This window comes from Microbacterium xerophyticum, from assembly GCF_053543555.1.
Window position 1 is genome coordinate 327334 of record NZ_JBLVOB010000004.1, and the last position, 54737, is coordinate 382070.

Genomic DNA, 54737 nt, shown 5'->3' on the forward strand with positions numbered 1-54737 from the left:
GGGGCCCCCTTCGAGAGGAGCGGTCTTACTTGACAGCTGCCTTGAGCTTGGAGCCGGCGGTCACCTTGACGCGCTTGCCTGCCGGGATCTTGATCTCGGCGCCGGTCTGGGGGTTGCGGCCGGTGCGAGCCGCGGTGTCGACCTGCTCGAACGAGATCCAGCCCGGGATCGAGACCTTGCTGCCCTTGGCGACAGCGTCGGAGACGGTGCCGAAGAGTGCGTCGAGGACACCGGAGACGGTGGCCTGGCTCTGGCCGGTGGCGCTTGCGATGCTCGCGACGAGCTCGGTCTTGGTGATGGACTTGTCAGCCATGTCATCCTCCAGCGACAAAGTGTCGCATCGTTGTGGTTCGGGAGGCGGATGCCGCCCGCTGGTCGAGTGACCGCCTCGAATGTATCAACCACTGCCCGCATTTCCGCGTCATTTCGCGGGTTTTGGGGTTTTCCTAGGCGTGTCGCGTCACATTGGTCACTCCAGTCACAGATTTTCGCCCCTCGCCCCGCAGGGTTGGGCGGAGAACTCAGCCGTGGGCGGAGCATCCTGGGCCGAGCCTCCGCCCATCCGCGAGTTCTCCGCCCTACGCAGTGAGAGGAGGCGCGGGGGTGGATGCCGACGCAACTCACGCCGCGATGTGAAGGCGCTGCGCGACAGCGGCCATGATCAGCGCCTGCACCTGTGGCCATTGGTCGAACAGCTGGTCGTAGCCGATACGGATGACGTGATACCCGCGCAGCTTCAGTTCCGCGTCGTGCCTGATGTCGCTCGTGCGCTGCTCACCGACATGATGACCGCCGTCTATCTGCACGATCAGCCGGTCACCGATGAGGCAGTCGACGCGATGCCCCAGCACCCACGCCTGCGGCAGGATCGGAAGGTCCAACCACCTCAGGCGAGTGAGGAAGATCGTCTCGGTGCCGGCATCGGCGAAGGGACGCACATCTTCGACCATCCGTCGCGCTGCCGGCGGCAGTGGTGTCCCACGCATCACCTCGACATCCAGCATCCCCTTCTTGGCGGCCGACTCCCACACAGCAAGTGCCGCCTCGTAGGGCTGACATCGAGCGACGATGACCAGTGCGTTCTCCAGGGAGTCCTCGCAGGATTCGGGGTCTCTGGGGAACAGTGGCACGTTCCAGTGGATGACCCCGCGCTCCACTCGGGCGTGACCGGATCTCGCCGGCGCCGCGAGGTGCGGCTCGGATGAGTCGAGCACCCACAGCCCCTTCCGCGCGGCGAGAGTGACGCAGCTGAGGACGACACCGCGACGGGCTGCCGCGATGAGCATCGGATCCGCACCTCTGAGAGCCACCCATCCACGGCACACCGAGAACAGTTGTCCTCGTTCACGGGCGCGGCGCAGCGCGTGCTCACTGACTCCAGCTCGCCGGAGGGCGTCGACACGGGCGACGCCGTTGCGTGCGTGCAGCTCGGGGATCGGATCCACGGCACGATCATGCCGTCTTGCATGAGTGTCAGGACTCAGCATCCGCGCCTTCGGTGGATGAGAGCCCGAAGCTCGAACCCGTGCAGGGTGAATCGGGCCTGCCTCAGCCCCCGTGCCGCCGCACAGTGTCGGGCGGAGAGCTCAGCCTCGGGCGGAGAGCTCAGCCTCGGGCGGAGCTTCCTGGGCATATCGTCCGCCCATCGGCGAGAAGTCCGCCCGACGCCGCGGGCGTGCAGACGCCCCGGGTACGCGAAAGGGGGCGAGGATCCGAAGATCCTCGCCCCCTTTGAAGGCGTTGCTTACCAGCTCGACTTGGTGATACCGGGCAGCTCGCCACGGTGTGCCATGTCGCGGAAGCGCACACGCGAGATGCCGAACTTCGTCAGCATGCCACGGGGGCGACCGTCGATGGCGTCACGCGAACGCACGCGCACCGGCGATGCGTTGCGCGGCAGCTTCTGCAGGCCGACGCGAGCAGCCTCGCGGGCCTCGTCGGTCGCGGCCGGGTCGACCAGGGTCTTCTTCAGCTCGGCACGACGTGCGGCGTAGCGCTCGACGATGACCTTGCGCTGCTCGTTGCGAGCGATCTTGCTCTTCTTAGCCATGTTTAGCGCTCCTCTCGGAATTCGACGTGCTTGCGGACGACCGGGTCGTACTTCTTCAGCACGAGGCGGTCGGGGGTGTTGCGACGGTTCTTCTTGGTCACGTACGTGAACCCGGTGCCTGCCGTCGAACGCAGCTTGATGATCGGACGGACGTCCTGAGCCTTCTTGGCCATTAGAGCTTCACACCCTTCGCCTTGAGGTCCTTGACCACGTTCTCGATGCCACGCACGTCGATCACCTTGATGCCCTTGGCGGACACGTTCAGGGTGACCTTACGGCCGAGCGACGGCACGAAATAGGTCTTCTTCTGCACGTTCGGGTCGAAGCGGCGCTTCGTCCGGCGGTGCGAGTGCGAGATGTTGTGACCGAAGCCGGGAACAGCTCCTGTCACCTGGCACACTGCTGCCATGTGATTACTCCTTCATTACCGTGAGACCGGACGGCCTCACCCAAGATCCCTTGTCTGCGCGCCGCACCTCTCGGATGAACCAGGAGGGAGACAGCACACGAACTACGCACAGGAGTGTGCGCAGACAAGGAGTCAGTTTAGCATGGCCTGCGCGTCGGCTGCGCCCCGCCCCCAGCGGAACACCGAGACAGACGGGTCTCCCTCGATCCAGAACCTCCATGGGAAGGCGTGCGTGCCGGCGTGCCCGGCGACGCCGACGCGCGGTCCTGTCGCGATCGGGACCTCAGCGTCCGCCAGCCACAGCTCGGCGCCGGCTCCGTGCAGTTCCGCCCCCGTGATCGCGTCGATCCCGTCGTGGAGCGGATGCCGCAGGCCCGACACCTGCCCGAATCGTCCGGGGCCTCTGGCGAGGTCGCGCCCTGTCCTGCCCGATCGTGCGGTCGCGGCATCCACGCCCTCGACGACCGAGCCGGCTCGCAGCAGCACACCACCGGCGATCCCGTCCGGTGCGCACACGACGTTGACGCACGAGTGGATGCCGTGGCTGAGGTACACGTAGAGATGCCCCGGCTCGCCCCACATCGTGGCGTTGCGCGCGGTCCTGCCCATGCGCGCGTGGGATCCGGGGTCGGCGAGCTCCCCCGTGCCGCGGCCGTGATAGGCCTCGACCTCGGTGATCCGCAGGCGCACCTCGGCTCCGTCGACGACGGTGCGAAGCTCGCCGCCGAGCAGTCGGGGCGCGACCTCGAGCGGGAGGGCGGCGAGGTCGCCTCTGGTGGCACGGCGCAGCGTCATCGGCTCAGAACTGCGGCGCCATCTGGCACCACGAGGCGTCGAAACCGGTGAGCACGACCATCTCCTCGCCGGAGCGAAGGTCGATCAGATGGGTCTGCAGGGTCTTCGGAAGCGGCACGAGCATGTCGTCGTACGGGTTCTCGACGAGCGTGGGCGCGACGGTCACCGCGGCGTACTGACCGCTCGGGGACGGGCACGCCTGCAGGATCGCATTGCCGGAGGCGACGTCGAACAGCGAGGTCGCGGCACCGTCGTCGTCGACCCTGATGATCGCCTGACCGGTGGGGAGGCCGTTCGCGTCGCGGGCCACGATGTGCCGCAGGGTGCCGCCGGGGTACGGGGTGATCGTGGTCGCCGGACCGAAATCGGGGTCGGATGCCGCGAGCGGCGTCTCCGAGCCGTCGGCGAGGTTCAGCTCCACTGTCGCGCCGTCCGCACGCCGCACGATCGCCGTGTACGTGCCCCGCGAGATGCCCAGCAGGCTCATGGCGATGCCCATGTTCTGCGCGCCCTCATCGCCGGATCGGTCATCGAGTGAGAGCGTGCCGTCGAAGTCGATGAACAGCACCGCGGCCGAGTCGGGCACGAACTGCCACTCGGCGATGCTGGCCTCGGCGTCGCCGACCTGCGCGATGTGCGGCTCGTCGTCACCGCTGAGCGCTTGCGTGACGAGCACGCTCGCGCGTCCGGTGTCCTCCGTGAGCTCGCGATCGGAGTACGTGTAGCCGACCAGCCCTCCGCGTTCGGAGACTTGCACCGAGCTCACGAACCCGTCGCCGGGCAGGGTCAGCTCGCGCACATTCGCGCCGTTGTGGTCCATGACGAGGATGCGCGATTCCTCCTCTTCCTCGACCGCGACGACGAGGCGTGTCGACGTCGAGCGGAAGTCGTTGATGCGCGGATGCGTGAACACGGGCACCGCGTTCTCGCCGCCGAGATCGGTGCGGAAGATCGAGTCATCATCGTCAGACCTGTTGAGCAGGAAGATCTCGGCGGCCGGCGTCGTGAAGCTGGTCGAGAGGTCGGATGCCGGGCCCCCGCCCGTGCCCGTGGCACCGGCGACCCTGACGGTGTACTCGGTCGCGTCGTCGAGAGGGACGGTGAAGCGGATGCCGATGCTGCGCCCCGCGGCATCCACCGTGAACGGCACAGCGGGCTCGACCGTCACCTGCGACTCGTCGATCTGCTGCAGCGACTGATTGGCCGTGAGGATGACGCGGCTTCCTGAGACGTCGATGGCCTCTGCCGCGTCGACCTGCACCTCGCTGACGCGCGGCCCCTGGAACAGGCTGATGACGCCGAGCCCAGCGACGACGACCACGAGCACGGTGACCACCGCGAGGATCGTGTACAGGAAACGGCGGTCCTTGGGGGCGGCGACGCGATGGGCGGCCGCGCTGGAGGAGCCACGAGCCGGCTCGGCGGCAGGTTCAGCGCCCGGGGACCCTGCACCGGCGGGCTCAATGGTCGTCAGAGCGACGCCGGCGGCAGGGACAGGCTGCACGACGGCAGGGAGGAATGTCGCGTCGGCCGGAGCGGGTGGGATCGCGGGCGCGTCGCCGGGCTCAGTCGTCGGATGCCGTGCCTCCGCCGCCTCGTGCTCCGCGACGCCTCGCTCAGCGGATTCGCGCTCTGCGGCCTCGTGCTCAGCGGCCTCGCGCGCACCGGCCTCGCGCGCCGCACGCGCTTCAGCTCGGGTGCGCGGTACGTCCGGATGATCCTCAGTACTCATAAGGATCCCCCGGCTCATCGATCTGGACGACCGAGGTGGGGACGACGCGCAGCGAGCCGTCGCTGTCGGCGGTGACCGTGCCGGTGACCTCGATCCACTGCCCTGTGCTGAACTGGCCCTTGCCGCTCTCGCCGGCATCGACCGCCACCGGCACCGCGGCCGGCTGCGCATCGATCACGCAGTGCGTGATGATCATGCGGGTGAGGTTAACGGCATCCGCATCGGCGCCGGGCGTGACGAAGCCGGTCAGAGTGACCGTCGAGCCGTCGTAGGCCTCAGGGCGCGTGGCCGTCGCGAAGACGCTCGACCACTCCCCGACCCCGAAGGTCGTGGTGTCCGCGACGCCGAGCGTCGGGGTGTCCGCACCGGCGAAGAGGGTGCCGGTCGCATCCGCCCGCGACATCGCGAGTTCGACAGACAGCGATGCGGGCGGCAGAACGAGTGCGGCGACGACGACGCCGCTCGCGACGACACCGGCCGAGACCACACCGGCCGCTTTGAGGACGCGTTTCGGGGGCGCGACGGGCGCAGCATCCGATGGGGCGGGTCCGTGATCGTGGCCGTGATCCGTCTCGGCTCCCAACGGGAGCGTGCACGACCAGATCGCTCCGGCGAGCACGACGACGGCACCTGCGCATGCGAACCAGATCGATTCGGGGCTGATGTAGAGGGTGAGCCGGCCGGTGAGGCCGAGACCGAGGGTCACGACCGAGATGACGACGGCGAGGCCGAGGCCGAGCCAGCGCGTCGCGATGGCTCGCCAGCGGGGACGGGACTGCTCAGCCAAAGACGTTCACCCCGATCCCGATCGCGAACGCGCTCATCACGACGACCGCGACCACGCCGACGAGCGTGCGGGTGGTGAACGTCGTGCGCAGCAGCGCGAGCATCTTGATGTCGACCAGCGGTCCCACCAGGAGGAAGGCGATCAGCGCACCGGATGAGAACGTCGAGGCGAACGACAGGGCGAAGAAGGCGTCGACGTTCGAGCAGATCGCCACCGTCATCGCGAGCGCCATCATCGCGACGATCGAGAGCACCGGGTTCGAGCCGATCGCGAGCAGCATGTCGCGCGGCACGAGCACCTGCACGGCACCCGCGAGTGCGGAGCCGATCACGAGCGCCGGCATGACGGCGCGCAGCTCGATCAGGAACTGCGTGAGACTGCGACGGGTCGGGGTGCCGTGCTCGTGCTGCACCCGCTCGCACGTGGCGGTGAACTGCTGGGTGAGCAGGGCGGCGGGCGAGGGGTGACGGCTGTAGATCCAGCCGATCAGGTTCGCGATCAGGTATCCGCCGACGAGCCGCGCGACGAGGATGCCGCCGTCCCAGCCGAACGCGGCGTGCGTGGTGATGATGACGATCGGGTTCACGATGGGCGCGGCGATAAGGAAGGTCATCGCCTCCGCCGGCGCGAGGCCGCGCATCATCAGACCACGGGCGAAGGGCACGTTGCCGCACTCGCACACCGGGATCAGCATCCCGAGCAGCGAGAGCACCGCACGGCGCGCCCAGCCGCGCGTAGGCAACCAGCGCTGGATGAGATCCGGCGGCAGCCACACCTGCACGACGATCGACAGCACCACGCCGAGCACGACGAACGGCAGCGCCTCGATCAGCACGCTCAGTGCGAGGGTCAGTCCGTCCTGCGCGCGGTTGGGCAGCGACGCCTGGAACAGCGACGGTGCGAACCTGTCGATCAGGAACAGCGCCGCGATGATGACGACACCGATGCCGACGCCGATCCACGGCGAGCGAGGGGCGCGCGAGTTGCGACCCGGCCCAGCAGCAGTCGACGCGCGCGGCGGGCTGACGGTGCTCACGCGGACGCTGATCCCTCAGCGGCTGCGCGCCGGTTCGCGCACGGAGTGCACAGTCCGAAGATGTCGACGACGTGCTCGGCCTCGCTGAAGCCGTGCAGCGACGCGGTGCGCTGCGCCCAGGCCTCGACGTCCTTCGCCTCGATCTCGACGGTCAGACCGCACGAACGGCAGATCAGGTGGTGGTGGTGGCCCTCGGTCGAACAGGCGCGGTAGAGCGCCTCGCCCTCCGGGCTCTGCAGCGAATCGGCGTCGCCCGCTGTGGCGAGGCCCGAGAGCGTGCGATAGACCGTGGCGAGACCGATTCCGGTGTTCTCATCGCGCAGCGTCGCGTGAAGAGTCTGCGCGCTCACGAAACCGCGCGCATCCGCGAGCGCCTCACGCACGCGCTCACGCTGCCAGGTATTGCGCTGAACCATACCGAGAGTCTAGGCCGCGGCGCTTGTCACGGGCTGAGAGCGTCGTGTCACCCGTGCGCGCGAGCGCTGCACCAGCCAGCATCCCGCGTAGATGAGGAACGAGATGGTCGTGATGTACGGGCTCACCGGCAGGGTGCCTGCGAGCGCGAGCAGGATGCCGCCGACGGCGGAGACGAACCCGAACAGCGCCGCGAGCAGGGGCACGGTGAGGGGGCCGGCCGCCACGCGCATGGCCGCCGCGGCGGGGGTCACCAGCAGCGCCATGACCAGCAGCGCGCCGATGATGTGCACGCTGACGGCGACGATGAGTCCGAGCAGCACCATGAACGCCAGACTCAGCGCGCCGGTGGGGATGCCGCGGGCGCTGGCGGCGACGTTGTCGAGCGAGTCGAACCGCAGCGGGTTCCACATCACCAGCAACCCGATCAGCACGAAAGCACTGATGCCGATCAGCCACCCGAGGTCGGGGCTGGACACCGAGACGATCTGGCCCGTGAGCAGGCTGAAGCGGTTGGCGCTGCGCCCGTCGTAGAGCGACAGGAACAGGATGCCGAGGCCGAGGCCGAACGGCATCAGCACACCGACGATCGAATTGCGGTCGCGCGCCTTCGAACCGAGGATGCCGATCAGGATCGCGGCGACCAGGGCGCCTCCGAGCGATCCTGCCACCACGCTGCCACCGAACAGCAGGGCCGCGGCGGCACCGGCGAACGACAACTCGCTCACGCCGTGCACGGCGAAGGCGAGGTCGCGCTGCATCACGAAGACGCCGATCAGCCCGCCGACGATGCCCAGCACGGCACCCGCGATGATCGAGTTCGCGAGCAGGGCGACGAGTGCGCCGTAGTCCTGGAACGAGAAGACGTCTCCCCAGTCGATCATCGGCGCGATCATGCGACTTCTCCCGCGTCGTGATCGTGGTGCGGCTCGGCATCCGGCACGCCGACGACGACCAGGCGGTCGCCGGCACGGAGCACGAAGACCGGGGTTCCGTACAGGTCGGTGAGCACGCGGCTCTGCAGCACCTCGTCCGGGGTGCCGAGCACGAAGCGGCCGCCCGCGATGTAGAGGATGCGGTCGACCCTGCCCAGGATTGGGTTGATGTCGTGCGTCACGAACAGCACGGCGGCATCGCGCTCGCGGCGCTGACGGTCGATGATGTCGGTGATGCCGAGCTGGTTCGCGAGGTCCAGGTTCGACAGCGGTTCGTCGCAGAGCAGCAGCGTCGGCGCATCCGCGAGGGCCTGTCCCACTCGCAGCCGCTGCTGCTCCCCTCCGGAGAGGAGCCCCACGCGGCGTTCGGCGAAGTGGGAGGCCCCGACGCCCTCAAGCAGTGCGTCGACTCTTGCCCTGTCACCGCGGCGAGGGATGGGCAGTCCGAATCGCGTGCCGTTCACGCCGAGGGCGACCACGTCGCGGGCACGCATGCTGGTGTCCGGAGGCAGGGGCCGCTGCTGAGGGATGTATCCGATGCGCGGGTTGCCTCGACGAACCGGATGCCCCGCGACGCGGATGCTGCCCGAACTCAGCGGTTGCAGACCGAGGATCGCGCGCATGAGCGTGGTCTTGCCCGAGCCCGACGGCCCGAGCACGGCGATGAACTCTCCGGGCTGGACGGTCAGATCGAGTCCGGACCACAGTTCCCGGTGCCCGCGGTGAAGCGCCGCCCCGGTGATCTCGAGTACGGGCGCCGATCGGCCCGCGCTCGCGCCGGTGTCGGCCCCACTCACTTCTCGAGTGCGGCGGCGAGGTCCTGGATCGCATCACGCATCCACTCAGAGTACGACGATCCGTCCTCGAGCAGCTCCGTGAATGCGACGACGGGGATGCCGGCGGCCTCAGCCGCCTCCTCGACGCGCTCGGTCTCGGCGCCGCCGGTCTGCGCGTTGGTGAGCAGCGCCTTGACCTCGCCGCCCTCGATGACATCGAGTGCCGCGAGAAGCGTAGCGGGAGAGACATCGGTGCCCTCTTCCACCGCTTCCGCGAAGCCCTCGGGCGTCACGTCGGTGAGGCCGGCGGCCGCCGCGATGTAACCGGGCAGCGGCTCGGTGATGAACACGGACGCTCCGCCAGCGTCGACGCCGAGCGTCTCGAGCTCGGCCTCGAAGCCCTCGAGGTCGCTGATGATCTCGGCGGCCGCTGCGGTGAAGTCGGCCTCGCCGTCGGGGTCGAGCTCGGTGAACTCCTCTGCCATGCCCTCGACCACGTGGATCATGGTGTGCGGGTCGAACCAGACGTGCTCGTTGAAGCCCTCGATGTGATCGTGGCCCTCGTGGCCCTCTTCTTCGGCGTGGTCGTGGCCCTCTTCTTCGGCGGCGTGCTCCTCCTCGGAGTGGCCCTCTTCCGCGTGCTCATCGGTCGCGGCATCCTCATGCCCCTCGTTGCCGGGGAAGTCGTGCGAGAAAGATGCCGCCGTGAAGACGTGCACGTCGGACTCACCGATGAGGGTGTCGACGAACGAGTCGTAGCCTCCGCCGTTCTCGATGACGAGGTCGGCATCCTGCACGGTCAGGCGGTCGCGCGCTGACGCCTCGTAGGAGTGCGGGTCCTGCGAAGCCGAGGTGATGATCGAGGTCACATGGACGCGGTCGCCGCCGATCTGCGCGGCGAGCGATCCGTAGACGTTGGTGCTGGCCACGACCTGGATCACGCCGTCTCCCCCGCTCTCCGGAGCGGGAGTGGTGGAGCATCCGGCCAGGACGAGGGCGGAGACTGATGCGACGGCGAATGCGGCGACGGACTTCTTCATGCCCTCCACTCTACACGCTAATGATAACCATTCTCACCAGACTCCCGACGAGGCAACCGAGCATGGCGCCGCGAGGCCCCGGACGCGGACGCCCGCGGTGCTCAGCCGAGAAGATCGCCCGGCGCGATCCAGGCCGTGGTCTCGCCCGGCAGCGACTGTCCGTCGAGTGCCCGGCTCGAGAGCACGACACCGGCGGCATCTGCGCCGAGTTCGAGCGGATCCTCGCCGAAGTTCGCGACGATCTGCCAGCCGTTCGGCCTCGTGAAGCGCAGCACATCGGCGCGCCCGGTGTCGTTCCACACCAGCGTCTCGCCGGTCTGCAGCAGATGCCGCAGGCGCAGCGCCTCGCGGTACAGCGACAGGGTGGACGACGGATCATCCGCCTCGACGTCGACGGCGTACTCGGCGAACCACTCCGGCTGCGGCAGATGTGCACCGTCGGTGCCGAATCCGAACGAGGATCCGGATGCCGTCCACGGCAGCGGCACGCGGCATCCGTCCCGCCCGAGTCCGTCGAACTCGGCACCGCGGAAGAACGCCGGGTCCTGACGCTGCGCTGCCGTGATCGTCGCGACCTCGTGCAGTCCCAGCTCCTCTCCCTGGTAGAGGTAGGTGCTGCCGGGAAGCCCCAGCAGCAGCAACGTCGCCGCGTTCGCCCGGCGGGCCCCTCGTGCACGGTCGAGCTTGTCCTCCGGACCGCCGGCCGCCACCCACTCGACGCCCTGCTTGACCGGGCGTCCTCCGAGGGGCGCGAGGCCGTACCGCGTGGCATGCCGGGTGACGTCGTGGTTGGAGAGCACCCACGTGCTCGATGACCCGGTCACCCGGGCCTGCTCGAGGTTGTCGGCGATGATGCTCCGGAACTGACCGGCATCGAAGTCGGCGACGAGGAGGTCGAAGTTGAATGCCTGGCCGAGCCCCTCCGCCGACGCGTACTTCGCACGGCGCTCCGGTGTCGCCACCCACGCCTCCGCGACCGCCGTGCGCGGCGGGTCGTACTCGTTGAACACGCGACGCCACTCGGCGTAGATGTCGTGCACCTCATCACGGTCGCTGAGAGGATGCCGGCCCGACGAACGGTCGATCAGCTCGAGGTCTGCACGTGAGGGCAGCGGCTCCGTGAGGTCTTTGGTGAGCATGTGCGCGACATCGATGCGGAACCCGTCGACTCCGCGGTCGGACCAGAAGCGCAGGGTCTTCAGGAAGTCCGCGCGGACCTCGGGGTGATCCCAGTTCAGATCGGGCTGCTCGGTGGCGAAACTGTGCAGGTACCACTGCCCGTCCTCCACGCGCTCCCATGCCGGGCCGCCGAACGCCGCCCCCCAGTCGGTGGGCGGCTCAGCCCCGTCGGGGCCCGCGCCCTCGCGGAAGATGTACCGCTCGCGCGCCGCGGATCCGCGCCCGGCGGCGAGCGCCTCCTGGAACCACTCGTGCAGGTCGGACGTGTGATTGGGGACGATGTCGACGACGACGTGGATGCCGCGCTCGTGCAGCGCAGCGACCATGGCGTCGAAATCCTCCAGTGTGCCGAGCCTCGGATCGACGTCGCGGTAGTCGGCGACGTCGTAGCCGCCGTCCGCGAGCGCCGAGGGGTAGAACGGGCTCAGCCACACCGCGTCTATGCCGAGCTGCGCGAGATAGTCGGCGCGGCTGACGATGCCGGGGATGTCACCGAGCCCGTCCCCGTTCGCATCCGCGAAGCTGCGCGGGTAGATCTGGTAGACGGCTGCCTGCCGCCACCACGCCGCCGTGCTGTCGCCTGCGGTGATGTCGTCGCGGGTCTCGGTGAGAGGCGCATCGGTCATGAGGGGGTGTTGCTCCTTCTGTCTTTCGATGGTCTGAGGTCGTGAGGATCAGCCCTTGACGGCGCCCTGCGTGACGCCCTCCATGACGAAGCGCTGCGTGAACAGGTACGCCAGGATCGCCGGGGCCATCGCCATCAGGTACGAGGCGAACGACACGTTGTAGTTGTTGCTGAACTGCGTCTGGAACAGGTTCTGACGCACCGGCAAGGTCTGCAGCGCCGGATCCGAGATGATGAGCGACGGCATCATGAAGTCGTTCCACGCGTAGAGGAACGCGAAGATGCCGACCGTCGCGCTCATCGGGGCGAGCAGCGGGAAGATCAACTGCCAGAACGTCTGCCACGTACTGGCACCGTCGATGCGCGCGCTCTCCTCCAGCTCGAGCGGGATCGACCGGAGGAAGGCGGTGAACAGCAGCACGCTGAAGCTCAGCTGGAACATGGTCGCGAGGATGATGACGCCGAGCGGGTTGTCCAGGCCCACGCGTCCCGTCAGCTGGATCTGCGGCAGAGCCACGACGGGGAACGGGATGAACATCGCTGCGAGCAGGTAGAAGAACGAGTAGCGGAACAGCCGCCGATCCCAGTTGCGCACGATCGCGTACGACGCGAACGCGGCGAGCAGTATCGTCGCGATCACGGTGCCCGCGGTCACCAGCAGCGAGATCGCCGCACCGACGGGGAACTTGGTGAGGTTCCAGGCCTCGACGAACCCGTCGATGCTGAACGGCGCGGGAATCGAGAAGGCGTTGCCGTCGACCGCCTGTCCCGTGGTCTTGAACGCCATCGAGATCGTGACGTACAGGGGCAGGAGCACGGTGACCGCGCACAGGATCAGGATGATCGTGCCTGACCAGTTCACGCGCTCCATGCGCACGCGCGGCTTCTTCCCCACGGTCTGGGTGGTGATCGTCTGCGTCGACATCAGAGGGCATTCCTTCCGCGGGTCAGCGAGAGCTGAAGGAGCGAGATCAGTACGGCGACGATGAAGAAGATCGTCGCGTTGGCCATCTGGTAGGCGTAGTCGCCGCTGTTGAAACCGGCGATGATCGTCATCGCGACGCTGCGGGTGGCGGTCCCCGGCCCGCCGTTGGTGAGGCCGACGATGATGTCGTAGGCGTTCAGGAACCCCTTGAAGCCGAGGATCACGTTGATCACGACGTACCCCGCGACGAGCGGGATCGTGATGCGCGTGAGCTGCTGCGGCTTGCTCGCGCCGTCGATGCTCGCCGCCTCGTACACCTCGTTCGGCACCGAGAGCAGGCCGGCGATGTAGATCAGCAGCGCACCGGGGACGGCCTGCCACGCGGTCACGATCACGATCGCCACCCACGCCAGATCAGGATTGGCCAGCAGGCTGGTCTCGAGCCACGGGATGCCGGTGGCCGCACCAGCGGCAGGAATCGAGTTCGAGAACAGGAAGTTGAACACGTACGCGATGATGATGCCCGAGATCACCATCGGGATCACGAAGATCGTGCGCAGGCCCGTCTTGAACCGGATGCGGGAGGTGAGGCCCACGGCGAGCAGGAACGCGATGACGTTGACGACGATCACCGTGGCGATCGAGAACCCGAACGTGAACAGGTAGCTCTGCAGGATCGCCGGGTCGCTGAACATGGCGATGTAGTTGGTCACCCCGTTGAAACTCCACTCACCGATCCCGATCGAGTCGGTGAAGCTGAAGAAGATCCCCATCACCGCCGGCAGCGTGATCGCGAGGGTGAAGAGCACGAGCGTCGGAAGCAGGAACAGGTAGTAGATCGGCTCGACCCTTCGGGTGCGCCGACGGAGCCTGCGTCCCTGTCCTGTGACGATGGAGGTCGTGTCCGTGGTCGGACTGTTGGGCCGCGTGATGTTCGCGGATGCGGTGGTGCTCACGGTGCGGACTCCTCTGTCTCGCCTGCGGCCGCATCTTCTGTGGTGGGGATCGGAGCGCGGAAGGCGATGCGAGCCCAGTCCGCGTCCATCGTGCGCAGCGTCGATGTCGTCGAGGCGCCCAGCACCATCGCCTGGGCGTAGTTCATCACCGGGATCGTCTTGGGGACGAGCACCGACGCGCCCTGATAGATCTGCCCGTTCTCGTAGTAGTCGATCATCCCCTCGATCCTCGGGTCGTTCGGAGCAGGAGCGTCCTTGGTCGGCGTGAAGCCGAGCTGGGATTCGTTGTACGCCTCGATGTTCTCGGGGAGGTACAGATACTCGAGGAAGTCGCGTGCCGCGGCCTGGTGCCGCGATCCCTCGGGGATCATCGCCCCGAGATCCATGTTCACGCGCACGCCGAGGTCGGCCGGATCGTCGGTCATGGGCAGGGGGAAGGTGCCGAGCTCGAGGTCGGGCGCGGTCTTCGCGATCTCGCTGAATGCCCACGGGCCCTGCATGTACATCGCCGCCGCGCCTTCGGCGAACGCGAGGTTGCCGTCGCCGTAGCCTCGACTCTCGGCATCCTCATTCGTGTACTCGATCGCGAGCTGCATCATCTGCTCCATGGGCTCGGCGAAGTCCTTCTCGAACGAGACGTCCGAGTCGGGACCCACCGCTGCGCCTTCGACGGCCATCGCGTCGAAGAACTCGATCGTGTCGACGGAGCCGCCGATCGTGTAGTCGTACCAACCCTGACCGACGGTCCAGTCGTCCTTGAACGTGCCGTAGAACGGGTCGATCCCGGCATCCTTGAGCTGGTCGCACACGGCGATCAGCTCGTCCCAGGTCTGCGGCACCTCCAGTCCCTCGGCCCGGAAGATCTCCTTGTTGTAGATCACGGAGGCCGCCATCACCGAGTACGGCAGGGCGCTCGTGCGGCCCTCGCACGAGCCGTACTGCTCCATGAGCGGTTGCAGGTCGTCCCGGATGGCGGAGGCCGCATCCGTATCGGAGAGATCGATCAGGGCGCAGCGTTGCACGAAACGCGCGATCTCGTAGTTGTAGTTGCCGAGGATGAGGTCGGGCGGGTTGCCCCGCACGAAGCTGGCGGAGATGACGTCCGGCCCCGACGTGTCGATCTCCACCCGCACGTCGTCCTGAGACGCGTTGTACTCGGCGACGAGCTCGGTCATGAACGGGATCGCCTCGCGCTTGTTGAAGGTGAAGCGGATCGTCTCCGCAGACGACCCGGCCGCGCAACTCGTGAGAGCCGCACCGACCATCGCGAGGCCGAGGCCACCGGCGACCATCCGCAGCGCGCGTGTTCGTTTCTCAGACACCGTCGTCCTTCCGATCCGATAGATCCGAACATTAAATCTAATGAACGAATTTACTGTCGGGAGGTACTCTCTCATTGGAACGAGAGGAAGGTCAAGCGTTGTGACAGAAGTCGCCGCAGGGCTCGGAACCGGACGCGCGAGCGTCGGGGCCGTCCTCGACTTCGCCTGGGAGGCGGGGCAGTTCACCGCCACCGAGGTCATGGCCGCCACGTCGCTGACGCGCTCCACCGCCATCGATGCGATCGACACGCTCGTCGGAGCCGAGGTCCTGCGGGAGCTCCCCAACGCTCGTGCCGCAGGCAGCTATCGCTCCGGACGCCCGGCCAGGCGCTTCGCCCTCTCCGACGACCTCGGCGTCGTCGTGGGCATCGACGCCGGCGACACGCATCTCGCCGTCACGGTCGCCGACCCGCTCGATCGCACGCTCGTGCATCACCGTGTCGAGATCTCCTCGGCGCAGTCCGCCGACGAGCGGCGGGCGACCATCATCGAGCAGCTGCGTACGGCTCTCGACGAGGCCGGCATCCCCCGAGACCGCGTGCTCGCACTCTGCGCCGGTGTCGCCGCGCCCGTGAACCGCGACGGCATCTCACCGCCTCATCCCGACGGCTTCTGGGAGCGGACGAACCCCGGCCTCGCCGAGGCGCTGCGCGACTGGGCTCCCGTCGTCGAGATCAAGAACGACGCCCAGCTCGCCGCCATTGCCGAGGGTGCGGTGGGGGCGGCGATCGGATGCCGCGACTACGTCGCCCTGCTCGCCAGTGAGCGCTTCGGCGGCGGAGTGGTCGTCGACGGGCACGTGCTGCACGGTGCGCACGGCGGTGTCGGAGAGAGCATCGTGTTCGATCACATCGTCGGTGTCGGCTCGGCCTTCGGGCTCCGGTACGCCGTGCAGAATCAGGCCAGGGCCGCGGTGGAAAACGGCGAGATCACCGCGGACAGCGCGGTGGGACGACTCGTGGCGGAGCAGCGCATCGATTCACGGGTCGTACTGACTCTCGCGGCGTCAGGAGACGCGGATGCCGTGCTCGTCACCGACCGCGTCGGTGCGACTGTCGCACGCATCGTCGGAGTGCTCGGCAGCATGTACGACCCCTCGCGCGTGATCGTGTGCGGGGCGATCGCCGAGAGCATCGAGCCAGTGCTCGCCGCCGCGCGGCGCATCCTGCCGGAGGAGCTTCACCTCCCCGCGCCCGAGATCGCCGCCTCGACCCTCGGTGCCGCAGTCGTCTCCGCCGGAGCCGTCGCGACCGCACGCCGTGCGGCGCGCGAGCGAGCCGTGCCCCGACTCGCGGAGCAGCGGCTGAGCGCGCCCGCCTAGTCGCGGCATCCGACCGGGCCGTCGGTTATGACTCACCTTGATACCTGGGCCAGTTGATCCATGGGAACGCACGGGACGCACCGCACCGTTTCCGCCGGTTTGCGTCATACAAGTTGTCCCGGTGCGGATGCCGCGAAGCCGACATGAGGCTCGTGCGCACACCCGGGATCAGCGAGCGCTATTTTCGTAGTCACTGCGCAACATCAGGGTGTGACAATGTTGAACCCCGGATCGCCGCCGGTCAGTACCGACGTCAGGGTGCCGAAAACCGAAGCGTCACCCGTGATCGCCACGCCAGGACTGTCGGAGTCTCCCGCGACCAGCGCGAGCAGCCGCGGCTTCGTCAAAGACAGCGACGCCTGGGCGGTGGCCGCATCGGCCGGCTTCTCGACGTATACGAGCACCCCATTGCGGAGCGTGACCCGGAAGTTCCGTCCCTCGTCGGTGAGCGTGAAGTCGAGGGCGACGTCGAGATCCCATGCGCGCGGTCCGTCGACGGAGATCGCCACGGAATCGAACAGCTGCTCCACGGTGAGCTGCGCGACGATCTCGGGGGCGTTCGTGGTGGTCGGCGTGCCGAAGTTGCCGGTGCGCAACTCGGTCGCACCCGACATGTAGAAATTCCGCCAGGTGCCGTTCTCGGCGCCATACGCCAGCTGCTCGAGCGTCGCCGCGTACAGCTCGCGCACCGCGGTGCTCTCCGGCTCCGTGAAGACGGCGTGATCGAGGAGCGTCGCCGCCCACCGGAAGTCGCCGTCGTCGTACGCAGCCTGCGCGGCATCGACGATGCTCTCGATGCCGCCGGCGAGTGCGACGTAGCGTTCCCCGAGCGCCTTAGGGGGATGCGGCCACAAACGAGCGGGATTCCCGTCGAACCAGCCCATGTAGCGCTGATAGATCGCCTTCACGTTGTGGCTCACGCTGCCGTAATAGCCGCGCGCATGCCACGAGTTCTCCAGGATCGGAGGCAGCTGGATCTCCTCGGCAATCTCGGTGCCCGTCATACCCTGGTTCGTCATCCGCAGCGTCTGGTCGTGCAGATAGGAATAGAGGTCACGTTGCAGACCAAGGAACTCGAGGATCTCTGCGTTGCCCCACGTCGGCCAGTGGTGGGAAGTGAAGACGACATCCGCCTGGTCCCCATACCGTTCAATAGCCTCCGTCAGGTAGCGCGCCCAGACGTGCGGGTCACGCACGAGAGCTCCGCGGAGGGTCAGGAGGTTGTGGAGGGTGTGAGTGGCGTTCTCGGCCATGCACAGCGCTCGGTATTTCGGGAACAGGAAGTGCATCTCGGCCGGAGCCTCGGTGCCCGGCGCCATTTGGAACTCGATATCGAGGCCGTCGATGGTGTGAGCTTCTCCAGTCGCGGCGACCTCGATCGTCGGCGGAATGATGCCGGCGTGACCGGTCGATGTCGTCATGCCGAGTCCCGCACCGAGCGCGCCTTTCGCACTGCGCTCGAGCGGCACCGTACATGTAGCCGGCTCGGCGTCCCATCGCCGTCCCGGCGTAGACGTTCTCAGCCACGGCCTCTGCGACGGTGCCTTCCGGCGCGATGATCTGCACGCGGCCGGACTCGACGTCGCCTTTGGAGACTATGCCGAAGATGCCGCCGAAATGGTCGATGTGGCTGTGGGTGAAGATGACGGCGACCACCGGACGCTCGCCGCGGTGCTGCCGGTACAAGCTGAGGGCTGCTCCGGCGGTCTCCTTCGAGATGAGCGGATCGATCACGATGACCCCGGTGTCGGACTCGATGAAGCTCACGTTCGACAGATCGAATCCACGGACCTGATAGACACCCTCGACGACTTCGAACAGTCCATGTTTGGAGACGAGGGTCGACTGGCGCCACAGGCTCGGGTTGACGGTGTGGGGCGCGTCGCCGGTGATGAAATCGTAGCTGTCGGCGTCCCAGACGACGTTGCCGTCCTCGTCATGGACGGCGCCCGGACTGAGAGTTCCGAGGAACCCTCGCGCGGCGGCCGCGAAGTCTCGGGTGTCATCGAACGGGAGCTGATCCTGCAGCGCCTCCTGCTGCCGCTTGATTGCCGCCGTAGCATCGTTCTGCGCCATCGTCGCCTCCTGAAGTCGCTTCCGCGTCAGTGCGGATCGTCAATTCAGGTTCGCACCGGGAGTGCAGTGCTGCAACGACGAGATCACCCGTCCGGGGCGAGACCGGGTGAATCGACGGTAAGCGGCTTTGTGAGGTTGAGGGAACGGTTCCCCTGGCAGACGAAAGGACGCGCGCAGGGGGACGTTCACTGCCAGAGCGGACCGAGACTGGATCGACAGCCAGGGGATCCCGGTACTTGCATGGAGCAACCCCTTGAACCGGTGCGCATGGTTTGACGGAGATCAACTTCAACCGGCATGCGGATCACCTAGCTCGACGTCTCACATCAGTCGACGAGCAGCGCGGGCTCCTCCAGGATGCTGGCGACGTCGGCGATGAAGCGGCTCATGCCGTCGCCGTCGATCACGCGGTGGTCGAACGACCCTGCCACCGTGGTGACGTACCGCGGACGCACCTCGCCGTCGACGACCCACGGCTTCTGGCTGATCGTGCCCATCGCCACGATGCCGGCCTCGCCGGGGTTGATGATCGGGGTGCCGGCATCCATCCCGAACACGCCGATGTTGGTGATCGTGATCGTGCCGCCCTGCTGGTCGGCCGGCGGGGTCTTGCCCTCGCGCGCGGTCAGAGTCAGGCGGTTGAGCGCCCGCGCGAGCTCGCGCATGTTGAGGTCCTGCGCGTCCTTGATGTTGGGCACGAGCAGTCCGCGCGGGGTCGCCGCGGCGATGCCGAGGTTGACGTAGTGGCGTACCGAGATCTCGGCGCCGCCGTCGGTCTCGACCCAGGCCGCGTTGACCATCGGGTTACGGCGCACCGCCCAGATCACGGCGCGCGCCACGATCAGCAGCGGCGACACCTTGATGTCGGCGTAGTCGGGCGAGGTCTTCAGGCGCTTGACGAGCTCCATCGTGCGCGTCGCGTCGACCTCCTTCCAGACCGTGACGTGCGGTGCGGTGTACGCGCTCTGCACCATCGCCGAGGCGCTGACCTTGCGCACCCCCTTGACGGGGATCGATTCGGTGCGTGCATCGGAATCGTGAGATGCGGACGCGGCGACGCCGCGGGCGAGGCCGGCCGGAGCGGTCTTCGGCGCCACCGTCTCCTCGCGCACCGCGCCCCACTCCGGGGTCTCGATGTTGCGGAACACGCTCGCCTGCGACGCCTGCTTCACCACGTCATCGCGGGTGACCTCGCCGTCGGCGCCGGTCGGGGTGATCGAGGAGAGATCGACGCCGAGGTCGCGGGCCAGCTTGCGGATCGGCGGCTTCGCGATCACGCCGACCGACGAGCGCACCGGACGCACCGCGGGGCGCGTGCGACGGGAGGTCGCGCCCGCACCGGTGCCGTACCCGACGAGAACGGAGCCGCCGGGTTCCTCCGCAGGGGCGGGTGGCTGCGTGACCGCGGCTGCTCCGGCATCCGACACAAAACTGATGATGGGGGTGCCGACCTCGACTGTGGTGCCCTCGCCGACCAGCAGATCGCCGACGACGCCGGCGTACGGCGACGGCAGCTCGACGAGCGATTTGGCCGTCTCGATCTCGCAGATCACGTCGTTGACGGCGACATCGTCACCAGGAGCGACCTTCCACGTGACGATCTCGGCCTCGGTCAGGCCCTCGCCGACGTCGGGAAGGTTGAAGTTCTGCGTGCTCATTGCGAGTCCTTTCGGAACTGGTCAGTAGGCCAATGACCGGTCGACGGCCTCGAGGATGCGGTCGGCATCCGGGAGGAACGTTCCCTCGAGCTTGGCGGGCGGGAACGGGGTGTCGTAGCCCGACACCCTCAGCACTGGGGCTTCGAGCGCGTAGAACGCGCGCTCCATCACGGTCGCGGCGATCTCGCTGCCGAGGCTGTTGAACCCCGGCGCTTCCTGCGCGTAGACCACACGACCGGTCTTGCGGGCCGAGTCGAGGATGGGACCGTAATCGACCGGTGACAGCGACCGCACGTCGACGACCTCGCAGCTCGTGCCCTCGCCCTCGGCGAGCGCAGCAGCCTGCAGCAGCGTCGTGACCATCGCGCCGTGGCCGATCAGGGTGACGTCGGTACCGGTGCGCACGACGCGCGACGAGTGCAGCGGCGCGGCGGACCGGTCGAACTCGACCTCGCCCTTCTGCCAGTACTTGCTCTTCGGCTCGAGGAAGATGACCGGATCATTCGAGGCGATCGCCTCCTGGATCATCCAGTACGCATCGTTCGGTGTCGACGGCGCGACGACCCTCAGCCCCGGCGTGTGCGTGAAGTAGGCCTCCGGGCTCTCCTGGTGGTGCTCGATCGCGCCGATGTGGCCGCCGTACGGGATGCGGATCACGATCGGCATAGACAGCGCACCCTCGTGCCGGTTGGTGATCTTCGCCAGCTGCGAGGTGATCTGATCGAACGCGGGGAACACGAAGCCGTCGAACTGGATCTCGCAGACCGGCCGGAACCCGGCCATCGCGAGCCCGATCGCGGTTCCGACGATGCCGGACTCCGCGAGCGGCGTGTCGAGCACGCGCTTCTCACCGAAGTCGCGCTGCAGATGCTCGGTGATGCGGAACACCCCGCCGAGCTTGCCGATGTCCTCTCCCATGAGGAGCACGCTCTGGTCGTCTTCCATCGCCTTGCGAAGGCCGGCGTTGAGGGCCTTGCTGAGCGGCATCGTCTCGAGCGTCATGACTGGGCTCCCGGCTGTTCGAAGGACGCCTCATACTGGGCGCGCCACGCGCGCTGCTCGTCCATGAGCGGATGCGGCTCGCTGTACACGTGATCGAAGATCTTGTTCGCAGGTGGCGATTCGAGTGCGAGGGAGCGGACACGGAGGTCCTCCGCGGCGTCGGCGGCGTCGGCATCCACCTCCTCGAAGAATGACCCTGCGGCGCCCCGCCCCTCGAGGAACGCGCGCATGCGCGGGATCGGATCCCGCAGCTGCCACGACTGCTCCTCGTCGCTGGTGCGGTACTTCGTCGGGTCGTCGCTGGTGGTGTGCGCGCCGAGGCGATACGTCTCCGCCTCGATCGCGCGGGGGCCTTTTCCGGCGCGGGCTTCGTCGAGAGCGACGCGCGAGACGGCGTAGCTCGCGAGCACGTCGTTGCCGTCGACGCGGATGCTGTCGATGCCGTAGCCCTCACTGCGTCGTGCGAACGGCACCCTGGTCTGCGTGGAGACGGGCACCGAGATCGCCCACTGGTTGTTCTGCAGGAAGAAGACGGTCGGGGTCTGGTAGCTGGCGGCGAAGACCATCGCCTCATGCACGTCGCCCTGGCTCGAGGCGCCGTCGCCGTAGTAGACGATCACTGCTTCGTCGCGCTCGGGGTCTCCGGTGCCGCTGCGGTCGCCGAAGTTCAGACCCATGGCGTACCCCGTGGCGTGCAGCACCTGCGAGCCGAGCACCAGCGTGTACAGCCGCGTGTTGCCGTTGGCCGGATCGGTCGGATCCCATCCACCGTGCGAGATGCCGCGCATCAGCTTGATGATGCCGATCGGATCGACGCCCCGGATGCGGGTGACGGCGTGCTCGCGGTACGAGGGGAACACGGTGTCCTGCGCGCGCGCTGCCCTGGCCGATCCCACCTGCGCCGCCTCCTGGCCCCGGCTCGGCGGCCACAGGGCCAGCTGCCCCTGGCGCTGCAGGTTGGTGGCTTGATTGTCGATCGCGCGGATGACGACCATGTCGCGGTAGAACTGCTCGAGCTCTGCATCGCTGATCGCTTCGATCAGTGGCAGATACTGCTCGGCGGCAGGGCTGGGCGCGAAGCGGCCATCCGCCTCGAGGACGCGGACGATATCGGTCTCTGACGAGGTCACGGTTCTACGCTAACCGAGCCGACATGCCCGGTCACGTATACCTAGGACGCCCTCGTATCTGCCCGGAGTCCGGAGAAACCGCTGATCAGCGCGCAGTGGAGGCGACGTGGAGCACCCGGTCGATCGAGGCGTCCTCGCCGACGGAGATGCGGATGCCGTCGCCGGCGAACGGCCTGACGACGATGTCGGCGGCCACGAATGCCGCGGCGATCTCATCGGTGCGATCGCCGGTGGGCAGCCACACGAAGTTGCCCTGCGCGTCGGGTACGTCCCAGCCCAGTGCACGCAGTCCGTCCAGCAGGCGCGCCCGCCGCTCGACGATCACCGCGACCCGGTCGAGCAGTTCGGTCGCGGCATCGAGGCTCGCGATCGCGGCGGCCTCCGCGGCGGCCGTGACCGACAGCGGAACACTGGTCGCCCTCGCCGCATCGAGCACCTTGGCCTGACCGATCGCGTATCCGACGCGGAGCCCGGCGAGTCCGTACGCCTTCGAGAAGGTGCGCAGCACCACTACGTTCGGATGCTGCTCGAACACGCGCGAGGCCAGCCCGTCCACCGCACCCTCCGCGGTGACGAACTCGGCGTACGCCTCATCGAGGATGACCAGCACGTCGGAGGGAACCTTGCCGATGAACGCGGTGAACTCGTCGCCCGTGATGATCGGACCAGTGGGGTTGTTGGGGGTGCACAACAGGATCGCGCGGGTGCGCTCGGTGACGGCATACGCCATCGCGTCGAGATCGTGCCGTGCATCTGCGGTCAGCGGCACCGGTACGCCGGTCGCCCCGGCGACGAGGGGCAGACCCGGGTAGGCCTCGAACGAGCGCCACGCGTAGACGACCTCGTCGCCGACGGATGCCGCGGCCTGCACGAGTTGGTAGAGGATGGCGACGCTGCCGCTGGCGACGTGCACCTGGTCGACCTCGACGCCGTAGCGGGCCGCGAGACGCTCTCGCAGGCGGGTCGCCGAGGCGTCGGGATAGCGGTTGATCGGCGTGGTGCGACCGAGAGCCTCGAGCACGGACGGCAGCGGATCGAACGGGTTCTCGTTGCTGGAGAGCTTGAAGGCATCCGGCCCCGCCTGCTTGCCCTGCCGGTACGGCGCGAGGGCGGCGATCTCTGGACGGATGCGGGGAAGGATCGGCTCGGTCACGAGGTCAGTCTACGAGTGACCGTCCGGTGACAACCGTCATCGGTCGTGCGAGACTGAATCCACCATGCGTTTCATCATCCGAGTCGTCATCAACGCGTTCGCACTGTGGGTCGTCACGCTGATCCCGGCGCTGCAGGTCGCGATCGTCGCATTCCCTCCAGGGGAGACCCTGCAGCTCGTGCTCACACTGCTCGCGGTCGGCGCGATCTTCGCACTGGTCAACACGATCATCGGCACGGTCGTGAAGATCCTGGCGTTCCCGCTCTACATCCTCACGCTCGGACTCATCGGCCTCATCATCAACGGCTTCCTGCTGTGGCTCACCGCGTGGATCACGTCCGGCTTCGGCTGGGGTCTCACGGTCGGCAGCTTCTGGTGGGGCGTGCTCGCGGCGATCATCATCTCGATCATCAACGCGGTGTTCGGCGGCATCCTCCGCCCGCAGCGCAAGCAGCGTCGCGACTGATCCTCGGCCCACGGGACTGATCCTCGGCCCACGGCCGGATCGGACGCGTCACCGCCTCCGCGCGACGTACTCCGTCGATTCGATCGCGACGGCCTCGTTCAGCTCTCGGGCCTTGGCGAGCCACGCCTCCAAGCGCACGTCGCCCGACTCGTCCGCCATCTCCGCGGTCTCGGTGTAGCTCTCCATCATGTGCGCCGGGAACACCGCGTCGAAGAGATCGCCGTCCCTGGTCACGACGACGCTGTCCGCTGAGCCGGTGCCGCCCGGCGCTCCGCCGCCGGCGAGGCTGCTGACGAAATCGTCGGTGTGCCGCAACTCGATGAGCAGTTGGTCCTCTGCCACCACCGGATGCACCGGGCTGCCCGCTGTCACCTGCACGGTCACGTCGAAGTCGCTCTGCGTCGAGAGATAAGCGGCGTTCATCGCCGACTGCGAGTGCGCGTACACGTGGACCTCGTCTCCCGGCTGCGCCCCCGCCGCTTCCAGAGCCTCGACCGTCGCGGCGTACGACGCCGACTCCTTCCCCGCGTACAGGTCGAGGTTCGACTTCAGATCGAAGGGCTCCTTCGGGTCGAGGCTGGGCTGCGTTCCCTTCGCGTAGAGCACGAACCTGTTCGTGCCGTCGGGCATCGTGTACTTCTCGACCTTGAGCTGCGCGCCTGTCGCGTCGGGGAAGCGCCTCAGCGCCTCAGCCAGGCTCGTCGGCGGAGCGATCTGCGTGCCCGTCCGCACGGGCGTCACCGACACCGGGCCGCCGCTCCCGGAGAGCGTCGCATTCGGTGAGAGCCTGCCGGAGCCGGTCGCTGCGGCCGCCGCGACCACACCCAGCAGCGTCCCCAGATCCGGCACGACGCCGGGGCCCGTACCCATCGGTCCCATGTCGAGCTGTCCGTCCAGCCCCTCGAATCGCTTCGCGTGCCAGTTCGCGAGCAACCACTTCTCCATCTCGACCACTCGCGGATCGGACCTCTCGAGCTGCGCGATGCGCGCGTCGATGGCGAAGGCCTGCGCCGTGTCCTGCGCCGCCAGCGCTGACAGCTGCGCGCGCAGTTCGACGAGTTCGTAGACGTCGGCCATCAGCAGCGTGTTGGCCGACGCGGTCAGGCATTCCGCGTGCAGCGCATCGATCCGCTGCCCGCTCGCCCACAGCGCCACCGTGTCGACCTGAGCGCTGAGCTCCGGCGTGGCGACGATGAAACCGTGTGCGCTGCGCACCGCGGCCGCGGCATCGGCGATCGTCGGTGCGATCGCGCCCAACGCCGTCGCGACGGCACGCAGCGCGTCGGGGTCGACGGCGATCGCGCCGCCGTGGGTGATGTCGATGCCGTCGCTCATGCTCGACCAGCCGTGTCCAACTCCCACAGGCGGCTGCTCAGCACGCCGACCTCGGTCGTGGTGCGGTCCTTCAAGTCGATGATGAGGGCGTGCAGGGCCCGCCCGCCCTCGGCCTGCCACTCGCTCGCCTCCACGAGCGGAAGCAGCCCCACTCCCGCGTCATCGAGGGCGCTGATCGCTTCATCGACCGCGCGCCGTGCGGAGAACCATGTCCAGAGCGCATCCGAAGCCCAGCCGTCCGAGGCGATGATGTTCAGCATGCGCCAAGGATGGCGCGCTCCGCCGTCCGGTGCCCCGAGCAGGAGCGCGAACCGTGCAGAGCCCGCTTCGAGAGGTGATGGTGCAGAAAGAGAGCGAGTGCGGCTGTGCAGGAACGGCACCGACGGGCAGAATGGGACGCGTGACATCGCCCGAGCCCTTCCGCGTGATCTTCGTGTGCACGGGCAACATCTGCCGCTCTCCCATGGCAGAGGTGGTGTTCCGTGATCTCGCCGAGCGACAGGGATTCGGGGCTCGGATCGCCTCGAGCAGCGCCAGCACCGGCGAGTGGCATGTGGGCGAGCGCGCCGATGCCAGGACGATCGAGGCACTCGAGCGACGGGGGTACGACGGGTCGCGCCATCGCGCGAAACCGTTCACCGCGGCATCCTTCGCCGAGAACGACCTCGTCGTCGCCCTGGATCGCACGCACGAGCGCATCCTGCGCGAGTGGGCGCGCGATGAGGACCAGGAGGGCAAGGTGACGCTGCTGCTGTCGTTCGACCGCGATGCCGAGAACCTCGACGTACCCGATCCGTACTACGCGGAGGCACCGATGTTCGACTCGGTGCTGGCTATGATTGAGACCGCGACCAGGGGCCTGTTCCGCCAGCTCGAACCCGCCCTGCGCTCCAGCCGCATGATGCCGCGCACGTTGCCCCAGAACTGAGGGGCCCGATCAGGAGGACTCCCCTGACTTCCCCGAACTCCTTCCCCGTCCAGCCGCTGAGCCCCCTCGACGGGCGCTACCGCCCGGCCGTCGCCGCTCTCGGCGACTACCTCTCCGAGGCGGGCCTGAACCGTGCCCGCGTCGAGGCTGAGGTGGAGTGGCTGGTCGCACTGACCGACCGTTCGCTGTTCGGCACCGCGCCGCTGACGGATGCCGACAAGGAGCGTCTGCGCGGCCTCTACCGCGACTTCGGCCAGAACGAGATCGACTGGCTCGCCGAGAAGGAAGCGGTCACGCGCCACGATGTGAAGGCCGTCGAGTACCTCGTGCGCGACCGCCTTCACGCGCTGGGCCTCGACTCGATCGCCGAGCTCACCCACTTCGCCTGCACGAGCGAGGACATCAACTCCGTCTCGTACGCGCTCACCGTCAAGCGCGCCGTAGAGGATGTGTGGCTGCCGGCCTTCGCCGGCCTGATCGCGGGGCTCCGCGAGCTGTCCGTCGAGCACGCGGATGCCGCGATGCTCTCCCGCACGCACGGTCAGCCCGCGACGCCGTCGACCATGGGCAAGGAACTCGCGGTCTTCGCGTGGCGCCTCGAGCGCGTGCGCACCCAACTCGCCGGCTCCGACTTCCTCGCGAAGTTCTCCGGTGCGACCGGCACCTGGTCGGCGCACCTCGCGGCAGATCCCGATGCCGACTGGCCGACGATCGCCCGCGAGTACGTCGAGGGCCTGGGTCTCGGCTTCAACGTGCTGACGACGCAGATCGAGTCGCACGACTGGCAGGTCGAACTCTACGACCGCATGCGTCATGCCGGCGGCATCCTGCACAACCTCGCGACCGACATCTGGACCTACATCTCGATCGGCTACTTCACGCAGATCCCGGTCGCCGGCGCCACAGGTTCCTCGACGATGCCGCACAAGATCAACCCGATCCGTTTCGAGAACGCCGAGGCGAACCTCGAGCTCTCCGCCGCCCTGCTGGGTTCGCTGTCGCAGACCCTGGTCACCTCGCGGATGCAGCGCGACCTCACCGACTCGACGACGCAGCGCAACATCGGCGTCGCGTTCGGCCACTCGCTGCTCGCCCTCGACAACCTGCGCCGCGGTCTGAACGAGATCTCGCTGGCCCGCGACGTGCTGCTCGCCGATCTCGACGTGAACTGGGAAGTCCTCGCCGAGGCCATCCAGACGGTCATCCGCGCCGAGGTCGTCGCCGGCCGCTCGACGATCAGCGACCCGTACGCACTTCTCAAGGAACTGACCCGTGGTCACCGCGTCGGGGCAGCGGAACTGGCATCCTTCGTCGAGGGTCTCGAGATCGGGGATGCCGCGAAGCAGCGTCTGCTCGCGCTCACACCCGCGACGTACACCGGCATCGCCGAGCGCCTCGCGAAGTAGCCCGCGCGGGGCTTCTCTCTGCACGCGCTACACATCTCGGCATCCGCGGCATCGATCGATGTAGCGCCTGCTGAGATGTGCAGCGCACGCGAAAACTGCGCACTACGCGCACTCGCGGACGGCGTCAGCGCTCAGAGGTGGACGGACCCGATTCTCCGCTGCCGGCAGCGTCGTCGTCGCCCGGCTCTTCGTCGTAGAGAACCGGACGGTCGAGCGTCTGGTCCTGGTACTCGCGCGGGTCGACGGCGAGGATCAGCATGGACATGATCAGAAGCGTCACGATGAACGCGCCGCCGCCGATCACCAGGCCGAGCGTGACCGGTGTGAGGCCCTCGTAGGAGCCGTTCGCGATCGCGACGTTGACGCGGGACGTGAAGGCTCCGGTCGAGACCAGCGTGACCACGGCCGCGAAGATTCCGCACACGAGCGCGATCCCGAGCAGGTGCAGCGGGCGCAGCAGTTCTCGACGATTGGGCTTCTTCTCGCTCACGCGGATCCTCCAGTCTCGACCGAGGCGCTCGTGGCGCCGTCGGTGTCGGCATCCTTCGTCTCGTCGCTCGTCGTGCCAGGGCGATTCGGCGAGAAGCCGGCGATCGCGAGGAACACCGCGACGATGGCGGTGTAGCCGCCGACCATACCGACGGCCAGGATGATGCCGGTGAGCGTCAATGCCCCAGCGCCGTCGACCGAGTACTGCAGCGAGTATCCGGCGGGGATGATGAGCAGGACGACCGCGAGGAGCAGTCCGAGGGCGCCGACCGTGATCGAGTCCTTCGCGGTCGGATCCGTGCGACGTGCGCGCAGGCCTGCGATGAGCTCCACAAGACCGGTCGCTGCGGCCCAGATGATGACGACGACGAAGAACACGGCGTCGGTGCGCCAGGTGGGCACGCCGCTCACGATCGCGGTGAGCACGTCGATGACGCCCAGCAGGATGAGGGGCCAGCGCGACCCGGCGGGCACCGCGAGCCATGCGCCGAGCAGGAGGATGAATCCGCTCGCGGCGACGAACCCGCCGAACACCGCGAACCCGACGGCCGCCGAGTGGTCGGAGGAGAACGTGATCATGAGCGCCGACGCCGCCGCGAAGAGAGCGCGCAGCAGTTGGATGTTGCGCACGGTGAAGGTGCGAGCTGGGGCAGACATGACGATTCCTCGGTCTTCCGGGGTGGTGCATCCAGTCTACGCGTGGGCGCACGGCACCCGCGTACGCCGGGTCACCGCGGGATCGCGGGGCTCGGCGGCGTCCCCAGAACGATCACCGAGCCCCGCGGTTCACGCAGGGGGCACTGCGTCAGGCCGTTCATCGACGCAATTGCGGGTTCCGCCTGCGACGATCCGACCCATGACCTGCGCCTGACGCTCCGGGCCCGGGACGTCTGCGACTGGCCTAGGCTCAAAGTACCTAGTGCTTCTTCACATACCTGGGGGAGGTCTGTGATGTACGAAGAAGACTCAGCGAATGCTGAGCAAACGGCCGATTTCGCGACGTCTCTGCGAGCAGCGATCGATGCGCGCGGCGTCACTCTCACGTGGTTGCGCGAACGGCTGACGGATAGCGGCAATCCGGTCTCGGCGGCGACGTTGAGTTATTGGCGATCCGGCGCCAGACGTCCGGAAGGGCCGCAGTCACTCGCGGCCGTCGATGAGATCGAGTCGCTTCTACAGTTGGATGCCGGTGCGCTGCGCCGTATCGTCGGGCCGAGCCAGCGCGTGGGCCCCATCGGCGCTCCGCAGTATCCGCTCGAATCCGCGCGGTTGGAATCCGCCACCGCAGAGACGTTCATAGCTCTGGGCGCACCGGTCATGGATCCTGGCCGCGATGTTTCCACCACAGCCGTCACCGAGGTCGGCGCCGATGGATTCGTGATCTCCAGAACCACGCGCACGTTGCTGCAGTGCACCGCGGGCACCATCACCGATGTGCCCTACCTCGACCTCACGCCTGGGGTCCGCACGCCGGCTCCGATCTTCAGCGCAGTTTCCGGAGGTCGCATCTCACGGACTCACTCGCACCCCAGTGGCGAAGTGCACGGGGCGATGTTCGAGCTCGAGCGGCCTCTGGGCCCGGCGCAGACGACGATGCTGGAATGGAAGCTGAAGTTTCCCCCTGATTATCCGCCCAACGCCGAGACCGGGCACGGCGTGGCCCGTCGGGCACGGGAGCTTGTGCTGTGGACCAGGTTCCATCCCGATGCACTACCGGACTGGATCGAAGAGGTCGAGGAGACCCCGACTGAGACAGTCGTGACACCACTCTTCCTCAACGGCGCGACCACCATCCACCAGGTTCGGCAAGGCTGGGGCCCGGGGATGCTGGTCCTGCGCTGGGGGTACGGCGAGCGCGGATGATCCCGCGCGGAGACCGAGCGTCTCTGCGAGCCCGGTGTCGTCCGGAGACGGAGGCCGTCACACGGTGCGCGGCCAGGCATTCCACCCGTCGAGCGCGGAGAGCGTCCGCGCGGCAGCATCCGATCGGGATCGTGGAAAGTCCTGGCGACGCGCGGAGCCGCTGCGTGAACCGCTCTCATCAGCGAGCCGGAATCCGATGCTTCGCGGGCCGGCGCTCTCTCGATAACCGCCTGCCGCGACAGTCCGCACGCACCACTCCATCTCTTGCGCCGTTCGCTGCCAGCCCTCATCGCACGCATCGCAGCCGCACACCGGGTAGAGGAAGTCGTGCAGCAGCCCAGCGTGCACGATGACGGAGGGGAACGAGGTGAACACGAAGGTCAGGGAGGCCGCCGCGGGATCATGTGGAGTGACCTTGACGGCCCGGATCACATCGCCGCGATCGTGCATGAGTTCGGATGCCAGGGCGAGATCGTCCTCGATCACCGCGGCGTACTCGGTCGCGAGGGCGTCGATCAATGCCTCGCCGACCCTGTGCAGCGGGCGGAACCGCTCCACGTTCGACAGCACCGAGTAGCTCTCCTCCGGAGGTGAGCCCGCGCCCCACCGGTCGCCGTACTCGATCGCCGCACCGTCGGCGTCGCGGAACACGACGGACTCGATGGCAGGGCGACGATAGGAATCCATTCGGCTACTCCCCGGTCGCGACCGGCCGCCCCGGCGTGTTCGACCACTGGCTCCACGAGCCGTGGAAGATCTTCGCGTCGACGCCCGCTTCGGCGAGCACCAGTGCGGTGTGCGCCGCTGTGATTCCCGAGCCGCAGTAGGCGGCGACCGGCGTGCCCTCTGCGATGCCGGCATCCGCGAAGTTCTTCTTGAGCGATTCGAGGTCGCGCAGGGTGCCGTCCTCGGCGACGTGCTTCCCTGTGGGCAGATTGACCGCGCCGGGAATGTGTCCGGCGATCGGATCGAGCGGCTCGCTCTCACCGCGGAAGCGCTCCGGCGCTCGCACGTCGAGCAGGACACCGGATGCCGGGAACTCAGCGGCCTCGTCGATCGTGAGGCTGCCCCCGGCGACATCCGCGAGGGTCACCGTACCGGGTGCGTACTCGGAGGATCCGCTCTCGATGTCGCCGCCGGCTTCCTTCCAGGCCTGCCAGCCGCCGTCGAGCACGCGCACGTCCACACCGCCCTGGCGCAGCAGCCACCAGGCGCGTGCAGCCGGCAGGCCTCCGGCATCGTCGTACGCGACGACCACGTCACCGTCGTTCAGACCCCATCGGCGGGCGGCATCCTGCACGTGCGCGGTCGACGGAATCGGATGCCGGCCTTCATCCGGCCGACCATGGCGCGAGAGCTCCGTCTCGAGATCGACGAACACCGCCCCAGGGATGTGACCGTGGAGATACTCCTCCCGGCCGTCCGGCTGCGCGCGCCCGCCCGGAACGCTCAGACGCCAGCGCACGTCGAGCACACGCACGGCATCGTCGCGCACCAGCTCGGCCAGTTCATTCACACTCACCAGATGGGACATGGTTCCAGGGTACGGCGGCACTGCATAGTGCGGTGAAAGGGCGCGAGGGGCGAGTCAGGACTTGGCGTCCTCGGACTCCGACTCCGCATCCTCGTCGGACTCCGCGTCTTCGTCGGACTCCGCGTCGTCTTCCTCGGGCGCGAGCTCGATGACCTCGTCGCCCTCCTCGAGCACGTCGACGTCGTCGGCGTCTTCGGTGTCGTCATCCGCGGCATCCGAACCGAGCACGCCGTCGGGGCGGATGAGCTCGCGCACCTCGGCCATGAAGCTGTTCAGCTGCTGCTGCTGCCAGCGGAGCTGGCGAGTGCGGTCCTCGGCGTCGCGCAGCACCTCGGTCGTGTGACCCGTCACCGTGCTGACGATCTTCTGCGCCTTCACGCGTGCACGCTCCAGCGTCTCGCGGGCGCGCACCTGGGCGTCCGCCTCGATGGCCTGGGCCTGCGAACGCATCAGACGCTCGTAGTCATCGGCCTTCGCCGAGATGCGCTTGGAGTGCTCGAGGGATGCTGCGACCTGCTCGTTCGCGTCGGTCGTGATGCGCTCGGCGTGGGCGACGGCCTGGTTGTGCAGCAGCAGGAACTCCTGCTGCGCGTCGTCCTGCCGGCGGGTCAGGGTCTCCTCGAACTCCAGCACGCGTGCGTTCATCTCACGCACCTCGCGCTCGGCATCCGCCCGCTGCTGGCTGGTCTCACGCGTGACCATCGAGCGCAGCGCCGCCGAGCCCTTCTCGGCCTCGGTGCGGACGGTCGCAGCCTCCTGCTCGGCCTGGATGACCTTCTCGGCGGCGTGCGCCGCCTCGCGCTGAATGGTCGCCTCGTGCGCGGTGTACTCGGTGTCGATCCGAAGGCGCACCTGATCTGCGTCGTGCTGCGCCTGCGCGGTGATGCGGTCCACTTCTGCGGCGAGCTCGACGCGGCGCGACTCCGCCTCTTCCCGCGCGGCTTCGAGCAGACGCTCGGCCTGCACTGCGGCATTCTGGATCAGGACGGATGCCTGCTCCTCGGCGACGCGCAGCACGGCCTCGAACTGCAGGCGTGAACCCTCGGTGTCCGCACCCGTCTTCGGGGCATCCACGAGCTCGTTGGTGAGCGTGGCGACCTGCTGCTCGGCGTCATCGGCCTGCGCGCGGGCAGCGGCGAGATCTGCCTCCAGCGCCGCGATGCGGTCGTCGTTCTGCGCCTCGAGCTCCGCGATGCGTGCCTCACGTTCGGCGAGCTCCGACTCGAGCTGCGAACGAGCGGACTCGACGTCGCGGCTCACCCCCGCGCGGGCCTCAGCGAGGTCGGCATCCGCCCGCTGCACCTGCATCCGCAGGCCTGCCAGCGCGGCATCCACCTCACCGCGGTCGTATCCACGAAAACCGATCGTGAAACTGCCCTGTTCGCGACTCTGACCCTGCGCCAGCTGGTCGAAGAAATCGGCCCCGTGCTCGTCGACGTTGTTCTCGGCGGAGTTGCTCACAGGGAGTGCCTTTCTGGAGGTGCTCACCGAACGACCCTCGCGACGCGCAGCGTCAGTGGGGGAAGGCGACGGCTAGCAGAAATGGGGGGAGGATCGAGCTGCGAACTCGGTACTCAGCCTAATGAGTTCCCCACCTCTAGGGAACCGGGAGATCCGTATGAGCGCGCTGAGGCGGGTGCGGCGTCGCCGCCTCCCCCATCCGCGCCGATAAACTGCCGCCGACCCCGAGAAGAAGGATGCCGCGATGCCGCGTTTCGATCTGCCGCTGGAGGAGCTCCGCTCCTATCGACCCGATGTCGCGGAGCCCGCGGACTTCGACGACTTCTGGGAGCAGACCCTCGAGGAATCCCGCGCGGCTGCGCTGCCAATCCAGCTTCGCCGCATCGACTCCCCACTGCAGTCGGTGGAGGTGTACGACGTGACCTTCAGCGGCTTCGGCGGCGATCCGGTGGGCGGATGGCTGCTGCTGCCCGCAGACACCGATGAGCCGTTGCCAGCGGTCGTGGAGTTCAACGGCTACGGCGGAGGCCGCGGCCTGCCGCACGAGCGCCTGGGGTGGGCGTCATCCGGTTATGCGCACTTCTTCATGGACACCCGCGGCCAGGGCAGCGCGTGGGGAACCGGCGGGATCACGGCAGACCCGCACGGCTCAGGCCCGGCGGCGCCGGGCTTCATGACTCGAGGGATCGAGGATCCGAGCAGCTACTACTACCGCCGCGTCTACACCGACGCCGTGCTCGCGATCGACGCCATCCGCTCCCTCGACCGGGTCGACGCTGCGCGCGTGGCCGTGTGCGGCGGAAGCCAGGGCGGAGGCATCGCGATCGCCGCCGCCGGACTCTCCACCGGCCTGATCGCCGCGATGCCCGACGTGCCGTTCCTCTGCCAGTTCGAGCGCGCAGTCGGCCTGACCGGACGCGACCCGTACAACGAGATCGTCCGGTACCTCTCGATCCACCGCGGCACCGAGGAGCGCGTGTTCGAGACCCTGTCGTACTTCGACGGCGTGAACTTCGCTCGCAGAGCCACGGCACCCGCCCTGTTCTCCGTCGCCCTGATGGATCCGGTCTGCCCGCCCTCGACGGTCTTCGCCGCACGCAACAGCTGGGGCGGAGTCGCCGACATCACCGAGTACGCGTTCAATGAGCACGAGGGCGGGCAGGGTCTGCAGTGGCAGAACCAGGCCGCGTTCCTCGCCGAGCGACTGGCCGGCTGAGAACTGTCGCCGCCGCTTGGGTTCGGCCTGACACTTGTCAGTCGAAATCACGGATGTCGGTCGATATCCGGTGGTACGGACTGACAGGTGCGATCTGGACTGACAAGTGTCCGCGCCCGCGCCGTCACCGCGAAACATCCCGGAATCATCGAGCTTCTACGGTTGAGGAATGGCGAAGCACACATCCGGTTGGAATCCCTCTGACGACGGCATCAACTTCCACACCCGCAAATGGGTGCGTCCGGAGGACCTGAACGCGAACGGGTCGCTGTTCGGCGGAAGCCTCCTGAAGTGGATCGACGAGGAGGCGGCGATCTACGCGATCGTGCAACTCGGCAATTACCGCGTGGTGACCAAACTGATCTCGGAAATCAACTTCGAGGCCTCCGCCCTCCAGGGAGATCTCATCGAGATGGGTCTCACCGCGACGCACTTCGGGCGCACGTCGCTCACGATGCGCGCGGTCGTCCGGAACATGATCACGCGCAAGCGCATCCTCACCATTGAGAAGATCGTCTTCGTCAGTCTCGATGAAGACGGCCACCCCCTGCCGCATGGCTACTCGGACATCACCTATGACCGGGACCGCATGCCGCACGAGCACCCGGGCACCGGGACGATCAGGCTCCCGTCCGCCTGAGCAGCCTGCTGCAGCGTTCTGCTCTGAGCAGAACTTCGGTGACACCCGCGTACGGCGGCGTTACCGTGAACCATGGCTGAGATCCTCCCCTTCACCCGCACGCCGCATCCGCCCCGCGACCCGCGCCCGCAGAACGGACCGGAGCCGCTCTGGCGCCATCTGCTCGGCGACCAGCTGCGCCGTCGCCGACATGAGCGGGAGGAGACCCTCACCGAGACAGCCGACAAGGCCGGGGTCTCACCGCAGTACCTCTCCGAGATCGAACGCGGGCTGAAGGAGCCGTCCAGCGAGATGATCGCCGCGGTCGCCGGAGCCCTCGACACGACACTGATCGAGCTCGCGAGCAGCGTGGCCGATGAGCTGCGCACGGCTTCGGCCCCGGCATCCGCCCTCGTGTCCGCCGGGGCGCGCGGCGCGTTCACCCTCGCCGCCTGACACCCACCGACACTTGTCAGTCGAAATCACAGATGTCAGTCGAGAACGGGCTATTTCGACAGACAGGCGTGATCTGAACTGACAAGTGTGGTGGCAACTACGCGGTGGCCACCCGCTCGCCCAGCACCCGGTCGATCAGCCCGTAGTCGAGCGCGGCAGATGCGGTGAACACCCGGTCCCGGTCGGTGTCGGCGCGCAGCGCCTCGACGGTGCGGCCGGTGTGGCGGGCGAGCACCGCCTCCATGTCTGCCCGCACCCGCACGACCTCGTCGGCGGCGAGGATGAGGTCGGGGATGGCCCCGCGCGACTGCCCAGCCGGTTGATGCAGCACGATGCGCGCGTGCTCGAGCGCCGCGCGCTGCTCCGGAGCACCGGCCGCGGACAGAAGCGCGGCCGGACCGATCGCCTGGCCGACGACCGTCGTGGCGATGGCGGGGCGGATGTGCTGCATCGTGTCGTAGATCGCCAACGCCGCACCCGGGTCGCCGCCCTCGCTGTTGATGTAGAACTGGATGCCGGCGTCGGGGCTGTCCGCGTCCAGGTGCAGCAGCTGCGCGATCAGCGCGTTCGCGACGCCGGCGTCGATCCCCGTGCCGAGGTAGATCACCCGCTCCGCGAGCAAGTGCGAGTAGACGTCCATGACGCGCTCACCCCGCGGATGCTGCGCGATGACGTTCGGGATCGTGTAACTGCTCATGACTGCTTCCCTTCCTCAGCGGATGCCACGGCATCCGCTCCCAGACCGACCCGCGCGCGGCGCCGCGGCATGACTTCCGCGACCGACGAGACGATCGCGTCGATGAACCCGTACTCCTGCGCCTGCGCGGTCGTGTACCAGCGATCGTGCAGCGAGTCCTCGAAGATGCGATCGGCGGGCTGACCGGTGTCTTCGGAGATGAGGCCCAGCACGGTGTCGCGCATCTGCCGCAGGTCGTCAGCCTGCACCTCGATCTCGACCGCGGAGCCGCCGATGCCCGCCGACCCCTGATGCATGAGGATCCGCGCGTGCGGCAGCGCCCGACGCTTGCCCCTCGTGCCTGCCGAGAGCAGGAACTGCCCCGCGCTGGCCGCGGTCCCGAGTGCGAGGGTGGCCACATCGTTCGGGATGAGGCGCATGATGTCGCGGATCGCCAGCATCGACGGCACCGAGCCGCCCGGCGAGTGGATCCACAGCGCGATGTCTGCGGACGGGTCCTCGGCCGACAGCGTGAGCAGCTGTGTCATCAGCAGCGTGCCGTTGTCATCGTCGAGGGCGCCGTCGAGCACCAGGATGCGGTCGTGGAACAGCGCGCGTCTGGCCTCGGGGCCGAACTGCGGGATGGGATTCTCTTCGCTCATGAGTTCAGCCTGCGCGGCGGGAGCGGAGCCGGCGCGGGAATCCGCTCACGGCGGTTCTGCCGTGAGCAGAGGCGGGAGACGGCGAACCGCCCCGGCACGTGCGGTGCCTGCCGGGGCGGTTCAGTGCGTGAGCGTCTCAGGCCGCCAGTGCGAGGGCGCGTCGGTGCTGAATGCGGTGACCGATCCAGAATCCGATCGCGATCAGGCCGACCAGCACCGTGCCGAGCATCCACGGCAGCATCGAGGGCGCAGCGCCCGCCGTCGCGGTGGCGAGCGTGCCGGAGCCGTCGGCGATGAGTCCGTTGCCCGCCGCGAGGTCAGCCGCACCGGCCGCGAGCGTCTCTCCACCGTCGGCGAGTTCGCCCGATCCCTCGGAGATCGTGGCCGCGCCTTCCGAGAGCTCGCCGACGCCGGAATCGAGGGTCGAGGCGCCGGTGGCGAGGGTCGCGGTACCCGCCGCGAGAGCTGCCGCGCCCTCGTCGAGGCTCGTCGCACCGGAGTCGATCCTGATCGAGCCGGCGTGCAGCGACGTCGCACCCTCGGCGAGGGCGTCGAGGCCGCCGGTGAGGCTGTCCGCACCGGCGGAGAGTTCTGCGGTGCCGCCCTTCAACGACTGCAGTCCCGCGGAGAGCTGCTGCGCGCCGGCGGAGAGCTGCGAGGTTCCCGCCTTGAGAGGCTGTGCGCCGCTCGCGAGCTGGGAAGCTCCGTCGGCGAGCTGCGTCGCGCCGTCGCGCAGCGGAGCGAGCCCGGTCGCGAGGTCGGAGGCGCCGGTGGACACCTGGGCGGTGCCCGCTTTCAGCGCTTGCGTGCCGGCGAGAAGGGCGGGCGCGCCGTTCTCCGCGTCGACCAGCGCGACCGTGCCTGGCCATCCCTGCTCGGCATTGCCGTTGACGAGAGCGCTCGCCCCGGCCGCGACCTGTCCTGCCGCGGTCGCGGCATTGAGCGCTCCTGCCGCCAGTGCGGGAGCGGCCGCGGCAGCCCCGGCGATGCCGTCGACCTGTGCGTCGACGCCCACCGCGAGTGCGGCCAGCTGCTGGAGCTGCGCATCGGCGGGGTCGGCAGCGGCGAGCTGCGAAAGAGCGTCGGCGAGTTGCTGCGAGTTGCCGGGAGCGCTGCCGGCTGCCGCCGTGATCGCCGCGGCGGTCTCGTCGCTGGCCAGGAACTGCAGTTCGGGCGTGACCGCGGCCGAGAGCCCCGCGTTGAGCTGGTCGGCCCCTGCGAGCACCTGCCCCGCGACCTGGTGCGCTCCGGCGACACCGGCGGCGAGGCCGGTCATGCCGTCGAGCACTGCCTGCGCGCCGGCATCCGTCTGCTGCGCCCCCGCAGAGAGAAGCTGCGCGCCGTCCAATGCCTTCTGCGCACCGGCATCCACCTGCTGGGTACCCGCGGAGAGGCGGGTCGCGCCGTCGAGCACCGACTGCGCGCCGGAATCCACCTGCGCGGCACCCGCCGCGAGGCTCTGCGTACCGTTCAGCGCGGACTGTGCGCCCGCATCAGCCGAGGCGAGTCCCGCGTTCAGCTTCTGCGCCCCGAGCAGCGCTGCCAGGGCGCCGCCGCTGAGCTTCTCGGCGCCTGCCGCGGCATCCGATGCTCCGGCCGCGAGCGTGTCGGCGCCCGCAGCCAGCGACGCCGCCCCGGTCGATGCACTCCGCGCCCCTGTCACGAGCTTCTGCGAACCGGCATGCGCGCTCGCGGCGCCTTCGGCGAGCTGCTCGGTGCCGTCGGCCAGCGTGCCGGCACCCGTGGAGAGCTCGCCCGCACCGGTGGCGAGCTCGGACGAGCCGTCCTTCGCGGTCAGCGTGCCGTCGGACAGTTCCGCCGCACCGGCGGAGATCTTCGCTGTCGTCACGAAGAACAGGATCACCATCGCTGTCAGCAGCAGGCTGAGGACGATGACGGCGATGCGCATGCCGCGGCCGTGCGCGTGGGTCGTAGAACTCGTCATTGAGGCTCCAAGGTCGGTGGCGTCGTTGCCACCCGGAGTGTATGTATGCGTTCCCCACCTCCCTCATTCCTTTGCCCATTGAAACCAAGTTTCATGGGTTGCGGCACTCGGTCTTCTGTAGCGAGTCGACAGTTTCCGTTGACCAGAAGTCAATAAGAGCGTTGCACCATGCTTGTTTTCGGCGTCCCTAAAGGATAGATTTTCGGTGTGCCTAAATCTCGTCGTGCCGTCGTGGCCGCCCCGCGGTCCGGATCGATCGTGCGCGCTGCGGCGGTCGCCGCCGGGCTCGCGCTCGCGCGACCGGATGCGCGGGCCCGGATGGCACGACCGACGACGACCGGCCCGTCGTGCTGACCACCTTCACGGTTCTCGCCGACATCGCCCAGAACGTCGCGGGCGACCACCTGCGCGTGGAGTCGATCACGAAGCCCGGCGCCGAGATCCACGGGTACGAGCCGACCCCCGGCGACGTGCGCAAGGCGGCGGATGCCGACCTGATCCTCGACAACGGCCTGAACCTCGAGGTCTGGTTCGCACAGTTCGTCGACTCCGTCGATGTGCCCCACGTGGTGGTCTCGGAAGACGTCGAGGCGATCGACATCACCGAGGACGCGTACGCCGGCAAGCCCAACCCGCACGCCTGGATGAGCCCGGCCAACGTGCAGCTGTACGTCGACACGATGGCGGCAGCGTTCAGTGATCTCGCCCCCGAGCACGCCGAGGAGTTCGCCGCGAACGCCGATGCGTACAAGGCCGAGCTGCAGCAGGTGCAGGATGAGCTCGCCGCAGACCTCGCCGTGCTGCCGGAGAACGAACGGGCCCTCGTCACCTGCGAGGGGGCGTTCTCGTACCTCGCTCGGGATGCCGGACTCACCGAGGCGTACCTCTGGGCCGTGAACGCCGAGCAGCAGGCCACGCCTCGTCAGATCGCCGCGACGATCGAGTTCGTGGACGACAACGACGTGCCGGCCGTGTTCTGCGAATCGACCGTGTCCGACAAGGCGATGCAGCAGGTGGTCGAGGCGACCGGTGCGACCTTCGGCGGCACGTTGTACGTGGATTCGCTGTCCGAGGCCGACGGCCCGGTTCCGACGTATCTCGATCTGATCCGCCACGACGCGGACCTGATCGTCGCAGGACTCACCGGCGGCGCATCATGAGCGCGATCGACGTCAGTGGCCTGACCGTGCGATACGGCGACGTGCTCGCCCTCGACGACGTCTCGCTCACGGTTGAACCGGGACGCGTCACCGGACTCATCGGCATGAACGGATCGGGCAAGTCGACGCTGTTCAAGTCGGTCATCGGCCTCGTGCGTCCGGCCGCAGGGCAGGTGCGGCTGGAGGGAGCGGATCCGGCATCCGCTCGCCGCCGCGGGCTCATCGGCTACGTCCCGCAGAGCGAGGACGTCGACTGGACGTTCCCGGTCTCCGTGCGCGACGTGGTGATGATGGGCCGTTACGGACAGCAGGGTCCGCTGCGGCGAGCGCGCGCTGCCGACAAGCGCGCCGTCGAAGAGGCGCTGGAGCGGGTAGAGCTCTCGGGCCTGGCCGACCGGCAGATCGGACAGCTCTCCGGCGGGCAGCGCAAGCGCGCGTTCGTCGCCCGCGGCATCGCACAGGGGGCCGGCATCCTGTTGCTCGACGAACCGTTCGCCGGCGTCGACAAGCGCAGCGAGGCGACGATCGTCAGGCTCCTGCGAGAACTCGCGGCAGCCGGCAGCACGGTACTCGTCTCGACGCACGACCTGCATGCACTCCCCTCCCTCGCGGACGAGGCGGTGCTGCTGCTGCGCCGCGTGCTGTTCCAAGGCCCGGTCGCAGAGGCACTCGAGACCGGCAACCTGGCGCGCGCGTTCGGACTCGAGAGCGACCCCGACTCGAAGGAGGCACCGTGATCTGGGACTGGATCCTCGAGCCGCTGCAGTACGACTTCATGGTGCGGGCACTCATCACGACCGCGATCGCCGCGATCGTGTGCGCAGCGCTCTCGTGCTGGCTCGTGCTGGTCGGCTGGTCGCTGATGGGCGACGCGGTCTCGCACGCGGTGCTGCCGGGGGTCGTGCTCGCGTACATCTTCGGAGCACCCTTCGCGCTCGGCGCCCTGGTCTTCGGGCTTCTCGCCGTCGGTCTCATCGGACTCATCCGCGGCACGAGCAGGGTCAAGGAGGATGCCGCGATCGGCATCGTGTTCACGACCCTGTTCGCGCTCGGCCTCGTGCTGATCTCGGTCACCCCGAGCCAGACCGACCTCAACCACATCATCTTCGGCAACATCCTCGGCGTCTCCGAGGGCGACCTGCTGCAGATCGGCATCCTCGCCGCGGTCGCGTTCGGCGTACTGATCATCAAGCGCCGCGACCTCACCCTGTACGCCTTCGACCCCACCCACGCCTTCGCGATCGGGCTCTCGCCGCGCCTGTTGGGCGCCCTGCTGCTCGGCGTGCTCGCGCTGACCTCGGTCGTCGCACTGCAGGTCGTCGGCGTCGTGCTGGTCGTGGCGATGCTGATCATCCCCGGTGCGACGGCCTACCTGCTGACGGACCGCTTCGGGCGGATGCTGGTGATCGCCCCCGTCATGTCGGCGCTGTGCAGCGTGATCGGGATCTACCTCAGCTACTGGATCGACGCGGCATCCGGCGGCCTGGTGGTCGTGGTGCAGGGCTGCGTGTTCGCACTCGTGTACCTGTTCAGCCCGCGGCAGGGCGTGATCGGGAAGCGGCTGCGGCGGCGTCTGCCGACCGGCGCCGCCGCATAACTCCGGAGGAACGCGCCAGATCCGGCGCAGACCCGCCGTATTGCTGCCGAACCACGCAGATCCTCCGGAGTTATGCCGAGGCGCAGTCGTTCACAACCCCTCGAAGATCGGTCAGATCGACCAGGAATCCACCGGTTGCGCGGCAGATACGGCCGTGCGTGAGGAGTTGTGAACAGCCGGGCGGGCGAAAGCCTGGGCGAGATCGGCGATGAGGTCACCGGCGTTCTCCAACCCGATCGACAGCCGCAGCACGTCGGCGTCCGGCCGGGCATCGGCCGGCACCGGACGGTGCGTGAGGGCGGCCGGATGCTGGATGAGCGAGTCCACTCCGCCCAGCGAGACCGCGTGGGTGAACAGTCTCACCGACGAGGCGACTGCACTCGCCGCGGCGTATCCCCCGCTCATCCGCATCGCCACCATCGCCCCAGTTCCGCGCATCTGCCGCTCGAGCATGCCGCGCGGATCGCCGTCGAGTCCGGGGAAGAACACCTCGTCGATCTCAGGCCGGTCGATCAGCCACTGCACGATCTGCTGCGCATTCTCCTGCTGCTGGCGCATCCTGACCGGAAGCGTGGTGAGACCGCGGTGCAGCAGATACGCGCCGAGCGGGTGCAGCAGTCCCCCGGTCACCGCTCGCACACGGCGCAGCGCCTCTGCGGTCCCCTCGCTGCACGCCACGACGCCGGCGATCACATCGCCGTGACCTCCGAGGTACTTGGTCGCGCTGTGCAGCGACATCGCGGCGCCGTGATCGAGCGGGTTCTGCAGCAGCGGCGTCGCGAACGTGTTGTCGACGACCACTGGTACGTCTCCCGCCGCCGCGACGATCTCGGCGATGTCCACGAGCTCGAGAGTGGGGTTGGCCGGAGTCTCCACGACGACGAGCCCGGTGTCCGCCCGCAGCACCGATCGCACCTCGGACGGGTGGCAGTAGGTGGTCTCGGTGCCGAGCAGGCCCGAACCGAGCAGGTGATCGGTTCCGCCGTAGAGCGGTCGCACCGCCACGACGTGATGCGTGCCCGTCGCACTCGTGTGAGCGAGGATCACCGCGGTCATCGCTGCCATCCCCGACGAGAATGCGACCGCAGCCTCGGCGTGCTCCATCTCGGCGAGCGCGTCCTCGAAGCGTGCGACGGTCGGGTTCCACAGTCTCGCGTAGACCATGCTGCCGCCGTCGATCGGACGACCGCCGGTCGCCATCGTCTCGTACGAGTCGCCGCCGCGCTCGATGTCCGGCAGCGGATTCGTGGTCGACAGGTCGATCGGCAGGGCGTGCACGCCGAGTTCGGCGAGATCGGCCCTGCCGCTGTGCACGGCCACCGTGTCGGGATGCAGATGCTGGTCAGTCATGCTTCCACGTTGCCCGAATCGCAATCACGGTGGGAGAATTCGACAGTATCCGCCGATGGATCGGCAGAATCCACACTTTCCAGCGAACTGAGACGGCAAGAAAGGTGACGGGATTGGCGAAAGCGCAACTCGACGAACTCGATCTGGAGATCCTCGCCGCGCTCAGCACCCGCTCCGATCTCACGAACAAGGCGCTCGCGCAGCAGCTGGGGCTCGCGGAATCGACCTGCGCGCACCGAGTGCGGAGCCTCCGTGATCGAGGGGTCATCCGTGACACCCGCATCCGACTCGATGCATCCGCGCTCGGGTATCCGCTCGAGGCCATCATCAAAGTGCGCCTCGCGAACCACACCGGCGAGAAGGTGAACGCGCTGTTCGACGCGCTCGTCGCGACCCCGCAGGTGCTGCAGGTGTTCCACGTCGCGGGTGTCGACGACTTCCTCGTGCACGTCGCCGTTCAGGATGCCGTGGCACTGCGCGACATCGTGCTCGAGCACATCACGGTGCATCCGGTCGTGCGGGGCCCGGAGACCCAACTGGTCTTCGAACTGCGCGACGGCCGCGGCGTGCTCTCCTGACGGCTAGCGGCGCAGCAGCTTCTTCCATCGCCGCTGCACGATGACGGGCACGGGCTGGGTGACGACGGCATCCACCGTCAGTGAGCTGTTGTCGGGTCCGACGAGCGCGATCGGCGTGGTGAGCGTCGGCTCGAGGGGGTCGACGGGCATCTTCGCCAGTGCGCGGTGCGCCTTCACGTAGGCGGGGATGAGGATCACGACCGCGCCGACCCAGGCGAGCGGGTTGCTCGCCGCGACTCCGCCGAACCCGAGCAGCGCACCGAGTAGGACAGCGGCCCCGACCCGCATGAACAGTTCGACGACGCCGGTGATCGTCGGGATCATCGCCTGACCGAGCCCCTGCAGGGCGCCGCGCAGGACGAAAAGCACGCCCAGCAGCGCGTACGAAGAACCGTTGATGATGAGCATGAGATGGGCGAGCTCGACCACCTCATCGGATCCCTCGCCGACGAACAGACGCACGAGGTGGGTTCCGAACGCGATCAGGACGACGCCGAGGACGACAGAGGCGATGATCGCCATCCAGGTCGCCTGCTTCACTCCCGCACGGATGCGGTCGGGCCGGCGTCCGCCGAAGTTCTGCGCCACGTACATCGACACGGCGAGGCCCAGCGAGGCGAGCAGCGCGGTCGCGAGGCTGTCGACACGGCTCGCCGTCGTGTACGCCGCGACCGCTTCCGCCCCGAGCATGTTCAGCGCCACCTGCACGACCAGCGTGCCGATCGCGATGATCGACGCCTGGAAGCCCATGGGCAGGCCGAGTCGCAGGTGATCGGCGATGTCGTCGCGGGTGACCTTCCAGTCCGCGCGCCACACGTGCAGCATCGGCATCCGTCGCCTGACGAACTCGAGGCACAGCAGCACCGACACCGCCTGCGAGACGACGGTCGCCAGCGCGGCGCCCGCGACACCCCAGCCGACCGGGCCGACGAGCACGATGACGAGCACGACGTTCAGCGCGCACGCGATCGTGAGGAACACCAGCGGCGTCTTGGAATCGCCGATCGCACGGATGATCGCGGACAGGTAGTTGAAGAACATCGTCGCGCCACCGCCGAGGAAGCTCACCTGTGTGAACAGCGTGGCCTCGGCGAGCAGCTCGGGAGGCGTCTGCATGAGCACCAGCACCGGTTCGGCGAGCAGCGGCCCGCCGATCGTGATGAGGATGCTGGCCGCCGCCGACAGCAGGGTACCCGTGGCGACTGAACGCCGAACCGCCGCATCGTCCTTCGCGCCGTACGCCTGCGCCGTGGGGATCGCGAAACCGCTCGTCATGCCCCAGGCGAAGCCGAGCAGCAGGAACAGCAGGCTTCCGGTCGCCCCGACGGCGGCGAGCGAGTTCACACCGAGCTCCCGTCCGACCACGATCGTGTCGACGACCTGGTAGAGCTGCTGCACGACGTTGCCGATGAGCAGAGGGACGGAGAACGACAGGATGACACGCCAGGGGCGGCCCGTGGTGAGGGAGGTGGCCATGCGGAGGAGAACTTCCGGAACGCGGGGAGGATGGGGGATCGGATGCCGGGAACGACGAAGCGACCAGTTTATCGAATCGATTCGGCAACGGAAGACCTTCGCGAAAGAATGCGCCGACGGGTGCAGGATGGGTGGATGAGTCGCACTGCCACCGCCGCCACCCTCGCGATCCGAGAGCTGCGAGAGCACCTCTTCGCCCACGCCACGGACTACGACGCCGCCGTCGACGGATTCCGGTGGCCCGAACTGGGCGAGTTCAACTTCGCGCTGGAGTGGTTCGACGTCGTCGCCGGCGAGAATCCGGATCGTCCGGCCGTGCAGATCGTCTCCGCCGACCTCACCCTCGCGAGCTGGAGCTACGGCGGCCTCTCGGCACGCTCCGACCAGGTCGCGAACTGGCTGCGCGCCCTGGGCGTCGGCCGCGGCGATCATCTGATCGTGATGCTGAACAACACGATCGAGCTGTGGGAGGTCATGCTCGCCATAACCAAGATCGGTGCGGTCGCCGTTCCCACCTCGACTCTGCTCTCGGCATCCGATCTCGCATTCCGCGTCGAGCACAGCCACGCCGGCGCGATCGTCACCATGGGCGTGCTGGGCGATCGCCTGACAGAGATCGACGACGCGGTGCTGCGGATAGGCGTGGGCGACGTCCCGTCCGGATGGCACGACTTCGCGGAGTCGGCGAGTGCGCCGGCCGACTTCGAGCCCGACGGCCCGACACCGGCAGGCGACACCAGCCTGCTGTACTTCACCTCCGGCACGACGAGCCGGCCGAAGCTCGTGCAGCACACGCACGTCTCCTACCCGGTGGGGCATCTGTCGACCATGTGGTGGCTGGGCGTGCAGCCCGGAGACGTGCACCTGAACATCTCCTCGCCCGGCTGGGCGAAGCACGCCTGGTCGAGCTTCTACTCGCCGTTCCTCGCCGAGGCGACCGTGTTCGTGTACAACTACGACCGCTTCGACGCGAACACCCTGATGCAGGTCATGGACACTCATCACGTGTCGACCTTCTGCGCTCCCCCGACCGTGTGGCGGATGCTGATCCAGGCCGACCTTTCACGGCTCGCGCACCCTCCGCGCGAACTCGTCGGCGCCGGTGAGCCGCTCAATCCCGAGGTCATCGCGCGGGTGCGGGATGCCTGGGGCGGCACGATCCGCGACGGCTTCGGCCAGACCGAGATGACCGCGTGCGTCGGCAACTCCCCAGGGCAGGTCGTGAAGGACGGTTCGATGGGGCGGCCGTTGCCCGGCTACCCGGTCGTGCTGCTCGACCCCGTCACCGGCGAGGTCACCGATCATGAAGGAGAGATCGCGCTGGATCTCGCACAGTCGCCGCTCGGGCTGATGGCCGGGTACTACGAAGACCCGGAGAAGACCGCCGAATCACGCCTCGGAGGCTTCCACCACACCGGCGACATCGCCGCGCGCGACGAAGACGGCTACCTCACCTATGTCGGTCGAGCGGATGACGTCTTCAAGGCCTCCGACTACAAGATCTCGCCGTTCGAGCTCGAGTCGGTGCTGCTGGAGCACGACCTCGTGGTGGAGGCGGCGGTGATCCCGAGCCCGGATCCGACACGCCTGTCGGTCCCGAAGGCGTATGTGTGCCTGCGCGCGGATGCTCCGACCGAAGCCGAGGCGGCGAGGGCGATCTACGACTTCGCGCGAGAGCGCCTGTCGGCGCACCTGTGGGTGCGGATCATCGAGTTCATGCCCGAGCTGCCCAAGACGATCTCCGGCAAGATCCGCCGGGTCGAGCTGCGGGCACGCGAAGCCGAGCGCGTCACAGCGGGAGATGCCACGGGGCAGCACCTCGACCGCGACTACCGCTGACGAGCGCTACCGCTGAACGAGAACCGTGCCGAGGCCTGCGCCCCCGAGGCCTTCCGGCCGACGCGGGCGCGCAGGAGAGGCGGGAGCCGTCGCGGCACCGATCGGCTCCGGACGTTCGGGCCGGGCCGGCCGCCTGTTCAGCACCACCTGCACGAGCCCGCCGATCACGAGCGCCGCGACCAACGCGCCGCCGGCGGCGGCAGTCGGAATCCACTGACCCGAGAATCCCGCGGCGATGCTGAGCATCATGCCACCGATCCACACAGCGGTGGCTCCGCCGCACAGGCCCACCGCTCCACGAGCGAGGGCGACGCCGGCCACGATCGCGCAGACCACCGCGATACCCGCACCGGTGAGTCCGACAGGCAGGAAGAACGCTGCCAGCTCACGTAACGCACTCATTGACGACATAATGTCCAAACCCCCCGGTTCAGCCTCCGTGTATCCAAAGATACGGAGCTTCCGCGGCGTCCGCATCCATCTCGAGGATGATGTTACTCAATCGGTCATCTGGCGTCACCCGTTGATACATCGTGCGGTGTCAGGGCTGCAGACCCGCGATCGCCGGCGAGAATCCGAGGCGCTTGTTCGCGCAGCATCCGGGGCGGCACACATCGAACCACGGGCCCAGCGCGGTCGCGTTCGCCCGCTGTCCGACCGGCCGTCCGACGATGCGCTCCTGCACGAGATCGACGAGCGCGCCGACGAACGCCTGGTGCGTGCCCGGCGTCGCGGTTCGGAGGCTCCACAGGCCCAGGCGCTCCGCGGTCTCGGTCGCCTCGGTGTCGAGATCCCAGATGACCTCCATGTGATCGCTCACGAACCCGAGCGGCACGATCAGCACGGCGCTGCGGTGCTCGAGCGCCTCGAGCGCGTCGTTGATGTCGGGCTCGAGCCACGGCTGCGAAGGCGGGCCCGACCGCGACTGGTAGACGAGCTGCCACGAGACGCCCGGTGCCGCGGCGGCCATGACCTCTTCGGCGACGGCCAGATGCTGCGCGGCGTAGCCTCCGCCGTCGACGTCGGTGAACAGGCCCGCACCCGACAACTCGGCGTCCTGGGTGGGGATGCTGTGCGTGGAGAACAGCACCTCGACGCTCGACTCGTCATGCCCGGCCCGCGCCGCGGCCGCGATGCCGTCGCGCACACCCTCGATGAACGGCTGGATGAAACCGGGGTGCGAGAAGAACTGCCTGACCTTGTCGATCTGGATGATCCCCTGCGTGCCGCTCGCCTCGAGCGCGTCGGCCCAGTCCTCGCGGTACTGCCGGCACGACGAGTACGACGAGTACGCGCTGGTCGGGATCGCGATCATCCGGCGGATGCCGTCGTTCGCCGCGTTCTCGAGCGCCTCATCCAGGTACGGCGCCCAGTTGCGGTTGCCCCAGTAGACCGGCAGATCCAGGCCGGCATCCGCGAGTGCGGACTTCAGCGCCTGGCGCAGGAGGCGGTTCTGGTCGTTGATCGGACTCACGCCGCCGAACCGGCGGTAGTGGTGGGCGACCTCTTCCAGGCGCTCGTCGGGGATGCCGCGACCACGCGTCACGTTGCGGAGGAAGGGCAGCACGTCGTCCTGCCCCTCCGGGCCGCCGAAACCCGAAAGCAGGATCGCGTCGTACGCGACGGGTTCGACGACGTGCTCCGGCCCGGACTGCGCCGCCGGTGAGGCGGAGGGCACCTTCGCACCCTGTTCGAGATGCACTCCCGACGCCTTCGGAGGCTTGAGCTCACGACGGCCGGATGCTGCGGGCTCACCCGCCCCGGCGGAACGATCGTACTGCTGCTCTGGTTCGGTGCTCATGTTCCTGCCTCCTGTTGACCTGTGACGCTGCGAGCGGGGTCGGGCGACGCGATCTTCTCCCACTCGGCGATCGGACCGCTGACGACCGTGAAGCCCGGATGCGGGTCGGGGATCGGCACCCCGCGCCACCGCTCCCACACCGACGGACTGCGGCGTTCGAGCTTCGCCAGCAGGTGCGTCCATTCGTAGGCGAGCTGGCCGTCGTTCACCGGCATGGCCCTGCCGTACCCGGTCATGCGGATCTTGTCCCGCGCGAAGCGGTACCCGCGAGCATCCGCCTCATCGACGATCGCGCTGAGATAGTCGCCGATCGCCGTACGCGGCTCGTCGGTCTCCTGGAACCTTCTCAACTGCGGATGCCGGGAGTAGCCTCTGCCCGGTTCGGAGATCACGGCCTGGGCGAGCAGACCCTCGCGCCAGCACGCCGTGAGCGCCTGGCGATCGAAGTACTTCGGATGCACCGACCAGAGCCTCATGCCGCCTCCGCCTGCGTGCTCTCGCCCTGGGCGCGCTCGGCCGACCGCAGGATGCTCTGCGCCATGCCGTTGAAGATCACACCGTGGAAGGGCAGCAGCATCGCCCAGTACAACCGCCCGGTGAGCCCCTTCGGGAAGTACACCGCCCGCTGCCGGTAGAGGGTTCCGGCGCCCGCCGGCTCGACACCGAGCTCGAGCCACCCTCGCCCCGGCATCCGCATCTCCGCTCGAAGGCGCAGCGTGCGCCCGTGCTCGACCGCCTCGACCCGCCAGACGTCGATCACATCGCCGGTGTGCAACCGCGTCGGGTGCCGGCGGCCGCGTCGCATGCCGACGCCGCCGACGAGCCGATCGATCCAGCCGCGCGCGGCCCACGCCAGCGGGAACGAGTACCAGCCCTTCTCGCCACCGATCGACTCGATGACGTCCCAGACGGCCGCAGTGGAGGCGCTCGTTCGCCTCTCACGGAGGTCGGTGAACACGGTGTGCCCTGCCCAGTCCGGGTCGCTCGGGAGAGGGTCGCTCGGCGCGCCCGGCACCGTGGCGCTCTGCCAGCTCGTCTCGACCTGGCCCTCCTCCTCGCGCTTCAACGCCAGCCGCACGGCCATCCGGTACGGCAGCAGCCCGCCCTCCGGTGGTTCGATGTGCTCGTCGATGTCGTGCTCGCTCATGACGCAGTCGTTCTGCAGCGAGGCGATGATCGGCACCGCGATCGATCGCGGCACGGGGCTCACCAGACTCACCCACTGCGATGCGAGCCACGGCGTGAGCACCGGGAGCGCGGCGATCCCGCGCTGGGGAAGTCCCGCCTCGACCGCGTACCCGTTCATCATCTGGCCGTAGCGGAGGATGTCCGGTCCGCCGATGTCGAACGTTCGATTGAGTCCGTCCGGCAACGACACCGCGCGCACCAGGTAGCGCAGCACGTCGCGGATGGCGATGGGCTGCACATGATTGCGCACCCAGCGGGGCGCGGGCATGTACGGCAGCACCTCGGTGAGGTGGCGGATCATCTCGAACGACGCCGACCCTGAGCCGATCACGATGCCGGCCTGGAAGACGATGGCAGGCACCTCGCCGTCGAGGAAGGTCTGGCCGACCGCGGCCCGCGACGAGAGATGCTTCGACAGCGTCGCACCGTCGGGGTGCAGGCCGCCGAGGTAGACGATCCTGCTCACCTTCGCCGCCGCGGCGACCTCGGCGAACTGCTCTGCGTCGCGCTTCTCGGCATCCACGAAATCTCGGCCGGCGCTCATCGAGTGCACGAGGTAGAACGCCGTGTCCACGCCGTTCAACGCGCGGCGGGTGGCCACGGCATCCGAGAAGTCGCCCTTGAAGACCGTAACCTGCTGCCGCCACGGCACGTCGCGCAGCTTCCACGGCGAGCGCACGTACACGCTCACCTCGTGCCCTGCGGCGAGCAGCTGGGGAACGAGGCGACCGCCGATGTAGCCGGTCGCGCCGGTGACGAGCACCCTGGTCATGCGAACAGTCCTCTCGTCGTGCAGAGAATGAGCAGCAGGGTGATCGCGAACCCCACTGCGTAGTTGATGAACAGGAAGCGCCGCCACGCGCGGTTGACGTCGCCGGAGTGCGCGTCGTCGACGCGAAGGTACGGCGCCGCGCTGAGCAGGTACGGCACTGCGGCGAGCGCCGCGAGGTTCGCCGGCCACGGCACGAGGAGCATGAGCGCACCGGCGGCGGCCCAGAGCACGAACGCGAACCAGACGGTCCTCGATGTGCCGAGCACCGTCGCGATCGAGCCGATACCGGCCTCGCGATCGGGGACGATGTCCTGCACGGCACCGAACGCGTGGCTCGCCATCCCCCAGCAGAAGAACGCGGCCATGGTCACGACCATCGCGGCGGTGACATCCGTGCCGGCGAGCGCCATGGCGTACAGGGCGGGCGTCACGAAGTGCGTGCTGGAGGTGATCGAGTCGAGGAACGGGATCTCCTTGAACCGCAGGCCGCGCACCGAATAGGCGACGACCGCGAACAGGCTCACCGCGAGCATCGCCCACGACATCGGCCGATGCGCACCGAGGATCAGCAGTGCGATCACGAAGGGCGCGGCGAGCAGACCGGAGGCGAGCAGCGTGACGCGGTGCAGCCGAGGCGGCAGCTTCGCCCCTTCCGCTCCGCCCTTGCGGGGATTGGCGAGGTCCGACTCGTAGTCGAAGACGTCGTTGATGCCGTACATCGCGAGGTTGTAGGGCACGAGGAAGAACAGGGTGCCGACCACGAGCGCGACATCGACGCGCCCGGTCGTGAGCAGGTAGACCGCGGCGAACGGGTACGCGGTGTTGATCCAGCTCAGCGGGCGGGACGCGGTGAGCAGCGTGCGGCTCGTCGAGACGATCTCAGACATCGCGGCTCTCCTCTCTGCGGCTGGTACGAGTCCGGCGGGTGCCGCCCTCGCCCCCGAGCATCTGCCACGTACCGCTGAGCAGCAGAGCGCCGGCGATCGGGTAGAGCAGATCCTCGATCGGTATCAGTCCGAGGCGCACGCCGGAGATGTGCGCGACGCCGTAGTCGAAGAAGCCGGCCGCCATCATCACGTTGTCGAAGATGACGGTGAGCACGACGAGGGATGCCGTGGCCACCGCCCACGCCGACAGGTAGCCGGCGAACGATCCGTGCCGCCGCGCGTGCACGGCGCCGAAGACGAACACCAGCAGGGCGACGGCGACGAACGGCAGCGACATGAGGAGGTAGGTCATCGGCTCCCCCTCGCGTGCCGGTCCCGCAGGTGCCGCCACCCGCTGAGCAGCACCAGCGTGAGGTAGCAGAGGAAGACGAGGAACAGCAGCTCCTCGATCGGGAACTGCGGGGCGAGCAGGATGCCGGTGGCCCACCGCGAGTCGACATGACGGAACACACCAAGACCGATGCCGACCGCATCCCAGACGATGAAGAACGCCAGTCCGGCGAGCAGCACGACCGCTGAGCGCGCCGGTGTGCGTGCGAAGACGAGGCGGAAGCGCACATCGAGCAGGACGAGGCACGCGAGGCTCAGCAGCAGCGACGCCGCGTAGACGAGATTCACGGTTCCTCCAGCGGCCCTGGGGAATGCTCGCCCCTGACGTGCTTGAGCACGAGTTCGGCGCTGATGAGGCACATGGGCAGTCCGACGCCGGGCACCGACGTCGCGCCGGTGTAGAACAGGCCGTCGACTCTGCGCGACCGCGTCACTCCGCGGAAGAAGGCGCTCTGAGCGAGGGTGTGCGCGGGGCCGAGGGCGCTGCCGCGGAAGGTGTTGAACTCCGCCTCGAAGTCGGCCGGTCCGAATGTGCGCTGCACGACGATCCTCGACTCCAGGTCGGAGATGCCCGCCCATGCGCCGATCTGAGCGATCGCACGGTCGGCGACCAGGTTGACGAGGTCATCGCCCGAGCCGTCCACGCCGCCGCGCCCGATCCCGGTGTCGGCCGGGAGCGGCACGAGCACGAACAGGTTCTCGTGCCCCTCGGGTGCCACGTCGTCGTCGGTGGCGCTCGGTTTGCACACGTACAGCGACGGCGCTTCGGGGATGCGGGTCGGCGAGCCGAAGATCGCGTCGAAGTTGTCGTGCCAGTCGTTCGAGAAGAACAGCGTGTGGTGACGCAGTTGCGGCAGGGCGCCTCGCACGCCGAGCATGACGAGGACGGCGCTGGGTCCGGAGACCTGCGCGTCCCAGCGCTTCTGCGGATACGAGCGGTCGGCGGGTTCGAGAAGCACGGTCTCGGTGTGGTGCTCATCGATCGCCGAGACGACGACGTCGGCGTACAGCCGGTGGGTCTCGCCGTTGCGGGTGAACTCGACCGACCGCACCGCACCGTTCGCACTGGAGATCGCCCGCACATCGCTGTCGGCGAGGAGCTCGACGCCGCTCTCGCGCGCGATGTCGAGGAGTGAGGCGACGAAAGCGCGGAATCCTCCCCGCGGGTACTTCACTCCGTCGACGAGGTCCATGTGGCTCATGAGGTGATACAGCGCCGGAGCGGCGAACGGTGACGTGCCGAGGAACACGGCCGGGTACGCGAGGATCTGCCGCAGACGCAGGTCCTGGAAGCGGCGAGCGGCGAACGACCACAGCGACCGGAACAGCAACGGCAGCACGGCGGGCGCGGCAGTCAGCACAGCTCGCGAGGTGAAGTCGCGCCAGGACGAGAACGGGTTGTAGAGGAACGAGCGCACCGCCGCGCGGTACGTCTTCGTCGCGGATGCGAGATACGCGCTGATCCGCCCGCCCGCCCTGCTCTCGCGGCTCTCGAAGAGAGCGGCGACGGCCTGCTCTCCCGCCGGAACGTCGATGGGTGTCTCCGGTTCCGCCCCGGTCGGTTCGCCGTAGATGCGGTACCCCGGTTGCAGCGGCACGAGGTCGAGCTGCTCCGCGGTGCTGGTGCCCATCATCCGGTAGAAGTGCTCGAACACCTCCGGCATGAGGTACCACGACGGACCGGTGTCGAACGTGAAGCCGTCCTTCTCCCAGACACCCGCGCGACCGCCGAACGCACCGTTCTTCTCCAGAACGGTCACCTCGTGCCCGTCGCGAGCGAGCAGGCACGCGGTGGCCAGGCCGCTGACGCCGCCACCGACGACGACGACCCTCTTGCCGCTCACTGACGCGCCTTCATCGCCAGGGCGCGCACCAGGATCCTGGCTTTGACCGGGTCGGGCACCCTGACTCTGGTGGTCATCAGCACGGACGCGGGTGTCGATTCGAGGCGGTCGGTGAGCTCGCCGAACATCGCCCTCGCGGCCCAGACCGCCGGGCGGCACGCGGGGTCGAGGAGCGGGATGGCTTCGTCTGCCACGCGGAGATCTTCGCGGATCGACGTGACGGCCTCGGACTTGGATGCCTCGGTGAGCGCCGGTGCAGGGCTCGTTGAAGCCTCGGCCGGGAGATACGTGCGCCCGAGATCGTCGTGATCGCCGGCGAAGTCGCGAAGGAAGTTGACCTTCTGGAACGCCGCTCCGAGGCGACGCGCACCCTCCTGGAGCTGTTCGCGCTCGCTGACGTCGCGGACGACCCCGGCCTCGAAGACCGCGAGGCACATGAGTCCGACGACCTCGGCTGATCCGTGGATGTACTCGTCGAGCTCTGCGTCGTCGAACACGGTCGCATCGAGGTCTCGGCGCATCGACGCGAAGAACGGCTCGCACAGGTCCATGCCGATCCCGTGCGCACGGGCGGTCGCAGCGAAGGCATGCACGACGAGGTTCGTGCTGAAGCCCAGCCTCAGTGCTCGCGCCGTCTCGGCCTCCAGGTCGTCCAGCATCTCCGCGCGGTTCTCGCGGTCGACGCCAGCGGCCTCGGCGGGACCGTCGACCAGTTCGTCGGCGATGCGAACGAGTGCGTAGATGCGGGCGATGTGGTCGCGCATCGATCCGGAGAGGAGTCGGCTCGCCCACCCGAACGACGTCGAGTAGCGGCGGATGACGACGCGGGCGCTGGCGTCAGCGGTCGCGGTGTAGAGGGCGAGGTCGGTCGACTTCATGACGTGCGCGTGCCGCAGGTCGAGACGAGGTCGATCAGCTGCTCGACCATCGGCGCGGGCAGGTGCGACTCCCGGATGAGTGCGTGCACCTCCGTGCAGCGTTCGGAGATGAGCGACTCGACGAACAGCAGGGCACCCGACTCCTCGATGACGCGCCGAAGGCTCTCCCCCTCCGAGGCGCTCATCCCCTCGTCACCGAAGTACGGCTCGACGGTGGCCCAGGCCGGGTCCGCGCGCGCATACGACACGAGGAGGGTCTCCTTTCCCTCCCGCAGGTCACCGAGAGCGGACTTGCCGGTCTCGCGTTCGTCGCCGAACACCCCGAGGACATCGTCTCTGAGCTGGTAGATCACGCCGATGCGACGAGCGATCAGCGTCAGCTCCTCGAGGAGGCTCGACGGCGCGCCGGCGAGCACCGCAGCGAGGGTGAGCGGGGCCTGGAACGAGTAGGCGGCGGTCTTCTGATCGACCATGGCCAGCACATCGTCGGCCGTCGCCGATTCGAGATGCAGGCTGAGCCACACGTCGTGGTGCTCGCCCGCTGCGCTCTCGAAGACGGTGTCGTCGAAGATGTCGAGCAGGGCCTGCCGGCGCGACTCG

The 54737-nt window shown here is 68.3% G+C and carries 59 protein-coding genes (1 of these 59 running past the window's edge); 14 read left to right on the forward strand and 45 right to left on the reverse strand.

Annotated features, from left to right (window positions below; genetic code table 11):
- Nucleotides 1-25 precede the first annotated feature (25 nt).
- The 17 genes from ACNPNP_RS04175 to ACNPNP_RS04255 all read right to left on the reverse strand — a co-directional run bounded on the left by ACNPNP_RS04175 (nucleotide 26) and on the right by ACNPNP_RS04255 (nucleotide 14981).
- Entirely contained in the window at nucleotides 26-313 is a 288-nt protein-coding gene (locus ACNPNP_RS04175) for an HU family DNA-binding protein (protein WP_033105720.1), read from the reverse strand.
- Between the two features lie 307 nt (nucleotides 314-620).
- The gene (locus tag ACNPNP_RS04180; RefSeq protein WP_448964805.1) at nucleotides 621-1445 is read right to left on the reverse strand and encodes a type IV toxin-antitoxin system AbiEi family antitoxin domain-containing protein; all 825 of its coding nucleotides are present in this window, start codon (nucleotides 1443-1445) and stop codon (nucleotides 621-623) included.
- A 299-nt stretch (nucleotides 1446-1744) separates the two neighbouring features.
- A complete protein-coding gene (rpsN, locus tag ACNPNP_RS04185) occupies nucleotides 1745-2050 on the reverse strand; it encodes a 30S ribosomal protein S14 (protein WP_033105719.1) in 306 nt (101 codons plus the stop codon).
- A 2-nt stretch (nucleotides 2051-2052) separates the two neighbouring features.
- Complete coding sequence (gene rpmG, locus ACNPNP_RS04190) at nucleotides 2053-2223, reverse strand: 50S ribosomal protein L33 (RefSeq protein ID WP_147038276.1); 171 nt, start codon at nucleotides 2221-2223, stop codon at nucleotides 2053-2055.
- Nucleotides 2223-2459: a 50S ribosomal protein L28 gene (rpmB, locus tag ACNPNP_RS04195; RefSeq protein ID WP_307359928.1), complete on the reverse strand. Its 237-nt coding sequence runs from the start codon at nucleotides 2457-2459 to the stop codon at nucleotides 2223-2225. Before rpmB ends, rpmG begins: the two co-directional genes overlap by 1 nt.
- A 132-nt stretch (nucleotides 2460-2591) precedes the next feature.
- Nucleotides 2592-3254 (reverse strand): DNA-3-methyladenine glycosylase, encoded by a 663-nt coding sequence (locus ACNPNP_RS04200; RefSeq protein ID WP_448964806.1) that lies wholly within the window; start codon nucleotides 3252-3254, stop codon nucleotides 2592-2594.
- Nucleotides 3255-3258: 4 nt separating this feature from the next.
- Complete coding sequence (locus tag ACNPNP_RS04205) at nucleotides 3259-4986, reverse strand: hypothetical protein (protein ID WP_448964807.1); 1728 nt, start codon at nucleotides 4984-4986, stop codon at nucleotides 3259-3261.
- On the reverse strand, nucleotides 4976-5773 hold the full coding sequence (locus ACNPNP_RS04210) for a TIGR03943 family putative permease subunit (protein WP_448964808.1): 798 nt from the start codon (nucleotides 5771-5773) through the stop codon (nucleotides 4976-4978). The genes ACNPNP_RS04205 and ACNPNP_RS04210 overlap by 11 nt, the downstream gene beginning before the upstream one ends.
- Nucleotides 5766-6731: a permease gene (locus ACNPNP_RS04215; protein WP_448964872.1), complete on the reverse strand. Its 966-nt coding sequence runs from the start codon at nucleotides 6729-6731 to the stop codon at nucleotides 5766-5768. The genes ACNPNP_RS04210 and ACNPNP_RS04215 overlap by 8 nt, the downstream gene beginning before the upstream one ends.
- 74 nt (nucleotides 6732-6805) lie before the next feature.
- Nucleotides 6806-7225, reverse strand: coding sequence for a Fur family transcriptional regulator (locus tag ACNPNP_RS04220; protein WP_448964809.1), 420 nt, complete (start codon nucleotides 7223-7225; stop codon nucleotides 6806-6808).
- 9 nt (nucleotides 7226-7234) lie between these two features.
- On the reverse strand, nucleotides 7235-8119 hold the full coding sequence (locus ACNPNP_RS04225) for a metal ABC transporter permease (protein WP_448964810.1): 885 nt from the start codon (nucleotides 8117-8119) through the stop codon (nucleotides 7235-7237).
- Complete coding sequence (locus ACNPNP_RS04230) at nucleotides 8116-8955, reverse strand: metal ABC transporter ATP-binding protein (RefSeq protein WP_448964811.1); 840 nt, start codon at nucleotides 8953-8955, stop codon at nucleotides 8116-8118. The genes ACNPNP_RS04225 and ACNPNP_RS04230 overlap by 4 nt, the downstream gene beginning before the upstream one ends.
- A complete protein-coding gene (locus tag ACNPNP_RS04235) occupies nucleotides 8952-9974 on the reverse strand; it encodes a metal ABC transporter solute-binding protein, Zn/Mn family (RefSeq protein WP_448964812.1) in 1023 nt (340 codons plus the stop codon). The genes ACNPNP_RS04230 and ACNPNP_RS04235 overlap by 4 nt, the downstream gene beginning before the upstream one ends.
- A 101-nt stretch (nucleotides 9975-10075) precedes the next feature.
- Nucleotides 10076-11779 (reverse strand): glycoside hydrolase family 13 protein, encoded by a 1704-nt coding sequence (locus ACNPNP_RS04240; RefSeq protein WP_448964813.1) that lies wholly within the window; start codon nucleotides 11777-11779, stop codon nucleotides 10076-10078.
- A gap of 48 nt (nucleotides 11780-11827) precedes the next feature.
- Nucleotides 11828-12703 (reverse strand): carbohydrate ABC transporter permease, encoded by an 876-nt coding sequence (locus ACNPNP_RS04245; protein ID WP_448964814.1) that lies wholly within the window; start codon nucleotides 12701-12703, stop codon nucleotides 11828-11830.
- Nucleotides 12703-13596 (reverse strand): carbohydrate ABC transporter permease, encoded by an 894-nt coding sequence (locus ACNPNP_RS04250; RefSeq protein ID WP_448964873.1) that lies wholly within the window; start codon nucleotides 13594-13596, stop codon nucleotides 12703-12705. The genes ACNPNP_RS04245 and ACNPNP_RS04250 overlap by 1 nt, the downstream gene beginning before the upstream one ends.
- Nucleotides 13597-13655: 59 nt before the next feature.
- Complete coding sequence (locus tag ACNPNP_RS04255) at nucleotides 13656-14981, reverse strand: ABC transporter substrate-binding protein (protein WP_448964815.1); 1326 nt, start codon at nucleotides 14979-14981, stop codon at nucleotides 13656-13658.
- Between the two features lie 100 nt (nucleotides 14982-15081).
- Here ACNPNP_RS04255 and ACNPNP_RS04260 point away from each other — a divergent pair, with 100 nt between their 5' ends.
- The gene (locus ACNPNP_RS04260) at nucleotides 15082-16302 is read left to right on the forward strand and encodes an ROK family protein (RefSeq protein WP_448964816.1); all 1221 of its coding nucleotides are present in this window, start codon (nucleotides 15082-15084) and stop codon (nucleotides 16300-16302) included.
- A gap of 203 nt (nucleotides 16303-16505) precedes the next feature.
- Here the strand turns inward: ACNPNP_RS04260 and ACNPNP_RS04265 are convergent, their stop codons facing one another.
- From ACNPNP_RS04265 to ACNPNP_RS04290, 6 genes are all read right to left on the reverse strand, one after another.
- The gene (locus ACNPNP_RS04265; protein WP_448964874.1) at nucleotides 16506-17591 is read right to left on the reverse strand and encodes an alkyl/aryl-sulfatase; all 1086 of its coding nucleotides are present in this window, start codon (nucleotides 17589-17591) and stop codon (nucleotides 16506-16508) included.
- Nucleotides 17491-18378, reverse strand: coding sequence for an MBL fold metallo-hydrolase (locus tag ACNPNP_RS04270; protein WP_448964817.1), 888 nt, complete (start codon nucleotides 18376-18378; stop codon nucleotides 17491-17493). Before ACNPNP_RS04270 ends, ACNPNP_RS04265 begins: the two co-directional genes overlap by 101 nt.
- A 326-nt stretch (nucleotides 18379-18704) precedes the next feature.
- Entirely contained in the window at nucleotides 18705-20036 is a 1332-nt protein-coding gene (locus ACNPNP_RS04275) for a dihydrolipoamide acetyltransferase family protein (protein WP_448964818.1), read from the reverse strand.
- A gap of 21 nt (nucleotides 20037-20057) precedes the next feature.
- Complete coding sequence (locus ACNPNP_RS04280; RefSeq protein ID WP_448964819.1) at nucleotides 20058-21038, reverse strand: alpha-ketoacid dehydrogenase subunit beta; 981 nt, start codon at nucleotides 21036-21038, stop codon at nucleotides 20058-20060.
- Nucleotides 21035-22168: a thiamine pyrophosphate-dependent enzyme gene (locus ACNPNP_RS04285; RefSeq protein WP_448964820.1), complete on the reverse strand. Its 1134-nt coding sequence runs from the start codon at nucleotides 22166-22168 to the stop codon at nucleotides 21035-21037. Before ACNPNP_RS04285 ends, ACNPNP_RS04280 begins: the two co-directional genes overlap by 4 nt.
- Before the next feature lie 85 nt (nucleotides 22169-22253).
- Nucleotides 22254-23321 carry a histidinol-phosphate transaminase gene (locus tag ACNPNP_RS04290; protein WP_448964821.1) on the reverse strand — a complete coding sequence of 356 codons (1068 nt, stop codon included), beginning with the start codon at nucleotides 23319-23321 and terminating at the stop codon, nucleotides 22254-22256.
- Nucleotides 23322-23385: 64 nt separating this feature from the next.
- Here ACNPNP_RS04290 and ACNPNP_RS04295 point away from each other — a divergent pair, with 64 nt between their 5' ends.
- Complete coding sequence (locus tag ACNPNP_RS04295; RefSeq protein WP_448964822.1) at nucleotides 23386-23787, forward strand: phage holin family protein; 402 nt, start codon at nucleotides 23386-23388, stop codon at nucleotides 23785-23787.
- A gap of 48 nt (nucleotides 23788-23835) precedes the next feature.
- Here the strand turns inward: ACNPNP_RS04295 and ACNPNP_RS04300 are convergent, their stop codons facing one another.
- A complete protein-coding gene (locus tag ACNPNP_RS04300) occupies nucleotides 23836-25122 on the reverse strand; it encodes a hypothetical protein (protein WP_448964823.1) in 1287 nt (428 codons plus the stop codon).
- The gene (locus ACNPNP_RS04305; RefSeq protein ID WP_448964824.1) at nucleotides 25119-25382 is read right to left on the reverse strand and encodes a hypothetical protein; all 264 of its coding nucleotides are present in this window, start codon (nucleotides 25380-25382) and stop codon (nucleotides 25119-25121) included. The genes ACNPNP_RS04300 and ACNPNP_RS04305 overlap by 4 nt, the downstream gene beginning before the upstream one ends.
- Before the next feature lie 203 nt (nucleotides 25383-25585).
- On the opposite strand from ACNPNP_RS04305, the gene ACNPNP_RS04310 reads away from it, so the two are divergent.
- Both ACNPNP_RS04310 and purB read left to right on the forward strand, forming a co-directional pair.
- On the forward strand, nucleotides 25586-26050 hold the full coding sequence (locus ACNPNP_RS04310; protein WP_448964875.1) for a low molecular weight protein-tyrosine-phosphatase: 465 nt from the start codon (nucleotides 25586-25588) through the stop codon (nucleotides 26048-26050).
- 23 nt (nucleotides 26051-26073) lie between these two features.
- Nucleotides 26074-27456: an adenylosuccinate lyase gene (gene purB, locus ACNPNP_RS04315; RefSeq protein WP_448964876.1), complete on the forward strand. Its 1383-nt coding sequence runs from the start codon at nucleotides 26074-26076 to the stop codon at nucleotides 27454-27456.
- A 124-nt stretch (nucleotides 27457-27580) separates the two neighbouring features.
- On the opposite strand, the gene ACNPNP_RS04320 is transcribed toward purB, so the two are convergent.
- Both ACNPNP_RS04320 and ACNPNP_RS04325 read right to left on the reverse strand, forming a co-directional pair.
- On the reverse strand, nucleotides 27581-27946 hold the full coding sequence (locus ACNPNP_RS04320) for a hypothetical protein (protein ID WP_448964825.1): 366 nt from the start codon (nucleotides 27944-27946) through the stop codon (nucleotides 27581-27583).
- Nucleotides 27943-28602 carry an acyl-CoA synthetase gene (locus ACNPNP_RS04325; RefSeq protein WP_448964826.1) on the reverse strand — a complete coding sequence of 220 codons (660 nt, stop codon included), beginning with the start codon at nucleotides 28600-28602 and terminating at the stop codon, nucleotides 27943-27945. Before ACNPNP_RS04325 ends, ACNPNP_RS04320 begins: the two co-directional genes overlap by 4 nt.
- A 294-nt stretch (nucleotides 28603-28896) precedes the next feature.
- Here ACNPNP_RS04325 and ACNPNP_RS04330 point away from each other — a divergent pair, with 294 nt between their 5' ends.
- Complete coding sequence (locus ACNPNP_RS04330; protein WP_448964827.1) at nucleotides 28897-29808, forward strand: hypothetical protein; 912 nt, start codon at nucleotides 28897-28899, stop codon at nucleotides 29806-29808.
- A gap of 57 nt (nucleotides 29809-29865) precedes the next feature.
- Here the strand turns inward: ACNPNP_RS04330 and ACNPNP_RS04335 are convergent, their stop codons facing one another.
- Genes ACNPNP_RS04335 through ACNPNP_RS04345 form a run of 3 tightly spaced genes read right to left on the reverse strand, consistent with a single transcriptional unit; the run spans nucleotide 29866 to nucleotide 32830 of the window.
- Nucleotides 29866-30495, reverse strand: a complete 630-nt coding sequence (locus ACNPNP_RS04335; RefSeq protein ID WP_448964828.1) for a DUF6226 family protein — start codon at nucleotides 30493-30495, stop codon at nucleotides 29866-29868.
- A 4-nt stretch (nucleotides 30496-30499) separates the two neighbouring features.
- Nucleotides 30500-31342, reverse strand: a complete 843-nt coding sequence (locus ACNPNP_RS04340) for a sulfurtransferase (RefSeq protein ID WP_448964829.1) — start codon at nucleotides 31340-31342, stop codon at nucleotides 30500-30502.
- 54 nt (nucleotides 31343-31396) lie between these two features.
- Nucleotides 31397-32830, reverse strand: a complete 1434-nt coding sequence (locus ACNPNP_RS04345) for a coiled-coil domain-containing protein (RefSeq protein ID WP_448964830.1) — start codon at nucleotides 32828-32830, stop codon at nucleotides 31397-31399.
- A gap of 217 nt (nucleotides 32831-33047) precedes the next feature.
- Here ACNPNP_RS04345 and ACNPNP_RS04350 point away from each other — a divergent pair, with 217 nt between their 5' ends.
- The 3 genes from ACNPNP_RS04350 (at nucleotide 33048) to ACNPNP_RS04360 (ending at nucleotide 35094) form a co-directional block, all read left to right on the forward strand.
- Nucleotides 33048-34019 carry an acetylxylan esterase gene (locus ACNPNP_RS04350; protein ID WP_448964831.1) on the forward strand — a complete coding sequence of 324 codons (972 nt, stop codon included), beginning with the start codon at nucleotides 33048-33050 and terminating at the stop codon, nucleotides 34017-34019.
- A 169-nt stretch (nucleotides 34020-34188) separates the two neighbouring features.
- Nucleotides 34189-34659, forward strand: coding sequence for an acyl-CoA thioesterase (locus ACNPNP_RS04355; RefSeq protein ID WP_448964832.1), 471 nt, complete (start codon nucleotides 34189-34191; stop codon nucleotides 34657-34659).
- 72 nt (nucleotides 34660-34731) lie between these two features.
- Nucleotides 34732-35094: a helix-turn-helix domain-containing protein gene (locus ACNPNP_RS04360; RefSeq protein ID WP_448964833.1), complete on the forward strand. Its 363-nt coding sequence runs from the start codon at nucleotides 34732-34734 to the stop codon at nucleotides 35092-35094.
- Nucleotides 35095-35191: 97 nt separating this feature from the next.
- Here the strand turns inward: ACNPNP_RS04360 and ACNPNP_RS04365 are convergent, their stop codons facing one another.
- The 3 genes from ACNPNP_RS04365 to ACNPNP_RS04375 all read right to left on the reverse strand — a co-directional run bounded on the left by ACNPNP_RS04365 (nucleotide 35192) and on the right by ACNPNP_RS04375 (nucleotide 38377).
- Entirely contained in the window at nucleotides 35192-35791 is a 600-nt protein-coding gene (locus tag ACNPNP_RS04365) for a ClpP family protease (protein WP_448964834.1), read from the reverse strand.
- Nucleotides 35788-36432: a ClpP family protease gene (locus ACNPNP_RS04370; RefSeq protein WP_448964835.1), complete on the reverse strand. Its 645-nt coding sequence runs from the start codon at nucleotides 36430-36432 to the stop codon at nucleotides 35788-35790. The genes ACNPNP_RS04365 and ACNPNP_RS04370 overlap by 4 nt, the downstream gene beginning before the upstream one ends.
- 136 nt (nucleotides 36433-36568) lie before the next feature.
- The gene (locus tag ACNPNP_RS04375; RefSeq protein ID WP_448964836.1) at nucleotides 36569-38377 is read right to left on the reverse strand and encodes a hypothetical protein; all 1809 of its coding nucleotides are present in this window, start codon (nucleotides 38375-38377) and stop codon (nucleotides 36569-36571) included.
- A 207-nt stretch (nucleotides 38378-38584) separates the two neighbouring features.
- On the opposite strand from ACNPNP_RS04375, the gene ACNPNP_RS04380 reads away from it, so the two are divergent.
- Genes ACNPNP_RS04380 through ACNPNP_RS04395 form a run of 4 tightly spaced genes read left to right on the forward strand, consistent with a single transcriptional unit; the run spans nucleotide 38585 to nucleotide 41134 of the window.
- Nucleotides 38585-38731: a hypothetical protein gene (locus ACNPNP_RS04380; protein ID WP_448964837.1), complete on the forward strand. Its 147-nt coding sequence runs from the start codon at nucleotides 38585-38587 to the stop codon at nucleotides 38729-38731.
- On the forward strand, nucleotides 38725-39537 hold the full coding sequence (locus tag ACNPNP_RS04385) for a metal ABC transporter substrate-binding protein (protein WP_448964838.1): 813 nt from the start codon (nucleotides 38725-38727) through the stop codon (nucleotides 39535-39537). The genes ACNPNP_RS04380 and ACNPNP_RS04385 overlap by 7 nt, the downstream gene beginning before the upstream one ends.
- Complete coding sequence (locus ACNPNP_RS04390) at nucleotides 39534-40274, forward strand: metal ABC transporter ATP-binding protein (RefSeq protein ID WP_448964839.1); 741 nt, start codon at nucleotides 39534-39536, stop codon at nucleotides 40272-40274. Before ACNPNP_RS04385 ends, ACNPNP_RS04390 begins: the two co-directional genes overlap by 4 nt.
- 38 nt (nucleotides 40275-40312) lie before the next feature.
- Nucleotides 40313-41134, forward strand: a complete 822-nt coding sequence (locus ACNPNP_RS04395; RefSeq protein WP_448964877.1) for a metal ABC transporter permease — start codon at nucleotides 40313-40315, stop codon at nucleotides 41132-41134.
- Nucleotides 41135-41245: 111 nt separating this feature from the next.
- Here ACNPNP_RS04395 and ACNPNP_RS04400 read toward each other — a convergent pair whose 3' ends face one another.
- Entirely contained in the window at nucleotides 41246-42484 is a 1239-nt protein-coding gene (locus ACNPNP_RS04400) for a trans-sulfuration enzyme family protein (protein WP_448964840.1), read from the reverse strand.
- Between the two features lie 113 nt (nucleotides 42485-42597).
- Here ACNPNP_RS04400 and ACNPNP_RS04405 point away from each other — a divergent pair, with 113 nt between their 5' ends.
- On the forward strand, nucleotides 42598-43062 hold the full coding sequence (locus ACNPNP_RS04405) for an Lrp/AsnC family transcriptional regulator (protein WP_448964841.1): 465 nt from the start codon (nucleotides 42598-42600) through the stop codon (nucleotides 43060-43062).
- Nucleotides 43063-43065: 3 nt separating this feature from the next.
- Here the strand turns inward: ACNPNP_RS04405 and ACNPNP_RS04410 are convergent, their stop codons facing one another.
- On the reverse strand, nucleotides 43066-44538 hold the full coding sequence (locus ACNPNP_RS04410; RefSeq protein ID WP_448964842.1) for an MATE family efflux transporter: 1473 nt from the start codon (nucleotides 44536-44538) through the stop codon (nucleotides 43066-43068).
- Between the two features lie 135 nt (nucleotides 44539-44673).
- On the opposite strand from ACNPNP_RS04410, the gene ACNPNP_RS04415 reads away from it, so the two are divergent.
- Nucleotides 44674-46377 carry an AMP-binding protein gene (locus tag ACNPNP_RS04415; protein ID WP_448964843.1) on the forward strand — a complete coding sequence of 568 codons (1704 nt, stop codon included), beginning with the start codon at nucleotides 44674-44676 and terminating at the stop codon, nucleotides 46375-46377.
- A gap of 6 nt (nucleotides 46378-46383) precedes the next feature.
- On the opposite strand, the gene ACNPNP_RS04420 is transcribed toward ACNPNP_RS04415, so the two are convergent.
- From ACNPNP_RS04420 to ACNPNP_RS04465, 10 genes are all read right to left on the reverse strand, one after another.
- Nucleotides 46384-46779, reverse strand: coding sequence for a hypothetical protein (locus ACNPNP_RS04420; RefSeq protein ID WP_448964844.1), 396 nt, complete (start codon nucleotides 46777-46779; stop codon nucleotides 46384-46386).
- A 139-nt stretch (nucleotides 46780-46918) separates the two neighbouring features.
- The gene (locus ACNPNP_RS04425; protein WP_448964845.1) at nucleotides 46919-48178 is read right to left on the reverse strand and encodes a ferrochelatase; all 1260 of its coding nucleotides are present in this window, start codon (nucleotides 48176-48178) and stop codon (nucleotides 46919-46921) included.
- The gene (locus tag ACNPNP_RS04430) at nucleotides 48175-48654 is read right to left on the reverse strand and encodes a pyrimidine dimer DNA glycosylase/endonuclease V (protein ID WP_448964846.1); all 480 of its coding nucleotides are present in this window, start codon (nucleotides 48652-48654) and stop codon (nucleotides 48175-48177) included. The genes ACNPNP_RS04425 and ACNPNP_RS04430 overlap by 4 nt, the downstream gene beginning before the upstream one ends.
- Nucleotides 48651-50138, reverse strand: a complete 1488-nt coding sequence (locus tag ACNPNP_RS04435; RefSeq protein ID WP_448964847.1) for an SDR family oxidoreductase — start codon at nucleotides 50136-50138, stop codon at nucleotides 48651-48653. Before ACNPNP_RS04435 ends, ACNPNP_RS04430 begins: the two co-directional genes overlap by 4 nt.
- A complete protein-coding gene (locus tag ACNPNP_RS04440) occupies nucleotides 50135-51025 on the reverse strand; it encodes a prenyltransferase (RefSeq protein WP_448964848.1) in 891 nt (296 codons plus the stop codon). The genes ACNPNP_RS04435 and ACNPNP_RS04440 overlap by 4 nt, the downstream gene beginning before the upstream one ends.
- Nucleotides 51018-51377, reverse strand: coding sequence for a lycopene cyclase domain-containing protein (locus ACNPNP_RS04445; protein WP_448964849.1), 360 nt, complete (start codon nucleotides 51375-51377; stop codon nucleotides 51018-51020). The genes ACNPNP_RS04440 and ACNPNP_RS04445 overlap by 8 nt, the downstream gene beginning before the upstream one ends.
- Nucleotides 51374-51703, reverse strand: a complete 330-nt coding sequence (locus tag ACNPNP_RS04450; protein WP_448964850.1) for a lycopene cyclase domain-containing protein — start codon at nucleotides 51701-51703, stop codon at nucleotides 51374-51376. The genes ACNPNP_RS04445 and ACNPNP_RS04450 overlap by 4 nt, the downstream gene beginning before the upstream one ends.
- Nucleotides 51700-53259 carry a phytoene desaturase family protein gene (gene crtI, locus ACNPNP_RS04455; RefSeq protein WP_448964851.1) on the reverse strand — a complete coding sequence of 520 codons (1560 nt, stop codon included), beginning with the start codon at nucleotides 53257-53259 and terminating at the stop codon, nucleotides 51700-51702. Before crtI ends, ACNPNP_RS04450 begins: the two co-directional genes overlap by 4 nt.
- Nucleotides 53256-54137 carry a phytoene/squalene synthase family protein gene (locus ACNPNP_RS04460; protein WP_448964852.1) on the reverse strand — a complete coding sequence of 294 codons (882 nt, stop codon included), beginning with the start codon at nucleotides 54135-54137 and terminating at the stop codon, nucleotides 53256-53258. The genes crtI and ACNPNP_RS04460 overlap by 4 nt, the downstream gene beginning before the upstream one ends.
- Nucleotides 54134-54737 carry the 3' portion of a polyprenyl synthetase family protein gene (locus ACNPNP_RS04465; RefSeq protein WP_448964853.1) on the reverse strand. 455 nt of this gene lie beyond the right edge of the window, so only the last 604 of its 1059 coding nucleotides appear in the window; the start codon falls outside the window, past its right edge; its stop codon occupies nucleotides 54134-54136. The genes ACNPNP_RS04460 and ACNPNP_RS04465 overlap by 4 nt, the downstream gene beginning before the upstream one ends.

Bases quoted from the DNA above. Each gene is read 5' to 3' on its own strand.
- ACNPNP_RS04175 (WP_033105720.1), bottom strand. From the start codon at position 313: ATGGCTGACAAGTCCATCACCAAGACCGAGCTCGTCGCGAGCATCGCA.
- rpsN (WP_033105719.1), bottom strand. From the start codon at position 2,050: ATGGCTAAGAAGAGCAAGATCGCTCGCAACGAGCAGCGCAAGGTCATC.
- rpmG (WP_147038276.1), bottom strand. From the start codon at position 2,223: ATGGCCAAGAAGGCTCAGGACGTCCGTCCGATCATCAAGCTGCGTTCG.
- rpmB (WP_307359928.1), bottom strand. From the start codon at position 2,459: ATGGCAGCAGTGTGCCAGGTGACAGGAGCTGTTCCCGGCTTCGGTCAC.
- ACNPNP_RS04200 (WP_448964806.1), bottom strand. From the start codon at position 3,254: ATGACGCTGCGCCGTGCCACCAGAGGCGACCTCGCCGCCCTCCCGCTC.
- ACNPNP_RS04205 (WP_448964807.1), bottom strand. From the start codon at position 4,986: ATGAGTACTGAGGATCATCCGGACGTACCGCGCACCCGAGCTGAAGCG.
- ACNPNP_RS04220 (WP_448964809.1), bottom strand. From the start codon at position 7,225: ATGGTTCAGCGCAATACCTGGCAGCGTGAGCGCGTGCGTGAGGCGCTC.
- ACNPNP_RS04225 (WP_448964810.1), bottom strand. From the start codon at position 8,119: ATGATCGCGCCGATGATCGACTGGGGAGACGTCTTCTCGTTCCAGGAC.
- ACNPNP_RS04235 (WP_448964812.1), bottom strand. From the start codon at position 9,974: ATGAAGAAGTCCGTCGCCGCATTCGCCGTCGCATCAGTCTCCGCCCTC.
- ACNPNP_RS04240 (WP_448964813.1), bottom strand. From the start codon at position 11,779: ATGACCGATGCGCCTCTCACCGAGACCCGCGACGACATCACCGCAGGC.
- ACNPNP_RS04245 (WP_448964814.1), bottom strand. From the start codon at position 12,703: ATGTCGACGCAGACGATCACCACCCAGACCGTGGGGAAGAAGCCGCGC.
- ACNPNP_RS04265 (WP_448964874.1), bottom strand. From the start codon at position 17,591: ATGCACTTCCTGTTCCCGAAATACCGAGCGCTGTGCATGGCCGAGAAC.
- ACNPNP_RS04270 (WP_448964817.1), bottom strand. From the start codon at position 18,378: ATGGCGCAGAACGATGCTACGGCGGCAATCAAGCGGCAGCAGGAGGCG.
- ACNPNP_RS04275 (WP_448964818.1), bottom strand. From the start codon at position 20,036: ATGAGCACGCAGAACTTCAACCTTCCCGACGTCGGCGAGGGCCTGACC.
- ACNPNP_RS04280 (WP_448964819.1), bottom strand. From the start codon at position 21,038: ATGACGCTCGAGACGATGCCGCTCAGCAAGGCCCTCAACGCCGGCCTT.
- ACNPNP_RS04295 (WP_448964822.1), top strand. From the start codon at position 23,386: ATGCGTTTCATCATCCGAGTCGTCATCAACGCGTTCGCACTGTGGGTC.
- ACNPNP_RS04300 (WP_448964823.1), bottom strand. From the start codon at position 25,122: ATGAGCGACGGCATCGACATCACCCACGGCGGCGCGATCGCCGTCGAC.
- ACNPNP_RS04305 (WP_448964824.1), bottom strand. From the start codon at position 25,382: ATGCTGAACATCATCGCCTCGGACGGCTGGGCTTCGGATGCGCTCTGG.
- ACNPNP_RS04310 (WP_448964875.1), top strand. From the start codon at position 25,586: ATGGCAGAGGTGGTGTTCCGTGATCTCGCCGAGCGACAGGGATTCGGG.
- ACNPNP_RS04325 (WP_448964826.1), bottom strand. From the start codon at position 28,602: ATGTCTGCCCCAGCTCGCACCTTCACCGTGCGCAACATCCAACTGCTG.
- ACNPNP_RS04330 (WP_448964827.1), top strand. From the start codon at position 28,897: ATGTACGAAGAAGACTCAGCGAATGCTGAGCAAACGGCCGATTTCGCG.
- ACNPNP_RS04335 (WP_448964828.1), bottom strand. From the start codon at position 30,495: ATGGATTCCTATCGTCGCCCTGCCATCGAGTCCGTCGTGTTCCGCGAC.
- ACNPNP_RS04340 (WP_448964829.1), bottom strand. From the start codon at position 31,342: ATGTCCCATCTGGTGAGTGTGAATGAACTGGCCGAGCTGGTGCGCGAC.
- ACNPNP_RS04350 (WP_448964831.1), top strand. From the start codon at position 33,048: ATGCCGCGTTTCGATCTGCCGCTGGAGGAGCTCCGCTCCTATCGACCC.
- ACNPNP_RS04355 (WP_448964832.1), top strand. From the start codon at position 34,189: ATGGCGAAGCACACATCCGGTTGGAATCCCTCTGACGACGGCATCAAC.
- ACNPNP_RS04360 (WP_448964833.1), top strand. From the start codon at position 34,732: ATGGCTGAGATCCTCCCCTTCACCCGCACGCCGCATCCGCCCCGCGAC.
- ACNPNP_RS04365 (WP_448964834.1), bottom strand. From the start codon at position 35,791: ATGAGCAGTTACACGATCCCGAACGTCATCGCGCAGCATCCGCGGGGT.
- ACNPNP_RS04370 (WP_448964835.1), bottom strand. From the start codon at position 36,432: ATGAGCGAAGAGAATCCCATCCCGCAGTTCGGCCCCGAGGCCAGACGC.
- ACNPNP_RS04375 (WP_448964836.1), bottom strand. From the start codon at position 38,377: ATGACGAGTTCTACGACCCACGCGCACGGCCGCGGCATGCGCATCGCC.
- ACNPNP_RS04390 (WP_448964839.1), top strand. From the start codon at position 39,534: ATGAGCGCGATCGACGTCAGTGGCCTGACCGTGCGATACGGCGACGTG.
- ACNPNP_RS04395 (WP_448964877.1), top strand. From the start codon at position 40,313: ATGGTGCGGGCACTCATCACGACCGCGATCGCCGCGATCGTGTGCGCA.
- ACNPNP_RS04400 (WP_448964840.1), bottom strand. From the start codon at position 42,484: ATGACTGACCAGCATCTGCATCCCGACACGGTGGCCGTGCACAGCGGC.
- ACNPNP_RS04410 (WP_448964842.1), bottom strand. From the start codon at position 44,538: ATGGCCACCTCCCTCACCACGGGCCGCCCCTGGCGTGTCATCCTGTCG.
- ACNPNP_RS04415 (WP_448964843.1), top strand. From the start codon at position 44,674: ATGAGTCGCACTGCCACCGCCGCCACCCTCGCGATCCGAGAGCTGCGA.
- ACNPNP_RS04420 (WP_448964844.1), bottom strand. From the start codon at position 46,779: ATGAGTGCGTTACGTGAGCTGGCAGCGTTCTTCCTGCCTGTCGGACTC.
- ACNPNP_RS04425 (WP_448964845.1), bottom strand. From the start codon at position 48,178: ATGAGCACCGAACCAGAGCAGCAGTACGATCGTTCCGCCGGGGCGGGT.
- ACNPNP_RS04430 (WP_448964846.1), bottom strand. From the start codon at position 48,654: ATGAGGCTCTGGTCGGTGCATCCGAAGTACTTCGATCGCCAGGCGCTC.
- ACNPNP_RS04435 (WP_448964847.1), bottom strand. From the start codon at position 50,138: ATGACCAGGGTGCTCGTCACCGGCGCGACCGGCTACATCGGCGGTCGC.
- ACNPNP_RS04440 (WP_448964848.1), bottom strand. From the start codon at position 51,025: ATGTCTGAGATCGTCTCGACGAGCCGCACGCTGCTCACCGCGTCCCGC.
- ACNPNP_RS04445 (WP_448964849.1), bottom strand. From the start codon at position 51,377: ATGACCTACCTCCTCATGTCGCTGCCGTTCGTCGCCGTCGCCCTGCTG.
- ACNPNP_RS04460 (WP_448964852.1), bottom strand. From the start codon at position 54,137: ATGAAGTCGACCGACCTCGCCCTCTACACCGCGACCGCTGACGCCAGC.